Origin of the sequence: Pseudoalteromonas sp. NZS100, from assembly GCF_015864815.1 — a bacterium.
GTDB lineage: Bacteria > Pseudomonadota > Gammaproteobacteria > Enterobacterales > Alteromonadaceae > Pseudoalteromonas > Pseudoalteromonas distincta.
In genome coordinates this window covers 1-57,671 of the sequence record NZ_JADYWM010000021.1, presented here as the reverse complement: position 1 = coordinate 57,671, position 57,671 = coordinate 1, and the positions used below count along the sequence as shown (strand labels likewise).

The window sequence follows — 57,671 nt, the reverse complement described above, 5'->3', positions numbered from 1 at the left end:
GCAAAACAGAGTATAACGACACCAACAAGTATAGTTACAAATTTCTTTTTCGATTCTTCGCGTTGTGATTCACGCCAAGGCAGTAGATTTATATGTGGCATGTTGAAAAACTCCTTAATGCCAACCCTGTTGCAATTGCAAACTGCGTTTTGTGACGCTGCATTATATTACGATCTACCTTTGGGGAAATTTCCATATTTACAAAAGGCTCTGCAACAACGGAGTGGATACCGAGTTCTTCAATAAGCAATCGGTCGATACCTTTTATCATCGATGTACCGCCCGTTAATACAATATAATCTATTTGCTCTTTACCGCTGGTTGTTAAAAACATTTGCACAGCTCTGCGAACTTGTTGAAGTAACGAAGTTTGAAAAGGGGCTAATACTTCAAAGGTATAGTTTGGCGGTAAATCACCAGATGTTTTGCCTATTTCGGCTTCATCAAAGCCTTTATTATAATAAGCAACAATACTATTTGTATATTGATCGCCACCAAAAACTTGGTCACGGGTATAAATAGTTTCCCCAGCTTGCACAACACTCACAAGCATTAAAACTGCGCCAATATCGACCACAGCCACACACTTATTAAATGCATCGCTAGGTAATTGTTGATAGTAAACGTCCATAGCACGGCTCAATGCGTAGCTTTCTACATCTACTATTTTGGCTTCTAAATTTGCGGCTTCTAAAGCGCCCACCCGTGCTTCAACACTCTCAGTACGAGCAGCCGAAAGCAAAACATTCATTTTACTAGGATCGGCCTCATTCGTCGAAAGCTTCTCAAAATCGAGGCTCACTTCATCAAGGGGGTAAGGGATTAAACTATCAGCTTCAATTTCAATTTGCGATTCAAGTTCAGCATCTGTTAACGATACATCCATAAAGATCACTTTTGTAATAACTGTTTGGCCAGAAACAGCCACTGCAGCAGATTTTAACGACTTCGGTAATTTTTTTCTTAATTTTGTAATAACGTTACCAATCGCTTCAATATCTTGGATTGTGCGCTCACTCATCGCACCTTTTGGCATCGGCTCAATTGCAAGTGCTTCTAGTCGAAATCCAGTTTCAATTTCACGTAAAAGCACCGCTTTGATAGAGTGAGATCCAATATCAATTCCTACCATCATCGGGGACGGTTTTTGAAATAGTTGACTTAGCATGTTTCAACTTGGCCTTTGTTTTAATAATAAACAAGTTATAATTTTTATCTGAAAAAATATTATTCATTTTTTAATCAATATATACTAGCAGTCAAAACTCGCAATTGGGAGTCCATTTAGGGAAATATAAGTGATTTTATTAAAACGAACTTTACAATTTTTTATCATTTGTGTGTTAATTGGTCTGATCACTTTGGTCAGTCTTTATTACTACGTTAAACCTGATATCCCCAGTGTGCAAGTTTTAAAAGACGTGCAATTACAAACTCCTATGCAAGTATTCACAAAAGATGGGCTTTTAATCAATCAATTTGGTGAAAAGCGTCGTATTCCAGTGACTATTGATGAAATTCCTCAAACCCTCATTAATGCATTTTTAGCGACAGAAGATAATCGATTTTACGATCATGTAGGCATAGATCCTATAGGTATTGTACGTTCGGCTATTGTTCTTATATCTACCGGCGAGAAAAAACAAGGCGCAAGTACTATTACTATGCAGCTTGCTCGTAATTTCTTTTTAACTCGCGAAAAAGCATATATTCGTAAAGTTAAAGAAATATTTATAGCGCTACATATTGAAGGTGTATTAACAAAAGACGAAATTTTAGAGCTTTACCTTAATAAAATAGAATTGGGTAATCGCGCTTTTGGTATTGGTGCTGCAGCACAAGTTTATTACGGTAAGGAGTTAAAAGATTTAACACTTGCACAAATGGCGATGATTGCAGGTTTACCGAAGGCCCCTTCAGCTTTAAACCCAATTCGTAACCCAACGCGTGCAAAAGCACGCCGAAATGTTGTTTTAGGGCGTTTATTAACTGAAAATTATATTACTCAAGAAGAATATAACGAAGCAACGAGCCAACCTATCACCGCTTATTTTCATGGTGCTGAAATAAATTTATACGCCCCGTATATTTCTGAAATGGTGCGCGCTGAAATGGTCTCGCGTTATGGAATAGATAAAGCTTACAACTCAGGTTTTAAAATTTTCACCTCGGTAGAGTCTAAAGTCCAAAAAGCAGCGCAAAACGCACTTGTAAACAACTTACATAATTACGATATGCGCCATGGTTTTAGAGGCCCAACAGATGTTTTATGGGACCCTGAAACACAACCTGCTTTAACTGAGCAACAAATACTCAATAAATTACAGAGCGTAAATGAGTTGGGTACTTTGAAAGCAGCAGCCGTGCTTAGTGTTAGTGATAAAACAGCGTCGGTATTACTTAAAAGTGGCGAGCGCACAACTCTTACTTGGGATAACTTAAAATGGGCGCGTAAATATATTACTCGTTACCGCCAAAGTTTTGCTCCAAAAGCAGCTACAGATATTTTAACGCCAGGAATGCAAGTTTGGGTGCGTAAAAATGAAGATGACAGCTACTTACTAAGCCAAATACCAGAAGCATCAAGTGCTATTGTGTCACTCGACCCACAAGATGGCAGAATTAAAGCTATTGTAGGTGGTTACAGCTTTGAGCAAAGTCAATATAACCGAGCGGTACAAGCAAAGCGTCAAGTAGGCTCTAATATAAAACCTTTTATATATTCAGCAGCACTTGAAAAAGGTTACACGCTTGCGTCTATATTAAACGATGCTCCTATAAACCAATGGGATAAAAGCCAAGGCGTAGCATGGCGCCCTAAAAACAGCCCTGCTGTATATAATGGTCCGATAAGAATTCGCCGTGCCTTAGCACAGTCTAAAAACGTTATTTCGGTGCGCTTACTACGCGGCGTTGGATTACAACGTACAGCTGATCATTTATTAAAGTTTGGCTTTAAAGATTCAGACATTAATCGCAGTGAATCACTAGCACTGGGTAGTGCTTCCATTACTCCACTTGAACTTGCCCGTGGCATGAGTGCATTTGCCAATGGTGGCCACTTAATTGAACCTTACTTTATTTCAGAAATTCAAGATGCTTACGGTAATGTATTGTTCAAAGCAAACCCTGCCCTAGCCTGTGACGAGGAGTCTTTACCAACACGCAATGAATTCTCACTTCATAATAGTAGTGATGAAGTGGAACCAACAAAAAAATGTGCACCGAGAATTATTTCTAAGCAGAATGCATTTTTAATTGCTGATGCAATGCACAGCGGTATTTGGGGCGGCGGTAGTTGGGCCCATAAAACGGGTTGGAGTGGCACAGGTTGGCGCGCACAAGCTTTAGAACGTCGTGATCTTTCGGGTAAAACAGGCACAACTAATGACTCTGTAGACACCTGGTTTAGTGGTTTTAACAGTAAAGTAATGACTTCTGTGTGGGTGGGCTTTGATAACCCAGGTAACGCTCTTGGCCGTTCTACGTACAATAACAACTTAGATAGCAGCCAAATATCTGGTGCTGAATCGGGAGCTAAAACAGCGCAGCCTGCATGGATTGAATTTATGAAAGCCGCACTTGAGGGAACACCTGAAGCGCCAATTGAGCCACCTGAGGGGCTTGTTTCGATTCGTATTGATTTAGCCACTGGTTTGCTAAGCCACAAAAATGACTACACCAGCCGCTTTGAATACTTCGAAAAAGGCACTGCACCGACAAAGTATGTGCTATCTCAGCCAAACGATATATTTGAAGAAGACACAAAAACCGAAGAAGAGCTATTTTAATAATATCTCTGTAATACAAAAAACGGCAGCTTATTTAAGCTGCCGTTTTTGTTTAAACCAAAGGTTTATTTTAAGTTTTGAACAAGCCAATATAAGTCAGAGTGCACACCCGCAGCGGTCACTTCTCTACCCGCTCCTGGCCCCTGAATCACTAATGCATTATCGCTATACCATTTGCTATTAATTACAAAAATATTATCGCCAGGTGTAAGGTTTGCTAACGCATCTCCATTGGGCACATACGTAATTCCTACTTTAGCGATAACTTCAGTTTTTGTTATATCTAATAGGCCTGTGTATCTCAGTACTGAGTTATTAGCTTTTGCTGTATCAGCATGCTCTTCAATGAATGCATCTAGCTGGGCTTTATTGTTTAGAAAGTCTTCCCAGCTTCCTAGCGCAAGCTCGCCGGGCATTAATGCCGATAAGCTAATATCATCAAGCTCAAGCTCTATACCTAACTCTCGGGCTAAAATAAGTAACTTACGCTGCATATCTCGTCCAGATAAATCCTCGCGAGGGTCAGGCTCTGTGAACCCCATTTTCTGTGCTTCTAATACCAACTCAGAAAAAGCAGTCGTACCATCATACTTACTACATAACCACGAAAGCGTACCCGAGAACACGCCTTCAATACGCGTAATTTTATCACCACTATTTTGCAAATCAGCCAAAGCAAAATTGATAGGTAAGCCTGCGCCTACACTTGTATTATATCGCCAATGTAAATTACGTTCGCCAAGGTTACTACGAAGTGCTTTATACCAAGAAGTCGGTGCTGTACCTGCATATTTGTTAGCACTAATTAAATGACAATCTCTGTCTACAAAATCTGTATATAAAAAGCTAAACTGCTCACTTGCGGTAATATCAATTAACACTTTATGTTCGTAGTCAAGCTCGCTTATCGCATTAAGTAAATCCGCAGCTTCATAGCTATTCGCCTCATGCTGCCATTGAGTTTTCCATTGCGATATATTTATGCCACTTGCATTAAATAACATATGTTTAGAGCGAACCAGCGCTACCAATTTAATACTAAAGTCGTCTGATAAACGCTCAAATTGTGCCGATAACTGCTCAATAAAAGCATCGCCTACATTGCCAAGGCCCGCAACTATAACGGCTATTTCTTGGCCTTTATTGATTAGCTTATCGTGTAAGGCGCTTTGTATATCGCTATCTATAAATTGGTCTGTTAGTAATAAAACATAACCATTATCTTGATGCACAAAACGCGGTTTTATAGTCTGCTCAGCTAATACTTCTAAAGCTTGCAGTTTAAGTACGCTAACGTCTTGCTCAGGGGCAACAATTGCACAGCCATTTAAATTTGACTCACTAATATTAGCTCTACCAGCAAAGTAATTAATAACTTGAGATGTTTGTGCAGCCGGTACTACTAAATACACTTCACCATTATGGTTAAAATGATGAAGGCTATGCTGAATAAGCTGACTAACGCTTGCGACCTCACCTTCACTTAATCCTTCAACCATTAATAGATCAACATTTTGCAGCGTGGTTATAAAGCGCTTTTTCTTTGCTGAACCTTCTTTTACTATATCTGTTGGGCTTGCTTGCACATCAAAACTACTACGAACAGCTAGCTTAATATCGCTGTTTTTAAGTGGCGATAGTGTTTTTGCATGTAATACAGGGTTACCCAAACGAGCTAATAAATTAGCTTGCCCGCGACAAATTTTGCCGTATTTAATCGCTTTTTTTACCTTACGAGGATCAGTGCTAAACACTCCCTGTGTATCGGTCCAAATACATACTTGCTTAGCATTACAGTAATTTGCAAGTAGTGTTGCACTATAATCGCTACCGTTGCGTCCAAGTGTTACGGTCTCACCTTTCGTATCAGCGGCAATAAACCCAGTAACAACATTTATCTTATTAGGCAAAATTGACTGTCGACATTGCTGCGCATTTTGCGCATGCATTAATTCACCATCGTTTAAGGTAAAAAGACTACGGGCATCTTGAGCACACGCCTCAATATTTAACTGCTGTAAATAAGTAGCGAGTAAACGTGCTGACCACAGTTCCCCATGCGCAAGTAACGCAGCCTCTTTTAGCTGCTCAGCTTGAGCAAGTTCTGCAATATTACTAAGCTCGGTATTTAGTGTTTTAAGTGCGCTGCGCTTTAAATCAGCTTGTAATAACTGCTCAATTAAATCGCTTTGATGGTTATTTAACTGCAGTAAAATATCAGCGACAGCTTGCGTGTCTTGCAGCTGATAACTTTGCCACAACGACACAAGTGTATCTGTAGTCTTACCTGCAGCAGATACCACAACACAGTCGCCCGGCTGAGTATGCCCAATAATTATTTTAGCTACGCTTTGATAGCGCTCACTAGAGCTTAAGCTTGAACCACCAAATTTATGTACACAATTGACCATATTTATACCAATTCGCTTAATTAAGTTGTCTATTTTGAGGTAAGAAAACCGTATCGATAACAAGGCAAAAATTTCGTTATTTAGTTGTTCTATATTAGGAATTTTTAACGATGTTATCGTGCGGTTTAATCCCTCAAATTGATTAGGGCGTGTTGATCTTTGTGGATTGAAATTTGTTCAATCTAGGGGCGATTAAATCGCGGCGCGAGGTTTGTAACCTAGTGGGCTAAGTAAAAACCGAGCAACAAAGAGTTAATCGTCCCTAGAAAGAACCCAAAGGGCAGCGCATGTTTGGTATTTATGCTGCGTTATCGCCTATTCATGGGGAATAACCACACTACATAGGCTCCGTCTTGCCTAAAAACCAAACATACTGCTGCAAATTCACCCACCAAAGATCAACACGCCCTAGGTATTATTGCGGATTGGTATTACTTACCAAAGCGCTGGACGGGCTGCACTTAATTTAACGTTTCCACCAGAAGTGCCAGCACCTTTGCCTACACGGCCAACATTTTTATTTTGCCCTGGTTTTACAAGTTCAAATACTCGTTCAAAGTCAGCTATTAAATCGTGTATATCTTCAATCCCAACCGAAATACGAATAAGCGTATCGCCCACACCCGCTTCTAAACGTGCCTTTGCCTCCATGCCTGCGTGCGTCATAGTTGCAGGGTGACAAATTAAACTCTCTACGCCACCTAGTGACTCAGCTAAACTAAACGTTTTAAGACTAGTTAAAAATGCTGCAGCGTCGTTTATATCGCCTTTAATATCAAAACTAACCATGCCACCAAAGCCAAGTTGTTGTGCTTTAGCAAGTTCATGTTGAGGATGCGACTCAAGTCCTGGATAGTAAACTTGGCTTACAAAATTGGAGCTTTCAAGGTACTTAGCTATTGCTAGCGCATTTTCTTGGTGCTGCCTTAAGCGCACATTTAAAGTACGTAGACCACGAAGCGTTAAATAACTATCAAAAGGGGCGCCCGTAATACCAATATTATTTGCCCACCAAGCAAGCTCATCACCAAGCGCTTGTGTTGCAGCAATAACAGCGCCGCCCACTACATCTGAGTGCCCGTTAATGTATTTAGTAGTTGAATGCACCACAATATCTACACCAAACTTAATAGGGTTTTGTAAGGCAGGAGACAAAAACGTGTTATCTGCGGCAACCAATGCACCGCATTGCTTAGCAACATCGGTAACCGCTTTAATATCGGTTAAACGAAGTACTGGGTTACTTGGAGTCTCTATCCAAATAAGCTTAGGTTTAATTGCTAAAATTTGTTGAAGGCTTTCTTCTTTTGTTAAATCTAATACTTCAAGCTTCAATAGTCCGCGTTTTTGTAACGATGTAAATAAACGATAGCTACCACCATAACAATCATGTGGAATTACTAACGTGTCGTCACTGTTAAGTAGCTGAGTAGCTAAATGCACGGCTGCCATACCAGTGGCCGTAATTATGCCGCGAGCGCCGCCTTCAAGCTTAGCAAGCGTCTCTGCTAAAATATCACGATTAGGGTTACCACTGCGCCCATAATCATACTCACGCTTGGTATCAAAGTCGGCAAACGAATAAGTCGTTGATAAATAAATTGGCGGCACCACTGCACCATGATGTTTATCAGCATCAACGCCGTTACGTACAGCAATGGTCGCTTTGTTTTTTTCGCTCATATTCGTCACCTGATTAATTTGGATGTTTAGACGTCTAAAAGAGTAAGTTATCCATTTTAATAAGTCAAAGGATTTTAAAGCTCTAGATGGCTAAAGTTAGGAAAGGCGTTTGCTAGTATCACATTTTAACTCACAAAAGTGAGCTTATTTTTACATCCCAAATAGGCTTATTAAGATAGATCGGTATCTATTATTTGACTATCTTTTTTAAATCGATAGAATTTCACGCATATTTACACGCTTTTTATACCGTGTGAGAAATTAATAATCTGAGGCAACGATACATCTTATGGCTAAATGGAATGGTGAGTATATTCACCCATACGCAGAACACGGGAAAAAATCAGAGCAAGTTAAAAAGATCACCGTTTCGATCCCGCTAAATGTATTAAAAGTTTTAACGGATGAGCGTACGCGTCGTCAAATCAACAACCTTCGCCATGCAACAAATAGTGAATTGCTATGTGAGGCGTTTTTGCATGCCTTTACTGGTCAACCTTTACCAAATGACGATGACCTACGTAAAGACAACGCAGAAAAAGTACCTGAAGAAGTTAAAAAGATAATGCAAGAAATGGGTTTAGAAGTGCCTATTTTAAACGAAGAATAAATCGTTACCTTTTTAATCAAAAAACCTCAGCATTGCTGAGGTTTTTTTGTTTAAGCGTTATATATTACGCCATATAATTTTCAGGCAAGTCAATTTGCGCAACACCCGACTCTACCGCAGCAAGTGCTACAGCTTTAGCTATACGCGGTAGTAAACGCGGATCCATTGGTTTTGGAATAATGTACTGCGCACCAAACTCTAGCTTATCTACGCCTGCGGCTTTTAAAACTTCTGCAGGTACAGGCTCTTTGGCAATACTACGAATAGCCTCAACTGCAGCAATTTTCATTTCATCGTTAATCGCGCTTGCACGTACATCAAGCGCACCACGGAAAATAAACGGAAAACATAAAACATTATTTACTTGGTTAGGGTAATCAGATCGCCCTGTTGCCATAATTAAATCATTGCGTGCACCGTGCGCAAGTGCAGGATCGATCTCTGGATCTGGGTTTGAACAGGCAAACACGACCGGTTTTTCTGCCATTAGTTTTAAATCTTCGGCAGCTAACAAGTTAGGACCCGAAACACCAACAAACACATCAGCATCTGCAATTACATCTTGCAATGTGCGTTTATCGGTATTGTTAGCAAAAAGCTGTTTATATTCATTTAAATCATCGCGACGAGTATGAATAACACCTTTGCGGTCAAGCATATAAATGTGTTCACGCAGTGCACCACACTTAATTAACAGTTCCATACACGCAACTGCAGCAGCGCCTGCACCTAAACATACAATTATTGCATCTTCAATTGATTTACCTTGTACTTCTAGCGCATTTAACATGCCGGCAGCCGTAACAATGGCGGTGCCGTGTTGATCATCATGAAAAACAGGAATGCTACAACGCTCTATTAATGCTTTTTCAATTTCAAAACACTCTGGTGCTTTAATATCTTCAAGGTTAATACCACCGAATGTGTCAGCAATATTGGCAACCGTGTTAATAAAGTCTTCTGTTGTTTTGTGCTTTACTTCAATATCAATAGAATCAAGCCCTGCAAAACGCTTAAACAATAACGCCTTGCCTTCCATTACTGGTTTAGACGCTAAAGGACCTAAATTACCCAAGCCCAAAATTGCAGTACCATTAGTGATAACCGCAACCATGTTACCTTTACCGGTATATTTATATGCATTTGCAGGATCTGCGGCAATTTCACGTACAGGTTCAGCGACACCTGGGCTATAAGCTAGGGCTAAGTCTTGAACTGTTTCAGCTGGTTTTGTTAGCTCAATGCTAATTTTACCAGGTACGGGATGTGAGTGATAATGTAGTGCTTGTTCACGAAAGTCAGACATAACGCGATGGTATCCTGCAATTTAAGTTAAAGTGAGAGGTGGAGTCTTGGGGTACGATACCCTTATTATTTTTAAATTCCAAGCAATATCAGGTCTATCCTGTTATATGCTATATCCTTTAATTTTAAGAGGTTTTTCAGTAACTTTGCAGGATTATATAAACATTTAATAAATAAAAATTCACCAAAAAAGTAAGTTTTGAGGTGCGTTTATGTCTACTACAATATTAAAAAAATGTATGTTTAACGCATCATCATAAACTTAAAATAACAGCCTACGACTCTACTTTAAAAACAGATAAGCCCACGTTAGCTACTTTTATCAACCTAGTTAAAATTTGTACTATTTAAAATATAGAGAATATCTATCAATTTGTCTGTAAAGGTTTATGCATACTCAGAATAAGATTAGGAAATAGTTATGCAAGGTGTGATGTAGCTCGAGCAAGCTAAATAAGATAAGAAGTAATAAATTTTAGACACAAAAAAAGCACCCTAAGGTGCTTTTTTTAACTAAACAGCAATGATTACTTCTTGCTGCTAAGTGCACCGAAGCGCTTGTTGAAGCGATCAACACGGCCGCCAGTGTCTAAAATCTTTTGCTTACCAGTGTAAAACGGGTGACACGCAGAACATACGTCTAAGTGAATGTCTTTACAAAGAGTTGAGCTAGTTTCGAATTTGTTTCCGCATGAACATGTTGCAGAAATTACTTCGTACTTAGGGTGAATACCTTCTTTCATAGGAACCTCTAGTTAAGGCCGCATCGCTCTCCAAACCCGAAGTCTGGCACCATACGTCGTTAAAACAAATTTGTTGGTGGCGGATTTTATCCAACAACCTTCCCCTGCACAAGTATTTATTTATCTTTTCGCTAAAAAAGTGAACAATCTCTTTCTCAAGTACTATTGCTAGTAGGTTTTTAGCGGTATTTTTAGTACATTACAGCATTAATTTTACGGGTTGAGTTGTTATGAGTTTTGTTGAAGTTGCTATTAAAGTCCCGCTTCCACGCACCTTTGATTATAAAATAGAAGAGCAGCTCAGTGGCTTATCAACCCCAATACTACCGGGCATGCGGGTTTTAGTACCTTTTGGTAATCAAAAAAAAGTAGCTGTTGTTCTGGGCATTAAAAACAGTACCGACGTCCCTTTAAATAAAATTAAGAATATTATAGAGGTAATAGACGATACCCCTATTTTAAGTGCCCAACATTTAGAACTCCTTAGCTTTACTGCCCGCTATTATTGCTATCCCTTAGGCGAAACTATTCACATAGCGCTACCGAGTGCACTTCGCCAAGGTGAATCGCCAGATAAAACCAGTATTAACATGGTTGCTCTGACAGAAAAAGGCGCAAAAGTACCGTCATTAAAAGCCAAAACACAACTCAATTTATTAAAGCAGTTATCGCAATCGGGGAAATCATCGTTAACCGAATTAAAAGCTCTTGGCTTTAGTAAAAAAACAATAGATAGCCTAATAGATAAAGAACTCATTACGCAAACTATTGAACACGATAACCAATGGCAAAGCGTTGCACCAACTGTCGGTAGTAAACCTGTACTTAATAAAGAACAAGCGGTTGCCTGTACAGCAATAAATCAAAGTAATGGATTTAGCAGCTTTTTATTAGAAGGCGTAACTGGCAGTGGTAAAACAGAAGTGTATTTACAGTGCCTAGAAGAAGTACTCAAACGTGGCGAGCAAGCATTAGTATTAGTGCCAGAAATAGGCTTAACGCCACAAACTGTAAACCGTTTTCGTCGCCGCTTTCCTGATACACCCATTATGCTTTGGCATTCAGCCCTTACCGACAACGAGCGATTGCAAACATGGCGTTTTTGCGAAAAAGGCAGTTGTGCAATAGTTATAGGCACACGTTCGAGTATTTTTCTGCCATTTTTAAAACTCGGTATGATAGTTGTCGATGAAGAGCACGATTCATCATTTAAGCAACAAGATACCCTTCGTTACCATGCTCGTGATTTGGCCGCATACAGAGCTTTTCAGCATAAAATACCACTTATATTAGGCAGTGCTACACCCGCACTTGAAACACTTCACAAAGCAATTAATAACAAATATCAGCTACTAAGTTTAACCGAGCGCGCGCAAACTGCGACAGATAACCAATTTAAGTTACTCGATATGAAAGGTCAGCCCGACCAAGCAGGTATTGCACATGCAAGCCTTGCCACTATGCGCCAACACTTAAACCGCGGTAAACAGGTTATGGTGTTTTTAAATCGTCGAGGTTTCTCACCCACTCTTATTTGCCATGAATGTGGCTGGCTAAGTGAATGTAAACGCTGCAGTACCAGCGCCACATTTCATAAAGCGATTGGGCAAATGATTTGTCACCACTGTGGCGATCAATACCCTGTTCCTCACCAATGTCCTGATTGTGGAAGTACGCAAATATTTCCAAATGGCAAAGGTACAGAGCAAATTGAAGAGTTTTTATCGACCGAGTTTCCAGATACACCCGTTACTCGCATAGACCGCGATTCAACTCGCCGTAAAGGCAGCCTTGAAAAAGCACTAGATGAAATAAACCTAGGCGGTGCACGCATTTTAGTAGGCACACAAATGCTTGCCAAAGGCCATCACTTTGCAGATGTAAGCCTTGTTATAATTTTAGACGTAGATAGCGGTTTATACTCATGCGACTTTAGGGCGACAGAGCATTTAGCACAGTTAGTTACTCAGGTCGCGGGGCGAGCTGGGCGTTCAGGGGAACCTGGCCAAGTATTATTACAAACACACTTTCCAGAACACCCACTTTTACAAGACTTAGTTAATAATGGTTACCAAGACTTTGCTCGCTTTGCACTGAGTGAACGCGATGATGCAGACTTACCACCCATTACAAATATGGCTATTGTCCGTGCACAAGGACACAGCATTAAGCTAGTCGTCGATTTTTTGACGGATTTGGTTCCTGTGAATGGGGTATCTGGTATACAATTGCTCGGTCCGATCCCTGCTCCACTTGAAAAAGTCGCAGGTATGTATCGTTTTCAATTACATATTCAAGCGCAAGATCGCCGCATATTACATCAGTACCTTGCGCAAATGGTTGATTATTTAAGCTCAAGTAAACTTGCACAAAAAGTACGCTGGAGCTTAGACGTAGACCCTATAGACATGATTTAGGTTAAGGCCAAAATAACACCATGGCACAGCACGATTATATTAACAAAAAGCCTGCAGGCAGAAACAGTAAAAAAAACGCACCCGCTAAAAAACCATTTCCTATTCTTTTAGCTGTCATAGCCATCTTACTCGTCGGTGGTTTTGCTTATACATTATGGTTTATTAAAAGTAATGCAGATCCAAAACTTGTCGAAAAACAAGCAAACCCCACTGCGCCCGCAAAAGTAGAAGTGGTTATTCCACGCACACCAGAGTTTATTAAAGAAATTAGAAACCACGAGATTCAAGTTGAAGTGAAAGAACTTGAGCAAAAAGGTCCTTACGTTATGCAGTGTGGTTCGTTTAAAACCCACGCACAAGCGGAATCGCTAAAAGCTAAAATAGCATTTGCAGGCCTCATTTCTGAAATAAAACAGGCTGAAGGCAGCAATGGTACTTGGTATAAAGTGCGCTTAGGCCCTTATAAAACCAAACGCCAAGCCGAAAGTGATAAAAACAAACTTAAACGTGTAAAAATAGTCGGCTGCGGAATTTGGGGCTGGACTTGAAAATAAACCATTCACCCATATAACCTCTTCATAATCGTTTTTTACGAGTTGCCTCTGCAGCTCGATGATGAGGAATAACATGACTACTATCGTAAGTGTACGCCGTGGCGACAAGGTTGTAATTGGCGGCGATGGCCAAGTGTCTCTTGGTAATACCGTAATGAAGGGCAACGCCCGTAAAGTTCGACGTCTTTATAATGGCAAAGTAATCGCTGGTTTTGCCGGCGGTACTGCTGATGCCTTCACTCTTTTCGAACGCTTCGAAAGCAAATTAGAAATGCACCAAGGAAACCTGACTAAAGCCGCAGTAGAAATGGCTAAAGATTGGCGCAGCGACCGTGCACTTCGAAAACTCGAAGCTCTGCTCGCTGTAGCAGACGAAACAGCCTCTTTAATTATTACCGGTAATGGCGATGTGGTTCAACCTGAAAACGACCTAATTGCAATTGGCAGTGGTGGTAACTTTGCACAATCAGCTGCAACCGCCCTTTTAGAAAATACAGATTTAAGCGCTCGTGAAATAGTAGAGAAAAGCTTAACTATTGCAGGCAACATCTGCGTATTTACTAATAACTTCCAAACAATCGAAGAATTATAATAGGAACTATCATGTCTGATATGACCCCAAGAGAAATTGTTCACGAGCTAGATCAGCACATTATAGGTCAGGCTAAAGCAAAAAAAGCAGTGGCTATCGCACTTCGTAACCGCTGGCGCCGCATGCAACTCAAGGAAGATTTACGCAGCGAAGTAACACCAAAAAACATTTTAATGATTGGTCCAACCGGTGTAGGTAAAACAGAAATTGCCCGCCGATTAGCAAAACTTGCTAACGCCCCCTTTATTAAAGTAGAAGCGACTAAGTTCACTGAAGTTGGCTATGTTGGTAAAGAAGTTGAGACTATCATCCGCGATTTAGTCGATGTATCAATTAAAATGACTCGCGAACAGCAGACTAAGAAATTTAAACATCGCGCCGAAGAAGCTGCAGAAGAGCGCATTTTAGATGCCCTTTTACCACCAGCGAAAGATCAATACGGCGAAACGCAGCGTGATGATAACTCATCAACTCGCCAAGCGTTCCGTAAAAAGCTACGTGAAGGTCAGTTAGATGATAAAGAAATTGAAATCGATTTAGCACAAGCACAACCAAACGTAGAAATTATGGCGCCTCCTGGTATGGAAGATATGACCAACCAGCTACAAAGCATGTTTCAAAACATGGGCGGCGATAAGCGCACTAAGCGTAAACTAAAAATCAAAGAAGCCTTCAAACTATTAACGGAAGAAGAAGCCGCTAAATTAGTAAATCCTGAAGAGCTAAAAGAGCAAGCTATTTTTGCAGTAGAGCAAAACGGTATTGTGTTTATTGATGAAATAGACAAAATTTGTAAGCGCGGCGATTCGTCAGGCCCAGATGTGAGCCGAGAAGGTGTTCAGCGCGACTTACTACCGCTAATTGAAGGTTCAACTGTAAATACTAAGCACGGAATGGTTAAAACTGACCATATGCTGTTTATTGCCTCTGGTGCGTTTCAGATGGCGAAGCCATCAGATATGATCCCAGAGCTACAGGGCCGCTTACCGATTCGAGTAGAACTTGAAGCACTTACTGCAGATGACTTTAAACGCATCCTTACAGAGCCTCATGCATCGCTTACCGAGCAACAACGAGAGCTCCTTAAAACTGAGCAGGTATCGATTGAGTTTAGCGACGATGCAATTGAGCGTATTGCCAAAGCAGCTTGGCAAGTTAACGAGAAAACCGAAAACATCGGTGCTCGTCGCTTGCATACTGTAATGGAAAGATTGATGGAAGAAATTTCATACGATGCTTCTGAAAAAGCAGGCTCGTCATTAGTAATCGACGCCGCTTATGTTGAAAAACACTTAGGTGCACTTGTTGAAGATGAAGACTTAAGCCGCTTTATTCTATAAAACGAATATAAACGTTATACTAAAAGCCTCCAGATTGGGGGCTTTTTAATGGGATATATTAAATGAAACACGTAACAAAAGTGCATTACCACAGTGTAAGTAAAAATCTAGATGTTTACTTTGATGATGACAGTAAAGCTGTATTTAGCTGTGAGTTTTTACGTGTACACTCCCCTTCAGCTGAAGTGCAGGGCCATGGCTCTGGCCCAATGAAGCTAGTACTTAATAAGCAAGCTGTAGGAATAAAAAGTATTGTACCTGTTGGGCATTACGCACTTCGTTTAGATTTTGACGATGGCCATAACAGCGGACTATTTAGCTGGCGCTACTTTGAAAAACTACAACAGCAACAAGATACATTGTGGAGTGAATATTTAGCGCGGGTAACTGAACACGAAAAAAGTAAAGATAGCGTGCCTATAAAATTTGTTCCTTAAACTTTATAGGCCCGTTCTATTAAGCGTTATTAAACCTTAAATTTATCAATTGCAGTGAACAGAACGCGAGCCTGCTCAGAGACTTCTTCACTTGTTTGCGCATTGTTAGCAGCATGTTCAGTTGCGTCTTGTGCAATATCGCGAATCCTTACTACATTTTTATTAACCTCTGATGCCACTTGGCTTTGCTCATCAATAGCAACTGCTATTTGAGAGCTCATTTCCATTATTGTTTGTACATCCTCAGTAATTGCGCCTAATAGCTCACCTGCTTTAATTGCTTGTGAGGCACTTTCATCACCTTGAGAGCGACATTTGTGCATAATACTCACCACTTCTTGAGTACGCTGCTGTAAGGTACTTATAATACCTTCAATCTCACTTGTAGACTCTTGAGTACGCTTTGCTAATGAACGAACCTCATCTGCAACAACAGCAAAACCACGACCATACTCACCAGCACGGGCCGCTTCTATTGCCGCATTAAGTGCAAGTAAATTTGTTTGATCTGCAATCCCTCGAATTACATCAAGCACTGAACCAATTGTTTCACCATCTTTTTCAAGTTGCGACACTACATTTGATGCATTCCCCAGCGAATCAGATAGGGCCCTAATGTGCTTAACGGTAGAATCTACTTCACAACGCCCTTGTTGGGCACTTAAATTTGTTGATTCTGCTTTTTTCGCAGCCGCTTCAGTATTATGTGAAATATCCTGAATCGTCGCCTGCATTTCGGTGGCTGCCGTTGCAACCATGTCGGCTTCGTGTAGTTGCTCTTGCATACCAGAGCTTGTTGCCGCGGTACTTTCTGATAAATGCTCTGTTGCTACATTAAGCGTGTTTAAAGCACCATTAACTTCGTTAATTAAGTTCTTAAAATCGCCTATCAAGCTATTAAAGTCGACCGTCATGGTGGTAATTTCGTCTTTACCAGTTTGCTCTATCATCATGCTCAAATCATTATTACGACGAATATCGTTAATGGTGTGATAAACCCGCTCAATAGGTACGATAATGGAGTGGCTTGTAAAATAAACGAGTGCTAATACAATCACACCTGCAATCACAAATACCAAAATAGCTAAAAATTGAGCCTGCTCTACACTTTGCTCTACTTGTAACTTAGTGTCTTTAACGATTTTAGAAACAATGGCGTCGCTTTTATCTACACTGTCACGCATTACTCCAAGTGCGCCTGACTCAAGATCTAGCCCTAGCTTAGTTTGCGCCTGCACAAGTGTTTGAAATTCGCTTTGGTATATATCAATCAAAGGATTAATTTGTGCTTTATAGTCGCTTGGCAGCTGTGCTGCAGCTATCTGCTGCTTAAATGTATTAATTCCCTCATTAAAACGCCCTAGGTACTTAATATCAAATCTCAGCATAAAATCTTTTTCTGAGCGTCTTAGTTGCAGCATTGACGACAGCAGTTGGTAATTTTGCTGCTCTTTTAATAGTTGCTCAACTTCATGAACCGAGTTTCTAAGCTTGCCATATAACCCGTCGGTCGGGGTTAAACCAATCTCTTTTTGAAGCTTAACAACAGTATCAAAATCATTATTATAGCTATTTATTAGTTGCTCAAAGCGCTGGACCTGCTCCTGTGCAATACCTTGGTTAGCCATTAACTGTTGTAACTTTTTTACTTTATCACTTAACTGCTCAAAATCCATTTCAAATGCAGTTAACGCGTCTTCTTGTTTATAAAACAAAAAGTTTTTTTCATGTTTACGCAATGCTAATGCATGTACGTTGAGCTCTTCTGCTAATTGAATAGTCTTGTTTAAGCTCAAGGTTGTACGTGATTCAAAAATAATCACGCATAAAAGGACCACCATTGCTAAACCAACAACGACTGCGTTTAATTGTAAACGTCGTTTGATTGTTAAGTTTTGTAAAAAATTCATCGCTAACGCCTTTTTTAAATATGCATTTTTATTATAGCTAATAGATCAAAAGCGACTAATTAATTTAACTTTTTATTATTGGTAATTCTAAACAGTTTAAATGTGATGGCTATAAGGCGACTCTATCCCACAAACCTTTATGTAACGATTGTGTGTTATTCCATTGTTGTTTAACCAACCAATCAATTAAAGGCGCGGGATCGCTGGGGTAATTTATTTGCTTGTTTTGCGGCGCGCTATTCCAATCATCAAGGGCTTGTGGGTTTAAATAGTTCATAACATGCGCCATGCCCATGGCAAATAAAGTTTGTGCATTTGCTGCTTGCTCAAACTGACCATCTAAAGGCTTTAATAGTAACTTTTTCCCTAACTTAAGCGCTTCACTGGCAAGCTCAAATCCCGCATTACCAATAACGCCACTTGTGTTTGCTAAGTCGTTTAAAAAGCCAGAACGTGAAGGGGCTCGTAAATGTATATGTCCAAAAGATTGATTGCTGGCATTTGGGTGATAGCAATAAAATTCTTTTTCGGGAAAGTCTTTTAAATAATCAACAACGCTATCTAAGTTTTCGAAAGGTAAATATACCAATACCTTGTTCATTACTGCTACAGGGTTGTCGTGATTATGATGAGCAATAAAAGGCGGTATTATATTATTTGCAAATGGTTGCCAGTGCACGCCTAAGTAGGTAGTCGCTGGTGCATAATGCTTGATAAGCGATTTTCTAAGTACGCCACGACCAAACATAGGTACGTTATCTGACAAAAATGCTGCTTGGTGACTAATGCCAATAACGGGTATACCTGCCCGTTTTGCAGCCCATGCTGTAACAGGCTCAAAGTCGTTAAGTACAAAATCGTACTGTTTTATCTCAAGCGATTTTATATCACTCACCAACTTACAAATTCGCATGTTTTTAAGTGTTTTTAAATTTTTAACTTGCCCATTTTCAGTGCTAAACGATAAACCACGATACGCTTTATAATCTGAGAATTCGTGCATATCAAAGTAATCTTTATTTGCGCGCCCTGAAAACACATAATCAACATCAATACCGAGCTTATTAAAGCAGCTTGCCATAACCCGAGCGCGGGTTATATGACCATTACCGGTACCTTGTACTCCATATAATATTTTCATGCAGGCACCACGAGTGCTAACGCAAATAAACCACAAAAACTACCAATCGTTGCGCCTATTATAATATCAGCAGGAAAGTGCACACCCAATACCACACGAGACATAGCAACGCCGGTAGCCCAACTAAATAGTAGTAATGCATATTCTGGAAAAAAATGGCTTAATATAATTGCCACTAAAAAGGCAGCTGCACTGTGACCCGATGGTAAACTAAATTTATCGCTTGGTACTATATAGGCATTTGTTACTAAGCAGTCGCATGGACGGATCCGAGCAAATCTATTTTTAGCTAGTAGGTAAATAGGTCTTTCTATAGCAAAACCAATTAATATAGTGACAGGCAATAATTGGTGCTGTTCATTATTACTAAGCCACCACACTGCTAAGCATATTAATATATAAAGCCCACCATCACCGCTTTTAGACAAACCAAAGGCCATTGTTTTAAACCACCTCGGTGAATTGCAATTAAACAAAGTTAAAAATAATTGCTCATCTATCTGAGTTACCTTTTTAAGCATATTATTATTCATCACCATCCCTCATTGCATAACATATGAACACCGATTTAGCTTATGTGTTGTAAATAACAATTGAGTGACGCTTTTAATACACTATTATTGCGATTAATGATTTAGCGCTTGTTTTGCCTAAATTTACTGCGATTAAGTCGTTGTTATTGCTTATAAGGAGGGTATACTGAGATATAAATTAATGTACCTTTTGAGGATAAAATAATGGATTACAGCACTTCTGATTTATGCGACCACTTTGCTGACGTGGTTGACGTGCTAGAGCCTATGTTCATCAACTTTGGTGGTCGACACAGCTTTGGTGGCCGCATTAAAACGGTTAAATGTTTTGAAAATAATGAACTCATCCGCGAATTACTTTCTCAAGATGGTACAGACCTAGTACTTCTTATTGATGGTGGCGGCTCAACTCGTCGCGCACTAATCGACATTGAACTGGCTGAGCTAGCACTTGAAAACAACTGGAATGGTATTGTTGTTTACGGCGCAGTACGCCACGTTGATGAGCTTGAAGAGCTTGATTTAGGCATTCAAGCAATTGCTTCAATCCCTGTTGCAGCCGACAGCGAAGGTGCTGGTGAAGATGCTATAGGCGTTAACTTTGCTGGGGTATCATTTTTTGATGACGACTTTATTTATGCTGATAGCACAGGCATTGTTTTATCTGCAGAAGAATTAGAGTTGGAAGTTGTAGAAGTATAACGTGACCTCCCATTTAAAAGTATATGATGAAAGCGCGGTTAGAACACTTTGCTCTACCCGCGCAAATGAGAAAAAGGCATGGCAATCAATGGCCTTGCTCGACACCCAAGTAAACCTGCAACAAGCACTTGTTGACGCTGCTCAATTTGGTATCCGCTATGTACTTCTGGGTATTTGCGAAGATATCGGCCCAAAAGCAAACTTAGGAAATGGCGGTGCAAACGAAGCATGGCCGGCTTTTTTAAAACGCTTTTTAAACCAACCTCACAATCAATTTATTGCCACTCAAAAAGTGCTTTTATTGGGTGAAGTTAATACTGATGATTTAATGGCGCAAAGCAACCAGCTTAATAATCAGCAAGGCCAGCAGTTAACTCAATTACGAGATTTATGCCAACAGCTTGATGAACGCGTAGAGTCGGTATTGAGCCTTATTTTTAAAGCGGGGCTTGAGCCAATCGTTATTGGCGGAGGTCATAACAATTGCTTGGGAATTATCCGTGCCCTGAGTAAGTCAAAAAATACACCTATTAATGCTATCAACTTTGACCCTCATGCCGACTTTAGAGAATGTGAAGGTCGCCATAGCGGCAATGGCTTTCGCTACGCTTATAACGAGCAACATCTAAGTAATTACCACGTTATTGGCTTACATGAGATAAAAAACAATCAAGCAATTATAGATGCAATGAGTGAAGCTAACTTTACGTTTGATAGCTATCAATCAATACAAGTTAAGCGAAAAATTACACTCACGCAGGCAATTGAAAACGCATTAAGTAATTTTAACGATTTACCACTGGGTATTGAAGTTGATTTAGATAGTATTACTTACATGCCGGTTAGTGCGTACACATGTTGCGGATTTAGTGTGAATGACACTGAGCACTTTGTGCATTTAGCAGCAAACCATCGCGACTCTAAGTACTTACATTTATGTGAAGCAGCGCCTAGCCAGCACCCTAACGGAGTTGAGGCCGGTGCTGCCCATGTAGGACAAGTGATCAGTGCACTTGTGAATAGCTATCTACAAGCCAAAGAAAACACTTAGCGCTGTTGAACTAATCGCCACTCTTTTAGCCAGCTCATTAAACCAATACTACTTAGCGGGTGACCAAAGTAATAACCTTGGGCAGCATAACCTTTTAAGCTTTTTACAAACTTAAGTTGCTCAAGTGTTTCTACCCCTTCAAAAATCACTTTTGTTTTTTGTTGGTTATGCATTTCAACCATTCCGCTAACTAAACTGCGTATATTGTTTTGATTACTAAAGTCAGCAGTGAGTGAAGGTGAAACCTTAATATACTCTACCGCTAAGCTTGGTAACTTAGAAAGCAGTACCGGGTTATCACCAAGTCCATCAACACATACTTTTAAGCCTATGTTATTAAGCCTTGCGATCATGCCTCTGCCTTTATCATCTAGTCCCGCAAAAATATGCAAAGGGCATTCAACAATTAAATCGCCAGCTTCCAAGTGATGCTCACTTAAAACAACATCAACAAATTCAATAAACTCTTCGTTAAGCATTTCAGGACCAAATACGTTAATGCTAAGCGGTATAGAAATACCTTCTATTCTAAGCGCCATTGCAAGCTCAGCAGCTCTCTCTATTACAAATTTAGCGAGTGGATAACCAAGCCCTGCAATTCTAATGTCGTCGATAAACCTGTTAGCGGATAAAATCCCTTGCTTAGGGTGCTGCCAACGCAGTAGTAATTCTAAAAACTCAATTTGACCGTTTTCGTTACAAATAATAGGCTGAAAATAAAGCTCTAACTCGCTCGAAAAATCAATATTTGCTAATTCCTTTAGTCGCGCTTGTTGCTCTCGCAATTCAATCATCATTTGTTGATGATAAGGCACAACCTTGCGATCTGGGTGGCTATCGAGTGCCAGATATGCGTACGATATTAAATTATCAAAGTTGTTATCTTGCTCATTACAATCAACATAACTCGCTCTCGCTTTTACTTCTACAGTGCAGTTAGCAACATTAAATGGCTTAAGCGTTGCACCCAGTATTTGGTCAATAACTAATTCATGTAAGTGTTTTTGATTCGCGAAACTACAAATAAATGCAAAGTTAAGACCCCCTAAGTGGGCTAGCTTTTCTTGTCCAGTTAAAGTCACTATTTCGTCACTTGAAAGTAGCTCTTTTATTCGATTAGCCGATTGCGCTAACAGTATATCGCCAAAGTCGCGTCCAATATGCTGGTTAACTTGCTCAAAGCCTTCAAGGCGAATAACGATTAACGCTGCGCTTATTTGTTTGTTGTCGCACCATGCATAGTAACCTTGGCGTAACTGTTTTCTATCTGCAAAAACTGAAAGCGGAGACTCTTCAACAAATGTATCACCTTCAGGTTCTGGCTCTATAACGACTTCTATTTCAGCGCTTTCATCATTTAAAAAACCTACAATAGCTAATAATAATATTGCTAACACAACCCAAAATAGCGGAACTTCCAATAATAAATGAGCTGAAAATAGAACAACAAATAAAAGACCAGCCATTGAGCTGGTAATTATCATGCTCCAATTATTTCGCTCAAATGCTTGCCATAAGTGAAAACAAAATCCAAAGGCTAGTAAAATAGCAAGCCAAGCCGCACCGCTGCTTAAGATAGCTAAACCAACAGCAGCTGTGCATAAATAACTAAATTTAATACTGGTATTTTTAACAGCAAATAAAGTGGCGATCATCGCCATTAATAGTGCACCACTAAAAAATATTGGGAAATTACTGTCGGTTAGTATGTTCAAATTAACGGCATCCGTATTCGCTAAGAAAGTTTAAACCAAGTTATATGTGAGCAAAAATAATACAAACTAATTAATTCTACCCAAAATCCATAAATTTAACAGTTTATTTACGCCAAATTGGTAACTTAATTGTGATGGATGACTTATTTGCCAATGCGCAATATCAGCTCTTGCGCCAACCTTTAAAATACCACGGTCGTCTAACCCTAGTGCTTTAGCTGCATTTCGAGTAACACCAGCTAATGCTTGCTCAGGTGTTAATCTAAACAATGTGCATGCCATGTTCATCATCAAGTGCACTGAGCACAGCGGTGAAGTACCAGGATTAAAGTCACTCGCAATAGCTATCGGTACTTTATATTGATTAAGTAATTCAATAGGTGGGAATTTAGTTTCTCTTAAAAAATAAAATGCACCTGGCAATAACACCGCTACCGTCCCAGCGTCTGCCATGGCTTTTACACCCTCTTCATCTAGATGCTCTATATGATCCGCCGAAAGGCCATTAAACTGCGCCACCAGCTGAGAACCCTGTTGATTAGATAGCTGCTCAGCATGGCATTTTACTGGGAGGTTGTGCTTTTTAGCCGCCTGGAAAACACGTTTGGTTTGCGAATAACTAAACCCTACATTTTCACAAAATACATCGACTGCATCAGCAAGATTATTAGCCACTACCTGATCAAGCATGTCAGTACACACTAAATCAATATATTCATCAGCACGGCCTTTGTATTCAGGCGGTAGAGCATGCGCCCCTAAAAAAGTAGTTTTAATATCAATAGGGTGATGTTGACCTAATAAACGAGCGACTTCTAATATTTTTATCTCGTTTTCAGTATCTAGCCCATAACCAGACTTTATTTCAACGGTGGTTACACCTTCTTTTAACAACGTATTTAAGCGATCTTTTGCATCTACAAACAATTGTTCACGGTCGGCTGCTCTTGTGGCTTTAACCGTACTTGCTATGCCACCGCCTTGTGCTGCGATTTGCTCATAACTTACACCCTGCAAGCGCTGTTCAAACTCTTGCGATCTTGAACCTGCAAATACTAAGTGAGTATGGCAATCTATTAGGCCCGGCGTTAACCATTGCCCTTTTACACTCAATGTCGGCGTTGCAAACACATCAAAACTAGGCAATGTTGATTGCTCTCCAATCCACGCAATTTTACCATTTTTAATGGCTATAGCAGCATTTTCAATTGCGCCATAAGGGGCATTTATATTGCTATCCATAGTGGCAATATTGGCATCAGTTAAAAGTAAGTCGATTTCTTCTAACTCATAATTTTGTGTTGTGCTTTGCATTTTACAGCCCTTTTTACGCCCAGAGTGATGAAAATATAGTCTAACAACCCGTCTTGTATATACAAGGTAATTGTGTCATCTTATTTATATAGTTTATTTTTAATGTAACCATAAATTTAATGACGACACCTAAATTTGCGCAAATAAAACAATTCATTGTTGATAAAATTCGCAGCGGTACGTGGCAAGAAAACCAACGTGTTCCCTCTGAAAACGAACTAAGTAGTCAATTTAGTGTAAGCAGGATGACGGCCCGCAGAGCACTAAGTGAATTAACCGAGGCAGGCATTTTAACCCGCAGCCAAGGGTTAGGTACATTTGTAGCTACATTTAAATCGCAGTCATCATTACTTGAAATAAAAAATATTGCTGATGAAGTAAAAGAGCGTAACGGCAACTACACCTGTAGCGTACTCATACTCGAATCAATAAATGCAGTCGCACCTATTGCCATTGCACTTGGTGTTGAGGTTGACAGTGTTGTATATCGAAGTGTACTTGTGCATAACGAAAACGACAGCCCTTTGCAGCTAGAAGAGCGTTTTGTAAACCCTGCCCTTGCGACTGGCTACTTACAACAAGACTTTAGCATGCTTACACCACATGAATATCTATCTAGTGTTGCCCCACTTACCCAAGCAAGGCATACAGTAGAGGCCATTATGCCAAACAGCGAAATGTGCCAATGGTTAAACTTATATAATGAAGAGCCATGCTTACAAGTGATCCGACGCACCTGGTCTGTTAAAGGCATTGTGAGCTTTGCGCGCCTTGTATCACCAGGCAGTAAATATCGTTTAGGTGGCCACTTAACATTTAAAAAATAACAAACAATAGCGCTTACTGCGCTTTTTTTATAACAAATCACCTTGTATATACAACAGGAGCAAAACATGAACAACCGACTCGACACAAGTCGCGTAATACGTGCACCTCTCGGCGATAAAATAAGTGCTAAAAGCTGGCAAACAGAAGCTGCTAAGCGCATGCTAATGAATAACTTAGACCCTGACGTTGCAGAGCATCCTCATGCACTTGTTGTATATGGTGGTATTGGCCGAGCAGCTCGTGATTGGCCAAGTTATGACAAAATTATAGAAACCCTCGATAGGCTCGAAAGCGACGAAACCCTGCTTGTACAATCAGGAAAACCCGTTGGTGTATTTAAAACCCACAGTAATGCTCCTCGCGTGCTTATTGCTAACTCAAATCTTGTTCCACACTGGGCAAATTGGGAGCACTTTAACGAGCTCGATAAAAAAGGCTTGATGATGTACGGGCAAATGACGGCGGGTTCTTGGATTTATATTGGCTCGCAAGGCATAGTACAAGGAACTTACGAGACCTTTGTAGCTATGGCAAAGCAACATTTTGCAGGTAGCGCTAGTGGTAAATGGGTATTAACAGGTGGTCTTGGTGGTATGGGCGGTGCGCAACCACTTGCAGCTACAATGGCTGGGTTTAGTGCACTGGTTGTTGAATGTGATGAAAGCCGTATCGATTTTCGTATAAAAACAGGCTACGTTGATGTAAAAGCAACAAGTCTTGAACACGCACTGCAATTAGTAACCAATGCATGTGTAAAAGGTAAAGCCCTCTCAGTGGGTTTGCTTGGTAACGCTGCCGATGTATTTAGTACACTGGTTAAAACAGGCATTACCCCTGATGTAGTCACAGATCAAACATCTGCTCACGATCCATTAAATGGTTACTTACCACAAGGCTGGACAATGGAGTACGCAGCAAAAATGCGTGAGCAAGATCCAAAAGCCGTAGTAAAAGCCGCTAAACAATCAATGGCAGTCCAAGTTAGAGCTATGCTGGCACTACAAAAAGCCGGTGCCGCCACTACTGATTACGGTAATAATATTCGTCAAATGGCGCTTGATGAGGGTGTTACCAACGCGTTTGATTTTCCTGGATTTGTGCCTGCCTATATTCGCCCTTTATTTTGTGAAGGTATTGGACCATTTAGATGGGTAGCATTATCAGGCGACCCTGAAGATATATATAAAACCGACGCTAAAGTAAAAGAGCTTATTCCTGATGATGCACATTTGCATAACTGGCTTGATATGGCGCGGGAACGCATACAATTTCAAGGGCTACCTGCACGTATTTGCTGGGTTGGCCTAAAAGATAGAGCGCGCCTTGCACTGGCCTTTAATGAAATGGTTAAAAATGGCGAACTTAAAGCCCCTATAGTTATTGGTCGCGATCACCTCGATTCTGGTTCAGTTGCCAGCCCTAACCGCGAAACAGAGAGCATGAAAGATGGCTCAGATGCAGTATCAGATTGGCCATTACTTAACGCACTGCTTAATACCGCAAGTGGCGCTACTTGGGTGTCGCTTCATCATGGTGGCGGTGTAGGAATGGGATTTAGTCAGCACTCTGGTGTAGTTATTGTTGCCGATGGTACTGATGAAGCTAAAGAGCGTATTGCTCGCGTACTGTGGAACGACCCTGCAACAGGTGTAATGCGCCATGCTGATGCCGGATACGACATAGCAAAAAACTGCGCTAAAGAACAAAATTTAGACCTACCTATGTTAAACGAGGAATGATCATGTTCGAACTTACTCTCACACCCGGATCACTTGATTTAAACACACTAAGAAAAATTAATAATTCACCGGTAAAGTTAAGCCTTGCAAAGCATGCCGAGTCGCAAATAGCAGCCAGCGCGCAAACCGTTCAAAACGTTATTAATGAACACCGCACTGTATACGGAATTAACACCGGCTTTGGATTATTAGCCAATACCAAAATTGCCGACGACGAACTTGAATTATTACAGCGCTCCATTGTACTTTCACACGCTGCGGGTATTGGCGAATACATGGATGACAGCACAGTAAGGTTAATGATCACCTTAAAAGTAAATTCGCTTTCACGTGGCTATTCGGGTATTCGCCTGCAAGTGATCCAATTTTTTATGCAGCTGCTTAGTAGCGAAGTATATCCATGCGTGCCTAAAAAAGGCTCCGTTGGGGCATCGGGAGATTTAGCTCCTCTTGCGCATATGTGTCTACCTTTATTAGCTGAAGGTCAAATGCGACATAAAGGAGAAATAATTAGCGCAGCACAAGGGTTAAAAATAGCGGGACTTGAACCCCTTACCCTTGCAGCCAAAGAAGGCTTAGCATTATTAAATGGCACACAAGCGTCGACTGCGTTTGCACTACAAGGCCTATTTAGAAGCGAGAACTTATATGCACAAAGCTGCGTTATCGGATCAATAAGCATAGAAGCTGCAATGGGCAGTCGCGCGCCATTTGATGCACGTATTCATGAAATTCGCGGCCAACGTGGTCAAATAGACACCGCTCAAGTATTTAGAGAGCTACTCGATACGCACTCTCAGATTAGTAGCTCCCACGTCAATTGTGAAAAAGTACAAGATCCATACTGCCTTCGCTGCCAACCTCAAGTGCTAGGTGCTTGTCTAACTCAGATACGCCAAGCCGCAGAAGTGTTGCTATGCGAGTCAAACGGTGTAACCGACAATCCGCTAGTTTTTGCCGATGTAGGCGACATAATATCGGGCGGAAACTTTCATGCAGAACCCGTTGCAATGGCCGCCGATAACTTAGCTATCGCAATTGCCGAAATTGGTGCATTAGCAGAAAGGCGAATTGCATTACTTATCGATTCAAACCTATCCAAATTACCGCCATTTTTAGTTGAAAACGGGGGGGTAAATTCAGGATTTATGATTGCCCAAGTTACCGCAGCAGCGCTTGCATCAGAAAACAAATCATTAGCGCATCCGGCTTCGGTCGATAGCTTGCCTACATCTGCAAATCAAGAAGATCATGTTTCTATGGCAACCTTTGCAGCAAGGCGCTTAGATGAAATGGCCAATAATACCCAAGGTGTTTTGGCAATAGAATGGTTAGCATCGGTTCAAGGGCTAGAATTTAGAAAGCCGCTTGAACCATCAAATAAAGTGCAAAGCGCTAAAGCGTTGTTACGCGAGCATGTGAGTTATTATGATAAAGACCGCTACTTTGCTCCCGATATCGAAGCTGCTAACACATTACTAAGTGAAGGTAAGCTATGCGACTTTATAGAGAGCAGTCCCCTGCCTTCAGCATATTAAATACCGTGCTGATAGCTAAACCCTAAGGCTTCAATGGCTGAGCCTAATATTTTGCGCTCAGCCGAATCAGTTCCTGTAAACGTTGGCATTTCACCATCATGTTGCTGACACTTCATCGCGTAGTATTCAGCTTTTGTGGGGTGCGCAGGATTAACAACATTATAAATATTTTGCCCTACTTGCCAGTGCTCTATCACCGCAAAAATAGCATTAATTACATCTTGTTGATGCACCATATTTACCACTTGCTCACTTGATGTATTGAGCTCTTTACCTGCCACAAAACGCCCCGGTTCTCTATTAGGCCCTAGTAAGCCAGCTAAACGAAGTATTTTGCCATCTTGTTCAAGCACTTGCTCTTCAGCTTCGTAAAGCTTTATTTGGCGCTCGTTTGTGCATGAAATATCGCTACTTTCGCTATATACACCAGGCTCTTGATCGTACACCCCGGTTGATGAGCACAATAAAAAGCCCTTTGCGTTTAGCTCCTTTGAAAGCTTAAGCGCTGCGGTGAGTGTTTCAGGATAATTACTTTCACTGTGTCTGCTACGTGGTGGAATAGCACATACCCAATAAGCATCTTGTAAATCAACTTGATGCCTTAATTGTCCATCTTCAAGTGTAAACTGACGCTCAAAGTCAAACTCGTGTATATCTGTTCTATGCGTTCCTTGTACTTGCCAGTCAGCTTTTTGCGCACTTACGCATAAAGCATGTCCTAACCAGCCTGCACCTAATACTACTAATTTATTACTTTTATTTGTCATTTTTGTATAAGCCTTTATTTTAAACGCATAATTAGTTCTTTCTATCTAACTTTATAGAGATTTTAAGTAAGATATGATTAGATATAATTTCATAAATAATAAAAATATGTGTACTCATGCTAAATAATTTATCATTACGGAAGAAAATATTATTATTGATTGGTGGAACAATTACCGTTTTACTAATTATCGCCTCAACATTTTTTGTTAAACACATTGCCAATCTCTCTAGAGAAAACATAGAAAACGAAGCACAAAGTTATCTACAGACCGAGCAACTTTCAATGCAAAGTTACTTCGCGATGTACGGTAAAATGGTATCAACCTTTGTTAATAACCCACATTTAATCAACTTTTTTGAAAATTGGGATACGCGCGATCAAGCACTCGAAAGCGCGCCAGGTTACAACGAAGTAAACCAAGACTTTGTGCGTTTAAGCTCAAATGACGAAAACATTTTATCGGCCTTTTTTGCCTCAGCAACCACCGGTGAATACTTTAAAGAAAACGAGCGTACAAGTCACTACAACGGCCAGCCTTATTACGCCTACAAGCGTGGGTGGTGGCAAGAAGCCATGCAAGTTAACAAGCTTTACGTAGGTCCAATCTCTGTTGATTTAACCACAGGCGTAGCATCCGCAGTAGTACAACAACCTGTTTATAACGCTCAGCGAAAACTCATCGGTATGGGCGGTGTTGATTTACAATTAAACAAAATTAACGACATGGTCGAAAATATTCGCTTTAACGGCCAAGGTTATGGATTTTTACTCGATGGCAATCAAAAAGTAGTTCATTTTTCAAAGGCCACTGGGCATAAACTTTCAATTACAGATGAAGGTGCAAACGGTAAAGAAGGGCTCGATGCGCTTGAGCAACAATTTACAAATACAGCAGGCTTTAAAGAGTTAAATACACAAATGCGAAATAACCTTGAAGGCAGCCAAATGGTTACTTTTAAAGGTGAGCAGTTTTATGTGGTTTACCATCGTTTGCAGCTAGAGCAGCCTTATATAGATTGGTATGTAGGTCTACTTATCCCAACTACTATGATTGAAGAGCCCGTAAATGCCGCAGTAACCGCTACAACAACGGCGGTAATTATTATCTTAATCATTATATTAGCCATGATTTTATGGGCTACCCACATGATTTCAAAACCCATTACAACGCTTACACACATTATGCGTGATATAGCATCGGGCGAAGGCGATCTTACTCAAAAAATTGATATTAATAGTCAAGATGAAGTGGGACAGCTGGCCAACCACATGAACACTTTTATTGATAAGTTGCACGCCATGATGCTTGATACCGCAGCGCAAGCAGAACAACTAAGTAATGCAGCGGCCCAGTTAAGAAGTGTTTCTGAGAAAACAAATTCTGAAATTCAGCAAGAGAAGCAGCAAGTTGATAGCGTGAGCGCAGCGGTAACTGAAATGGCGACTACTGTGCTTGAAATATCACGTAACGCACAACACACAAATAACGCAGCTGAAGAAGTACAAGCAATTACAGCTGAAGGAGCTAGCCGTTCTACACAGGCGCAAACAGTAATGACTGAACTGGCATTACATATTGGCGAAGCATCTAAAGTGGTTGCAGGTCTTGAGCAAGAAAGTAATAACATTGGTGCGTTAGTCGATGTAATTAATTCCATTGCAGATCAAACCAACTTACTTGCACTTAATGCGGCTATAGAGGCTGCTCGTGCCGGTGAACACGGTAGAGGCTTTGCCGTTGTTGCTGATGAAGTACGCTCACTAGCAAGTCGCACACAAGAATCAACAGACGATATTCGAAATATGATTTCGCGCTTGCAGCAAATAGCTCAACAAGCCTCAGTAATGATGCAACAAGGCCAAGATCAAACCGAGGGCTCAGTGCTTCAAACTAAAGAAGTGCTTAGCTCACTTCACAATATTGCGCAGTCGGTTACTAAAGTACAAGACCAAAGTCATCAAATAGCCACATCTACCGAGGAGCAAACTGTTGTTGCTGAAGATATTAATACGAGCCTTTCGGCAATTAATAACTTAGTGAACAGTACCGCTGACCATGCGCACACCCTCGCTGACGAAGCTCGTGACTTAAGTGATTTAGCTGCGGCGCTTAACAAAACGGTTAATCAATTTAAATTATAAAACATTCATTTTATAGTTGTGTTTAAGCGTAAAACTTAAGCGCAACTATAACCCTTGTTTTTAATTTATTTAGCACCATATCTTTACAGTTCGCTGCTATTTTTACTGTAATTGAGTAATACAAAGTGATTTTTACGAACCAGATCAAATTTTTCGATTTTATACACCGATCTTTTTATTGAGATAGTTTGTTGTTTGGCAGAGTCTGGTATAGTAGCGCACGTAATAAACAGTGCTTTTTGAACGGTTTAATACAAAATTGCTAATTAATATGTTCTAAGTGTTACTTAAAAGCACATATTAATTACCAATTGTTAAAAATGGGTTAGCCGATACTCGGCTGACAAAGAATACATTGTAACGGTTTTATCATGATATCTAATTTATTTACCAAGCTTTTTGGTAGTCGCAATGACCGCACTATTAAAAACTTAAGAAAGACGGTCGCGCTAATCAATGCGCTAGAAACGCAACTTGAAGCGCTTTCTGATGAAGATTTAAGAGCTAAAACAGCTGAGTTTAGAGAACGTTACGATAACGGACAAAGCCTTGACGACATTCTACCAGAGGCTTTTGCTGTGGTACGTGAAGCGTCAAAGCGTGTAAATGGCATGCGTCATTTCGACGTGCAGTTATTAGGTGGTATGGTTTTACATCAAGGTCGCATTGCAGAAATGCGTACCGGTGAAGGTAAAACACTTACAGCTACTCTACCAGCTTATCTAAACGGCTTAACAGGCAAAGGTGTTCACGTAATTACCGTGAATGACTACCTTGCTAAACGTGATGCTGAAACCAACCGTGCGTTATTTGAATTTTTAGGCCTTACCGTAGGCTGTAACGTACCAGGTATGATGCCGCAGCAAAAGAAGCTAGCTTATACTGCCGACATTACATACGGTACTAATAACGAATTTGGTTTTGACTACCTTCGTGACAACATGGCTTTTAGCATTGATGAACGAGTTCAACGTCCATTATTTTATGCTGTAGTCGATGAAGTGGATTCAATCTTAATTGATGAAGCACGTACCCCGCTTATTATTTCTGGCCCAGCTGAGGATAGCTCAGAGCTATATACAGAAATAAACACCATCGTTCCTTTACTTGAACTTCAAGAAAAAGAAGACGAAGAAGGTATTGAAGGTGATGGCGATTACACTATAGATGAAAAATCTAAACAAGTTCATTTAACAGAACGCGGTCAAATTAAAGTAGAAGAATTACTAACTGAGCGCGGCTTAATTGAAGAAGGCGATTCGCTTTACTCTGCAGCGAGTATTACGCTACTAAGCCATGTTTATGCGGCCCTTCGTGCTCACAAGCTATATCAAAAAGATGTTGATTACGTAGTAAAAGAAAACGAAGTAATCATTATTGATGAGCATACTGGTCGTTCAATGGAAGGTCGTCGTTGGTCAGAAGGTTTACACCAAGCTGTTGAAGCAAAAGAAGGTGTAAAAATTCAAAACGAGAACCAAACACTTGCCTCTATTACGTTCCAAAACTACTTCCGTTTATACGAAACGTTAGCAGGTATGACAGGTACAGCCGACACTGAAGCGTTTGAGTTTCAATCTATTTACGGCCTAGATACTGTTGTTATGCCGACTAATAAGCCGATGATTCGTGATGATCGCGCCGATTTAGTTTACCTAACGCAAGAAGAAAAATACGAAGCTATTTTAATTGATATTAAAGACTGCCAAGACCGCGGACAACCGGTGCTTGTTGGTACTATTTCAATTGAAAGCTCTGAGTATTTATCGCAGTTTTTACGCAAAGAAAAAATTAAGCACAATGTACTTAATGCTAAATTTCACGCGCAAGAAGCTGATATCGTTTCAGATGCTGGCCTACCAGGGACAGTAACAATTGCAACAAACATGGCAGGTCGTGGTACCGATATCGTGTTAGGTGGTAACTGGAACAGTGAAGTTGAAAAACTTGAAAACCCAACTGATGAGCAAATTGCTGAAATTAAAGCAGCTTGGAAAATTCGCCATGATGCAGTAATTGATGCCGGCGGTTTACATATCATTGGTACTGAACGTCACGAATCTCGTCGTATAGATAATCAGTTACGTGGTCGCTCTGGTCGTCAAGGTGATGCTGGTTCAAGCCGTTTTTACTTATCGATGGACGATGCGCTAATGCGTATATTTGCCGGTGAGCGCATGACTAACATGATGCGTAAACTCGGCATGCAACGCGGTGAAGCAATTGAACATCCATGGGTAAACCGTGCGATTGAAAATGCACAGCGTAAAGTAGAAGCACGTAACTTCGACGTTCGTAAGCAACTACTTGAGTACGATGATGTAGCAAACGATCAACGTCGTGTTGTTTACTCTCAGCGTAACGAACTACTTGAAGAAGGTGATATTTCAGAAACTATTACTGCAATTCGTGGTGACGTACTTAGCAATACAATTGATCAGTACATTGCACCGCAAAGCCTTGCTGAAATGTGGGACATTCCTGGCCTTGAAGAGCGTTTAAAACAAGACTTCTTAATTGAGTTACCTATTACTCAGTGGTTAGCAGATGACAATAAACTATACGAAGAAAAGCTTCGTGAGCGTATTGAGCAGGCGGTTGAGCAGTCATACAAGCAAAAAGAAGAGCAGGTTGGCGATTCTGTTTTACGTCAATTCGAAAAAGCGATTATGCTACAGAGCCTTGATCAGCATTGGAAAGATCACCTTGCTGCAATGGATCATTTACGCCAAGGTATTCATTTACGTGGTTACGCGCAAAAGAATCCTAAGCAAGAGTACAAGCGTGAATCGTTTGAGCTATTCTCCGAAATGCTTGAAAACTTGAAAGTAGATGTTGTAAGCATTCTAAGTAAAGTACAAGTACGCGCAGAAGAAGATGTTGAAAAAGTAGAAGAGCAACACCGTAAAAGTGAAAATGCTCCTCGCGAATACCAACATGAAGAAGCTGAGCACGTAGGTGGCGAAGCGCCAGAAACAGCGACAGTAATGGCTCGTACAGAACCAAAAGTAGGTCGTAATGACCCTTGTCCTTGTAAATCAGGTCAAAAATTCAAACAGTGTTGCGGTAAATTAAAATAACCCAATATTGTCAGTAGCTTATTAAAAAGCGGCGCTAGCGTCGCTTTTTTTTATGGAGTTTTAAAGTAATGACTATAGAAATTGTACATGTAGCTGTTGGTGTTATTAAGAAAAATAACGCTATATTCATTTGTAAACGTGCAGATGAACAACATCAAGGCGGTTTATGGGAATTTCCTGGTGGTAAAGTTGAAGCTGGAGAAAGTGTGTTTGTTGCACTTAAACGCGAGCTTATTGAAGAAGTAGGACTAACCATTCACAGCTCCAGCCAATTGATGGTGATTGAACATGACTACGGCGATAAATGCGTTAAATTAGATGTACACGTAGTAAGTAACTTTAGCGGTGAGGCACATGGCGCTGAAGGGCAACCTAGCGAATGGGTAGCAATTACTGAATTAGAAAATTATGACTTTCCTGAAGCGAATGCTGAAATTATCGAAAAAATAGTTGCCCGATACGCATAAAAAAAGAGCATAAGTGAGCACAATGAATATCTCAATACAAAATAAGCTAAGCGAACTGTTAGCACTGCCCCCTGAGCTAACTCAAGTTAGTGCGATTGGTAGCGGCCATATAAATAGTACATGGCTACTTACAAGTATTGATAAACAGTTTATTGTGCAAAAACTAAATACTGAGGTATTTAAAAACCCTGCTCAGTTAGTGAGTAATGCAAAACTAATTGAGCAGCATTTAAATGCTAAACAACTGCAAAATAATTACCCGCTTGAAATAATCAAACATATAGCTACACAAAACGACGAACACTTAATAAAAATTGATAATGCGTATTATCGCGTCCTTAACTATTTTAGTGATAGCTACAGCGAAGACGTTGTTAAAAATACCCAGCAGAGCGAGCAAGCGGCTTACGCCTTTGCCGTATTTGCTTATGCATTACAAGATTTTGATGCGCAACAGCTACACACTGTAATTCCTGATTTTCATAACTTAGCGATGCGCTTTGAGCAATTAAATACCGCAATCACTAACAACGTAGTTAATAGAGTAAAGCACTGCGCTGACGAAATAGAATATTGCTTAACGCAGCAGCATTTAATTACTGAGCTTAGTCAGGTAGCTAAACACATACCCCTTAGGGTGTGTCATAACGATACAAAAATAAATAATATGCTGTTTTGTAATACAACTCACAAAGCAAAAGCAGTTATTGATTTAGACACCTGCATGGCAGGATTTTGGCTTTATGACTTTGGCGACATGGTACGTACATTTTGCTCCCCCGAAGCCGAGGATTCAACAAACTTACACAACGTTGTTATTCGAAAAGATATATTTTCAGCCATTGTTAAAGGCTATGTAACGCCATTAAAAAGTAGCATGAGTATACTAGAGCAAGAAAGCTTATTATTAGGCGCTAAAATTATGCCACTCATGTTAAGTGTGCGCTTTTTAACTGATTACTTAAATAACGATGTGTACTTTAAAGTAGCTCATGCAGAGCATAATTTAGAGCGAGCACAAAACCAACTCGCGCTTTATAAAAACATACTGAGTAACGAAGAATGGATGCACGCGTGCTTAGTCGATAAACAAATTCAAGATACAAAAAAACCAGTAAGCTAAAAACTGACTGGTTTTTTGTTATTTATAGTAATGCAATTACCAGATTTTTACGCGATCTTCTGGTTTGATATACATTTTATCACCTTCTTTTACGTCAAACGCTTCGTAAAACTCAGGCATGTTCGACAAGATACCGATTACACGGTAGTGGCTTGGTGAATGAGGGTCTGTTAATAAACGATTACGTAACTCTTCATCGCGGTAGTTACGACGCCAGATTTGTGACCAACCCATAAAGAAACGTTGATCGCCTGTGTAACCATCTATCACGGGTGCTTTTTTATCACCTAAAGATAGCATATACGCTTTATGCGCAACGGTTAAACCACCTAAGTCACCAATGTTTTCGCCAAGCGTTAGCTCACCATTAACACTTGCATCTTCAAACGGTTTATATTCGTTATACTGTGCAACTAAAGCCGCTGTACGCTCTTCAAATTGCTTAAGGTCAGTCTCACTCCACCAGTTACGTAAGTTACCGTCACCGTCGTATTTAGCACCTTGGTCGTCAAAACCATGACCAAGCTCATGCCCAATTACCGCGCCAATTGCGCCGTAGTTTACAGCATCATCCGCTTCTAAATTAAAGAATGGTGGTTGTAATATAGCGGCTGGAAATACAATTTCATTGTTTACTGGGTTGTAATACGCATTTACCGTTTGCGGAGTCATGTGCCACTCAGAGCGATCAACTGGTTTACCCAATTTAGCAATCATATCTGCGTATGCCCATTCGCTATAACGAATGTAATTACCTACTAGCTCGTCTGAGTTAATCTCTAGCTCTGAGTAATCTTTCCACGTGTCTGGGTAACCAATCTTAGGCGTAAATTTGTCTAATTTTTCTTTCGCTGCAAGCTTTGTTTCAGGGCTCATCCACTCAAGATTTTCAATAGCAACGCCATAACCTTTAATTACGTTATCAACTAACTCTTCCATGCGTGCTTTAGCTTCTGGCGGGAAGTTATCTTTGACGTATACCTTACCTAAAATTTCACCAAGTACACTGTTAGATGCATCAACCGCTTGCTTCCAAAGAGGTGCTTGTTCTTCTACACCACGAAGTGTTGTGCTGTAAAAGTCAAAGTTAAGGTTAACTAAATCTTCGCTAAGTAGCTCTGCATAACCACTTACAAAATGAAATTTTAAGTAGTTTTTCCACGTCGCTAAATCAGTGTCTTTGTAAATAGTAGCAAGTGCTTCTAAGTAGCTTGGTTGACGTACAATAATGTCACTTGCACTCACACCTGCATCTTTAAAAAATGCAGCTAAATCAAGGTCGCCCATCAACTTGCTTGCGTCTGCTACTGTCATCTTGTTATAAGATTTAGTTGCATCACGGCTTTGCACACGGCTCCACTGAGCATCAGCTAGTGTTTTTTCAAATGCAAGTACGCTCTTGGCAGCTTCTGCTGCATTTTTAACGCCTGATTTTGCTAAAACATCTGTGATGTATTGCTCGTAAGAAGCACGAATTTTAGTGAATTTTTCGTCATCATTTAAGTAATAATCACGATCGGGTAAACCAAGACCCGACTGAGATAAATACAATGCATACTCGCTCGAGTTTTTAGCATCGTTATTTACAAACCAACCAAACGGTAAAGTACCGCCTTGTTTTTGAATCTTAGCCATTAAACCCACTAAGTCAGCTTTAGATTTAACGCTATCAATCGTATCTAATGACGGTTGTAATGGCGTAATACCTAGCTCATTACGCGCAGATTGATTCATGTAGCTTTTATAAAATGCGCCAATTTTATACTCATCACTGCCTTTTTTAGCGGCCTTATTCGCGGCTGCGTTTTCAAGGGCAATTTTCATCGCTTTTTGTGACTCATCATATAGCTGCGAAAAAGAACCGTAGTTAGACTTATCACCTGGTATTTCAGTTTTTGCTAACCACTGTCCATTTACATGGTAATAAAAATCGTCTTGTGCGCGTACTGAACTATCCATATTCGCTAGTTCAATACCAAGCTCTAGTGGCTTTTCAGCGGGTGCTGTTACTACAGGAGTATCGGTTACTTTAGCTTCTTGTTGTTTTTCACCACAACCTACTAGACCAAGTGCAAGCGCTATGCTCGCAGCGGCCATTGTTACTTTATTCATAATGATTCCGTTTGTTAGTTAGAATTAAATCATACCAATCTGCTTATGTATGGGGTCTATTTAACGTTAAGAAAATTACGCTAGAACTAGGCAAAAGTTTTTGTATCTAGTTGTTCTAAATAAAAAATTTTTAACGACGTTATAGTGCAATTTAATTCGTTAAATTGATCAAAGATTTATGCAGGTTGGTATCACATACCAACTCCATTAAATTCTTGAATATAGCAGGAGTAAAAATAGCACTGCCTGTACGCTTTTACTTAATGGAATGGGTATCAAGGGAGCTTTAAATAATAAAGCACACCACGTAGTATCATAAACCTCATTAGACCAACAATAAAATGGAATATGTAACAAAGTATTTTGAATGCGGTGAGCTGCAAAAATAGACCTACCAATAACAATATAGTGGGTGGCTAAGGCTAACTTTTATTCTTCCCGTGGAGCGCTAAACGCTCTAGTTTTTCTTTTAATGAAGGGGGGGCAGAAGCCGCTATCGCATTTAAGTAATTAGCGGTTTGCTCACTCATTTTCCGAGAGTTGGTAACTGTAGGGCTGCCCGATTTATTCGCGGTACTTAATCGCTGAGTTGCTTGAGGATTTGCAGTTATTTTTATTTGCCCGAGCTCTGCCATTCCAGCTGCTCTAAAGTGTGAAAGCATATCCATTTTTAAATAATTAAGCCTAAGCGCGATAGGCGCAGATACCGCCTCTATCATTAGCGTGCCGTCTCGGTAATTACTAACTCGGCATTTATCACCCAATTTAGGGCCTAAAAAATCTTTTAATAAGGTTTGCTGTGTATCAAGTGCTTGGCTTTTGCCTGCATAAGCCGATAAACGATTATTTAACCCCGCCATAATATCGGTTAGCGGTTTTGGTGCATATCTATCTTTAGCCATTTTACACCTCGTAAAAACTCACTTAGACCCAGAGATAATACTCTGGGTCTAAGTATACACTGCGTATTAATACTACGCGCCGGCTATTTGCATTTGCTCTATTAGTACTGAGCCAGTTTGAATACCACCACGGCGTTCTATATCACCACCAATGGCGGAAATACCTTTAAACATGTCTTTTAAATTACCAGCAATAGTAATTTCACTTACCGGATATTGAATTTCACCATTTTCAACCCAAAAACCTGCAGCACCACGAGAGTAGTCACCCGTTACGGTATTTACGCCCTGCCCCATTAGCTCTGTAACTAATAAGCCGGTGCCCATCGTTTTTAATAGTGCAGTTAAATCGTTATGAGTTTGCTCAACAAGCCAGTTATGTATACCGCCTGCATGCCCTGTTGGCGTCATATTCATTTTGCGTGCGGCATAACTTGCTAATAAATAGGTTTGTAACTCGCCGCCTTGAATTATTTCTCTATCGAATGTTTTAACACCTTCGCTATCAAACGGTGACGATGCCAACCCTTTTAAAATATGTGGGCGCTCAGCAATATTCACACAATTACTAAATACCTGAGTACCTAAGCTATCAAGTAAAAAGCTTGATTTACGATAAAGCGCGCCACCACCAATTGCCGACACCAAGTGACCAAACAATGAATTTGCAATATCTGCTCTAAAAATAACAGGCACTTTCATTGTGCCTAACTTTTGGCTGTTTAATTTAGCTAAGGTTTCAGCTGCCGCTTCAAGACCCACTGCCGCCGCATCATTTAAACCAGCCTGATCGCGAGCAACTGTATAAGCAGAGTCGCGCTGCATGTGTTCGCCATCTTTACCTATTACCATAGTACTAATACTATGACGAGTGCGCGGAAAGCCTGCAATTAAACCGTGGCTGTTACCATAAACACGTAATCCCTGATGCGATGAAAAACTCGCACCATCAGAGTTAACAATACGCTCGTCCGCATTTAATGCAGCTTGCTCAGCAGCATGACAAAGCTCAATGCCTTCCTCAGGACTTACATCCCAAGGATGATATAAATCTAAATCTTTAGGATTAAATTCAAGTAACTCTTTATCAGCAACGCCGTTAAATGGGTCATCAGATGTAAATTTGGCTATATCAATCGCTTTTTCGACTACCGTGCGCAATGTTTTTGGATTTAAATCAGCCGTTGACGCCGAGCCTTTATTATTACCAACATATACACTAATGCCTAAGCCGCCGTCTTGGTTGAACTCAATGGTTTCTACTTCACCCATTCGTGTACTAACCGATAAACCAGACGTGCTAGACATCGCAGCTTCTGCAGCTGTAGCGCCTAATTTTTTAGCATGTTCGAGTACTTCTGCTACCGCATCTTTAACTTGCGATATTTGAGAATAAATTGGATCGTTTTGTTGGCTTTTCATAAATTAAGTCCTGAGCCTTAGAGGCATAATGCACGCATTTCTTATATTTAAATGCTAACACACTCAATGCATCACATCAGCTAATATTCCTAAGTATCATATTCATGTATAATGGCAAAAGTTATTTTTATTTAAGAGCACCCCATGGCAAAGAAAAAAGGCAAGCCTGCTGAAATTGAAGAAGAAATTGAATATGTATCAAGAACGGAGCTTAAACGCGAAGCGCAAGAGTTTCATCAGTTAGGTACTGAAATTGCCAAAATGGGTAAAAAACAGCGCGAACGCCTGCCATTAAATGACGATTTAAAAGAAGCGATGGTTGTTGCTGATAAAATAAGTAACAAAAGCGACGCGTACCGCCGCCACTTAAACTACATCGCTAAAACACTGCGTACTGTAGAAAACATTGATGATATTAAAGCGATTATCGATGTGATGCTTAATAAAAATAACCAAGCTGAAGTATTGGTCAAAAAAATTGAGCAATTACGTTCAGATTTAATTGAGCAAGGTGATGACCTTATCAATGAGACTATTGAGCAGTTTCCATCTCTTGATCGTCAACAAATGCGCCAATTAGTTCGTAATGCAGCAAAAGAAGCGAAAGCTGAAAAGCCAGGTAAAGGTTATAAAGAACTATTTCAATACCTTAAAGATGCTCATACTATTACGTATTAATTAGGTCATATTAAGTTATATTTTATTAAAAAAGGTGCTTCGGCACCTTTTTTGTTATAGATCAAACCGCCTTCCTGAGTACTTTTTTATAATCCCTCCTAAATAAATACTTAGGTGCGCGTGATGATTAAACTTCCACAATGGGATGAAACCCTAATAAACAAATATAATGTGTCTGGTCCGCGTTATACCTCTTATCCCACGGCTTTATCACTGCGTGACGGGTACCAGCAACAAGACCTACTAAGCGCTATAGAATCGTCAACAAGTCGCTCTCTTTCTTTATATATTCACATCCCGTTTTGTAGTCAGCTTTGCTACTACTGTGGCTGTAATAAAATAATTACCCGTCATCAATCTAAGGCAGATACGTATCTCGACTTTTTAGCAAAAGAAATTACTGCCCAAGCGCCTTTATTTAAAAGCTACACGGTTGAGCAATTGCATTTAGGTGGCGGTACTCCCACCTTTTTAACCGCAAAACAAATGACCCGTTTAATTAAACTTTTAGAACAACACTTTAATTTTACACGCACGACAGAGCGCGGTATTGAAATAGACCCTCGCTCACTTGCCGATAATATGCTTGTTGATTTAAGGATGCTTGGCTTTAACCGCGTCTCGTTTGGGATTCAAGACTTTAACGATGACGTGCAACTTGCTGTTAATCGCCCGCAAAATGCAGATACCGTTAAGCAATTAATTACACAAGCTCGCGAGCTGGGATTTCAATCTATTAATGCAGATATGATTTACGGGCTTCCTCTGCAAACGCCAGAGAGCTTTAAGAAAACTATAGAGCAACTTATTGAGTTAAGCCCTGACAGAGTATCAGTGTTTAACTACGCGCATTTACCAGAGCGCTTTGCTGCACAGCGTAAGATTAAAGATGCAGATTTACCCAGTGCTCATAATAAGCTCACCATGTTTAAAAATACGCTGGAGCAGATGACACAAGCAGGCTATCAATTTATTGGTATGGACCATTTTGCAAAAACTGATAATGAACTAGCTGTTGCGCAAAATGAAGGCAAGTTACATCGTAACTTTCAAGGTTATACAACCCATGGAAATTGTGATTTATTAGGTTTAGGCGTGTCATCAATTTCACAAATTGGCACCGCCATTTTACAAAATCAAAAAGAATTAAAACATTATTACCACAGCGTAGAAACACAAAGCGGCAGTGCTCTTAATAAAGGAATGCACTTAACACATGATGATGTAATTCGTGCTGATGCAATTAAACAGCTCATTTGCCAATTTGAATTAGATATACAAGACTTTAGTGGAAAACACGCGCTTATATTTAATGACTACTTTGAGGATGCATTAGTAGCGCTGGCGCCACTTATAAAAGATGAACTAGTAACTATAATTGATAATAAAATTAGCGTAACACCACGCGGTAACTTATTCATTCGTATTATTTGTATGTGCTTCGATGCTCACTTACAAAAACAAATTAACGCAACGCGCTTTTCAAGAGTGATTTAGCCTGAACTCTGGATAATAAATACATCGACACAAAAAAAGCAGACCTAGGTCTGCTTTTTGTATTTAAGTTGTAGCTTTAATTAAAAACGACTTTATCGCTACCTGGAGCGGCTTTAAACTCGATGATAATTTTAGCGCAATCCGCTTTAACTTCATCTTTAAGTGTTTTTTCAGCTTGCCAGCGAGCCTTATCTAGCTTAAAAATCTCTTTTTTAGAGTATTTTTTACGTGCATCGTGCGTCGGCATTTCTTTAACTACCTGATACATCTTATAAATACCAGGATACTGCGTTGTTAAATCACGCTCGCTTTCAAAGGCATACTGAGACATAAGTACCCAAATGCGTAAACAGCCTTCAGAAAATTCACACTGCTCTTCATTCATTGCACGTGCGATTAAATGAATACTATCGGCTAGTTTTGCGTTTCGCTTTAAACGCGACTTTTCAAGCTTTTGCTTTTGTTCAGCCTGCGTTTTAGCAATTAACTTTTTTTGCGCATTTAACTTATACAGCAACTGACCCGCATAAAATGCCAAACCAGCTATGATAGCAGCGCCTAAAAGTAAGGCTAAAATTACCGAGGTACTCATTATTTATCCTTACTATTTGTCGTCTTCATCTAACCATTCGTTGGCTAAATCATCAGATAAGTATTGATCGAAATCAGAATTGCCTTGGCTTTCAAGGTCATCTTCAAACTCGTCTTCGTCCTCATCTTCAATACCAAGAATTTCACATAACGCCTGATGACGGGCAATGCGACTATTAAAGTACTTAGCATCTTTACCTGTTAGCATTTCACCTTTTTCATGACGCTCTACTAATTTAAGTAAACGTTCATCATTCTCAAGTGCTTCTAGCTCTTGTTCAGGTGTAAATTCAGGCTCGATTACTTTTTTCAGCTCAATAGTTGGCTTTAAGTTGCGTTTCATTTCAACTTTAGGCTCTGGCGCGGTTGCGATTAACGGCACAGGCTTTTTACTGCCTACACGCTTATCTTTAGGCGCGTGATTACTATTTTGGCTTTCGCTATCTAGTAAATCTGGCGCATTACGAGAACCGGGCTTTGCGCCTTTGGTTTTTTTAACTCGCTGCTCTTTTAATGCGCGCATTTCTTTAAGCTTATCTTGGCTTAAACGAACAGGTCCGTTTGCTGGGCTTTTGCGTGACTTTTTAGTTCTACTCATATCTTGATCATCTCACTTAAGAGGTTTTGAGCGAAGCGCAAATTAATGGGCATCGCAGTGCTGGCCTAGCCAGAAGAATTCAGTTTGCGCTATAGAGGTTGGGTTTCTCATTTAAAAGCGCCTTAGCTAATTAATCGCTAATTTTAAACGGTGGGTATTGTAACAGGACAAATAAAAAGGCGGTAGAGAAAACATCTCTACCGCCTGCTAATCTGAGCGCCATTATCTGGACACTTCTCCCTTCGACTTTTTTTAGTCTTTATTATTTTTATTATTATCAGTCCGTATTGTTATTATTTTTACGTTCCTTGTTACATTCCATTTTGTTTTTGTTATTAAACTTCCATGAGTATTTATTATTTTCGGTCATCCTGACACTTTTTTATTATTTCCTTTAGTAGCACCAATCTTGTGCTATGTAGTCATGCCGCGCCACTTTCCTTATAGCTTGTTTCCGTTTTGTTATTGTTCTTTTGCGACAGTGGTTAATTTACTCGTTAATGATTTTGTTACAACTGGTTTATATAACTTTTATTATACTTATTACATTTTAAAACAAAATAAACAATAAAATACAATAGGTTAATGATGAATAAAAAATAAAAAGAAGACTTTTCTCACACTAACGCATGGTCAATGTCTTACATTTAAACGGGTGATATCGTTAATTTTGCACACAAAAAAAGCAGCCTGGGCTGCTTTTTGTAAAACATTGTAGTGTATTTATTATTAATTGCTAAATAAATACGACTTTAGTGTAAACCACCTAAGTACTGAGAAAGTACTTCAATATCTTTATCTGTTAATTTCTTCGCTATATCGCCCATCATGCCATTTAAGTCATTGTGACGAGTTCCATCACGGAATTTTTCAAGTTGAGACTTGATATATCCAGGATGCTGAAAAGAAATTTTTGGAAACTTAGCAAGTGATGAACCGTTACCACGTGGACCATGACATGCTGCACATGATGGAATCCCACGCTCCGCATCGCCTGCTTTAAAGAGCATTTCGCCAACTTCAACAACATCTTTAGGTGTAGCACCTTCAGTCATGTTGATTGAAGAAAAATAAGCAGCTAGATCTTTCATGTCTTGCTCGCTAAGTGGCATAGCCATAGCGCTCATTACTGGATCCATACGCCCTTCTTTGCCGCCTGACGTCATACCTAATTTTAAATCCTGAAGTTGCTTAAGGATATAATCTGGATGTTGACCTGCAATTTTAGGGTAAATATTAACCGGCGCATTACCGTCTGGGCCGTGACAAGCCGCACACGTTGCTGATTTTTCTTTACCTGCGTTTACATCGCCATCAAATGCTGTTGCGTTGCTTGCTGACAACGCACCAAGCAATATTGTTAAAGATAGTGCTATTTTTTTCATGGTGAATTCTCTGTTTCCGACCCTGTATCATCTACAATCGTGATGTTGTAATACATATATTCTACACGATAATAAATTCTCTGGCACGTTTTCTACACATATTAAGCTTATAATTTACAGGGTTTTGACTTAGATTAAGCTTTAACATGTTTTAAATGTACCATAGGTGCTGTTTTTAGGTGGTTAAATACGCTTTTTAATACATCCTTTATAGTATAAAATACGCGCCCTGAGTGAATTTGGTTTACTCAATGTTATTTTTTTAAGTTTTAGGAGAGCCTGTGCTCAAATCTCGTATCAAATATAATACTGCGTCTTTCGTAACAAGCGCTCCCGACATTACTAAATTACCTGCTGATACGGGAATTGAAGTTGCGTTTGCCGGTCGCTCCAATGCAGGTAAGTCGAGTGCATTAAATGCATTAACCGATCAGAAGCTAGCACGTACAAGTAAAACACCTGGACGTACTCAGCTAATCAATACATTCGATTTAGCGGATGTTGACGATATGCGCCTTATCGATTTACCAGGCTATGGCTTTGCTAAAGTACCAATCGAAATGAAAAAGAAATGGCAAAAGTCGTTAGGTGAATATCTGCAAAAGCGTCAAAGCTTAAAAGGTATTGTTATTTTAATGGATATTCGTCATCCATTAAAAGATTTAGACCGTGATTTAATTAACTGGGCAATTGGTAGTGAGATTCCAGTATTGGCACTATTAACTAAAGCCGACAAACTAAAGCAAGGCCCTCGTAAATCACAAGTACTGCAAGTTCGCCGTGAATTAAGCACGCTTGATGGGGATATTACAGTTCATGCGTTTTCATCATTAAAAGGCACCGGTTTACCAGAAGTAGCTAAAAAGCTAGATGAATGGTTTTTAGGCCCTGTTATTGCTGTACCACCTAGCGATGAAACAATCACTGACGAAACAAACCCAGAGGCTTAAACGCTGGCGTTACGATAAATAAAACTGCTTTCCTTCAGATTTAATAAAATAGCCGAGCTTATCAGACTCGGCTTTTTCAGCCCACTGATAAAATACACTGCGTGAAACTCGCGCACTACAACCATACGGTAGCTTTAAATAAGGCACCTTTGAACCTTTGTAGTCTTTTATATACAAAGGCTGCTGAGCGCTCACTAGCCACTGCCTAGCTAAATTATCAATACAACACAACACTTGCCCTTGCGCTGTATTTTCAAAACGCCAATCAACAATAATAAACGGCGCATCTTCAACCGTTATTGTTATTTTTTCGACAGGGGTTTTTAAATAAAATTGCTCATCTTCTTTACACAATACAGAAGCAAACAGCTTCACCATGGCTGGGCGTGTTATTTCGCTGCCATCGTAAAACCATTTCCCTTCATTATTAATAACAATTGGCAGCTCCCCACAATGGTTAGGCTGCCAACTATCAAAAGGTTTGCTTGGCTCGCTTAATCGCTTGCTAAGCTCACTTAAAGAAATCACTGTTTTTTAAGTGTTATTGCAAATGTAACAGGCACAGCTGTGGCAATTGAAGGCAAGCCCGCTAACTCTTGCAGCTTTTTAACGCCTTCGGTTACACCAAAATCATCACTATTAATAATAATAGGTGTTAATGATGATACCGTTAAATCACCACTTTGCGTGCTGTTAACGAGTACATCAATTGCCAATGGTTTTTTATTACCATGAAAATCAAGCTCAGCTTTAATACCCTTCAATACATATTGACCAGGCTTTTTGATATTACTTAGCTCTTTAGTTAAATTTGCAGTTAAAACAGCATTGGGGAATTTAGCCGCTTCGAATAAAAATGTAGCTAAACGCTCATTACGAATAGGGATTAGAGTTTCGGCTGATGTTAAATCAACATTAACGCTAAACTCACCTTTATCAGAAAGCATACCTTCAAGGTTAGTAAAATGGTGAGCTTCAGCAATCGAATTTTTTTTAATTGAAACAAAGCTTAGTTGGCTTTTATCATTCACTAGCTGCCAATTGGCCTGAGCAACATTAGAAATAACTAAACTTGATAAAGAAAAACCTGCAATAGCTAATGCTTTAAACATAACGCACTCCTTAGTAATAAAATGAAAAGAATAAAAATGATAGCACTTCGATGGTATCACCTGCGATGTACCCAAACCACCTCGAAGTGACGAATGAACAATACAATTGGTATAGCGCAAAAAAAGAATTAATTAGATAGGATTTTTAGGCATAAAACAAAAAACGGCCCACCAAACAAGTTGGTAGGCCGGTATAGCAAACTGGGGAGAAGCTATCAATTTGTTGCACCCTTTCAGATGCATCATCAACAGGATGTCCTACAGGATAGGACAGGCGGGACTTTAGCAAAAGCACGCATTAAAATACAATCATATTCCTGTAAAATAGCTCGAATTGACGAACATATAACTATTTAATACAAATAGTTGCTTAAATTAACCTTATTTTAACTAAAGCTTGCATATAGCTAATTAAATAGCTGTTATTCGCCATTTTTATTAAACATAAAAAAAGCGCCAAAAGGCGCTTTAATTAAAATGCTCAAATTGCATTAATGGGCTTGTTCCCAGTTGTCACCTTCGTCGGCTTCAACAATAAGCGGCACATCAAGCGCTGCAGCTTGCGACATCAGCTCACAAATATGTTTTGTGTATTCTGGTGCGCAGTCTGTTTTAATTTCAAATACCAATTCATCGTGTACTTGCATAAGTAACTTAATCGTATTTGGCGCTTGTTCGTGTACCCAGCGGTTAACGCTCAGCATTGCCTTTTTAATAATATCAGCAGCAGTACCTTGCATTGGTGCGTTTATAGCAGCACGTTCGGCTCCTTTTCTGCGCGCCCCATTACGTGCGTTTATTTCTGGCAAATGTAGGCGGCGACCAAATATTGTTTCAACATAGCCATTTTCAGCCGCTTTTTCACGTGTTGTTTCCATGTACTCTAATACACCTGGAAAACGCTCAAAGTACTTATCTATGTAATGCTGCGCTTCATGGCGTGGCACATCTAGTTGACGTGCTAAACCAAATGCAGACATACCGTAAATTAAGCCAAAGTTTACTGCTTTCGCCTTGCGGCGCATATCGGTAGTTACATCATCAAGCTCTACACCAAATACTTCAGCGGCAGTTGCACTGTGTACATCTAAGCCGTTAGCAAATGCATTTAATAGACCTTTGTCTTGTGAAAGGTGCGCCATAATACGCAGCTCAATTTGGCTGTAATCGGCAGCGACAATTTTATAACCATCTGCAGCTATAAACGCTTCACGAATTCGACGCCCTTCTTCTGAACGAATAGGAATATTTTGTAAATTAGGATCGGTTGAACTCAAGCGCCCCGTTGCTGTAATTGCCTGATGATAAGACGTATGTACACGCTGGGTTTTCTCATTCACCATTAATGGTAATTTATCGGTATAAGTTGATTTAAGCTTTGATAAACCACGATGCTCTATAATTACTTTAGGTAGTGGATAATCATGAGCAAGCTCTTGCAATACTTCTTCTGCGGTAGAAGGTGCACCTTTAGGTGTTTTTTTGATAATAGGCAGGCCAAGCTTTTCAAACAACAGTACTTGTAGTTGCTTAGGAGAGCTTAAATTAAATGGTTCGCCTGCTATTTCAAATGCTTCTTTTTCAAGCTCAATTAAACGCTCGCCTAAACGCATGCTATGCGCTGCAAGCATATTGCTATCTATTGCAACGCCGGTTCGTTCAATATCAGAAATCACACTAACAAGTGGCATTTCTATATCTTCGAATACAGATTTTAGCTTTTCATCAGCCGCTATTTTTGGCCAAAGCACTTCATGTAGGCGCAAAGTAATATCGGCATCTTCTGCAGCGTAAGGCGCAGCTTTTTCAAGTTCAATTTGGTTGAAGGTAAGTTGCTTTTTACCTTTGCCAGCAATATCTTCAAAGCTAATATTTTTATGACCTAGATATTTAAGTGCTAGCGAGTCCATATCGTGGCGTGTACCCACACTATTAAATACGTATGACTCAAGCATGGTGTCAAACTTAATACCGTTTAGCGCAAAACCTGCATTCGCTAATACACTTTTGTCGTATTTAAGGTTTTGCCCTACTTTAGCTTTGTTTTCATCGGCCAAAATTGGACCTAGCTTTTGCATTACAAATTCCAGACTTAATTGCTCAGGCGCACCCGGGTAGTCATGCGCTAGAGGTAAATACACAGCTTCACCCGCTTTTACGGCAAAACTCATACCCACTAATTGCGCTTTCATGTAATCAAGGCTGGTAGTTTCTGTATCAAATGCAAATAACTCGGCACTATTTAATTGCTCTATTAACGTATCAAATTGCGCTTGCGTTAAAATAGTTTCGTAATGAGCATCTTCTACTTTTGGTAATTCAGTGGCTTCGGTAGGTACAGCTAAATGTGTTTCTGCATCTTTGGGGTTATCTAGTAACTCAGCTAACCAACGACGAAATTCGCACTCACCATATAGTGCGATTAATTCATCTTTATTTGGCTCTTGTAGTTTGAACGTATCAAGATCAGATTCAACTTCAACATCGCACTTAATTGTTGCAAGCTCATAGCTTAAAGGCAGATGATCGAGAGCTGCAGCTAACTTTTCACCTATTTTGCCCTTAATCTCACTTGCGTGATCCATTACACCTTGCAACGAGCCATATTTCTCTAACCACTTAACGGCCGTTTTTGGACCACAGCCTTCAACACCTGGGATATTATCGACCTTATCGCCCATTAGTGCCAAGTAATCGATAATAAGTTCGGGGCCTACACCAAACTTTTCAACTACGGTAACAGGATCTGAAATACTGTCGGTCATCGTGTTTATTAATGTAACGTGTTCATTTACAAGTTGCGCCATATCTTTATCGCCAGTGGAGACAAGGACATGCCGTTTTTGCTCAGTTGCAATGCGTGCAAATGTGCCAATAACATCATCAGCTTCAACGCCTTCGATACTAATTAGCGGAAAACCCATCGCTTTGATAATGCTATGTATTGGTGCTATTTGCGTACGTAAGTCATCCGGCATCGGCGGGCGATTTGCCTTATATTCGCTATACATATCGTTACGGAACGTTTTGCCTTTAGCATCAAATATAACCACCATGTGTGAGGGATCATACTGTCTGATCAAGCTTTTAAGCATGTTGATCACGCCATAAATAGCGCCCGTAGCCTCACCTTTAGAATTAGTTAAATGCGGCGGAGAATGATAAGCACGAAATAAATATGACGAGCCATCAACTAAAATAAGTGGGTTTTCGGGGATCTGAGCCATGGTGAATTTGGATCCTAAATGCAAAAAATTAAGGTAATTATAAGCATGCCATAAGGTAGTAAATAAAACGACTGTGAATTACTGTTTATCGTGTTATTAAAACTAGAGCAAGCTGTGGATAAGTGTGTAGATAACAGCCACGAGCTATTCTTCCAAAGCATTATAAAATGCCTAGAAAATACTTTAACTGTATGTTTTAATTTAAAAAAGATAATACGAGGTTCTTTTTTTATTATTTTAAACCAATGTGGAAAAAGGTTTTCTAACGACTGCTTCTGTTGTTATTCACTTTGATTATTCGCGTCCATTTAAATAACCGGAGGAGTATTCTAGCACAATGGATCGAAGATCATAGCGATCCTTTATAATTTTTTTAAAGGCAAAGTGATCGCAAATGGCATAAACCGCAAAACGACTTGCACTGCGAATGATTTTTGTACTAAAAATTTATTTTCGCGAGAAATTTTGAGCATGTTAAACTTCATCCGATCGACTTATAAAAAAGACTTTAGGGGCACAAAAGCATGAAAAACGTAGCAGTAATATTAGCAGGGTCTGGTGTGTACGATGGTAGTGAAATTAATGAAGCAATTTTAACTTTATTACATATAGCCAAAAATGGCGCAACGTATCAGTGTTTTGCACCAGATATTGAACAACTTCATACCATTAACCATTTAACAGGTGAAGTAATGCCTGATAAACGCAATGTATTAACAGAAGCTGCTCGCATTGCACGAGGTGACATTAAATCACTGATTGAACTAGACGTGACTCAGTTTGACGCATTAATTGTACCTGGCGGTTTCGGTGCTGCAAAAAACTTATGCGATTTTGCAATTAAAGGCGCAAAAGCAAATATCAATCAGGACGTCCTTAATGCTTGTAAATCATTTGCAAAAGCGAATAAGCCTGCAGGTTATATGTGTATCGCACCCACATTGATCCCATTTATTTACGATAACGCCGCACTTACTATTGGTAATGATGTAGAGACAGCACAAGCGCTAAGCACATTAGGCGCTAAACATATAGATTGTGCGGTTGACGGTGTAGTTATCGATGAACCAAATAAGTTAGTTACCACCCCTGCTTACATGTTGGCAGAATCGATTCTTGAAGCCGACGCAGGGATCGCAAAACTAGTTAGTAGCGTATTATCAATAAATTGATTTTGATCTTAGGATCTAAAAAGTTAATTGAATGACTGTTTGCGCTTATTAAATTGCTTAACAAAAAACAGTAAATAATTAAATTTTATTGCGTTAACGCAAAAAGTAGTCAGTTTTATTAATAAAAACGGCTCTTAGCATTTTATAAATTGGCTCAGAGAGTTATAATCGGTTTAATTTCCGTCATCTTTAATCGTGATTGATCACGTTCAAATCGAAGTGAGCAAGGCAAAATGAAAAAATTAACAGCTGCAGCATTATTATTGCTAGCAACCACTGCATACGCACAGCCATATGATAACTCTATGACTGAAGATGCAATTAAAGCACGTCTCGCGCCGGTTGGTGCTGTATACCTTGAAGGCGATAAAGCTGCAGTTGCAGCGGCGCCTACAGGTCCTCGTTCTGGTGAGCAAGTATATCAAGGTGCATGTTTTGCATGTCACGGCACTGGTGCACTAGGCGCGCCTAAATCGGCTGACGATTGGGCTCCACGTATTGCTAAAGGTAAAGATACTTTACTTGAGCATGCGCTAAATGGCTTTAATGCTATGCCTCCAAAAGGCACGTGTATGGATTGTTCTGATGATGAGATTAGTGCTGCTATCGACTTTATGACATCTAAATAAGCTCGATTGAAATATACAAAAAAGGTTTACTTCTGTAAGCCTTTTTTAATGCCTAAAATAGTGTATCTAGCTACTGCTTTAGTAGGAATATCAACTTGACGATAAGCACTAAAAGTGAAAGTATAAGGCTAATAACTATACAATAAAAATAGCCGGTTAGATCATTGGAAGATAAACTATCAGTATCGAGTAAATTGGCGTATCAAAATAAACGCCTTAGAGCGCTTCTCGAAAAATACAAACAATCACATCACTTACAAAATGCCCTGATCCAATTATCAGAGCAGGCAAGTACTGTGGCCGAGCTAACCCTGCTATACCCCGCCATCCATGACATTTTACAAAAGTACGTACCTAGTAAAAGTTTTTATGTGGTGCTGCTAAATCAATATAGTCAATCACTAGAACTTTCTTACTTTTCAGATGAAAAAGATGGTATTGCCGTCGCCCTTAACCAATCAAATAGCTTTGATGAAGGCGCCACGGGTTATGTATTTAAACAGGGTAAAACTACATGTTTTACCAAGCAGCAAATGCAAGATGCTGCAGCAGAAGGTTTATTTAAAGCATTAGGCACTCCTGCCGAACACTGGGTAGGCGTACCGGTTTACCAAGAACACAATATTATCGGTGTATTAGCAGCTCAAAGTTACGATACAAAACAAGGCTATAGCTCACAGCAAATACAATTACTCGAGTTTATGTCGCTTTATTTGGCAACAGCAATAGAGCGTGTAAAAAAACGAGAGCTCCTTGAGTCAGAGGTTAAAATTCGCACCCGCGCACTCACTCAAAGTAACGATGCACTAAACCTTGAAATAGAGCAGCGTAAACGCGCACTTCAACGCCAACAAATTCTATTTAAAATATCTGAGATAGCAACACAAGCTAAAAACCTTGATGACGCTTATTTTAAAATACACGAAATAATAAAAACAATTACCTACGCAGAAAACTTATATATTGCACTTTATGATAAAGAAACAGGGTGGATTAGTTTTCCTTATTGCGTAGATGAATTTAAAGAAAATACACAGCCAAGACGCTTTGCTAAAGGTTATAGCGAACTGGTAATAAGCACCGAAGAAACACAACTAATACACCCATGTAGAGCAAAAGAATTAATAGAAAGCGGTGTGGTACAACGTTCAGCACCTGTGCCAAAAGAGCAAATGGCCACTAGCTGGTTAGGCGCTCCACTTAAAACAGCTCAAGGTGTTATCGGCCTTATTGTTTGCCAAGCCTACGATAACAAACATATTTTCAGCCGAGATGATTGCGAGTTAATTACCTTTGTATCGCATCAAATTGCAGCTGTTTTACAAACAAAGCTCGTCAATCAAGCAATTGCAAAAAGCCATCAAGAACTCGAATTTAGAGTAAACGAAAAAACCAAAGAATTGCGTCAAACTAATCTGCACTTACAAATGCAAATAGATGAGCGAAAAAAAATAGAGCAGCAGCTTTATCATGATGCACATCACGATTCACTTACGAGCTTGCCTAATCGTAGTCTATTTTTAACTCAGCTCGAAAAAACGCTACAACATTATCAACGTTTTCCTGAGCACCACTTTGCTGTTTTGTTTATCGATTTAGATAAATTTAAAGATATTAACGATCAGCTTGGCCACCATGCAGGCGATCAATTTTTAATTAACGTAAGTGAGTTATTTGCCCAATGTATACGCGAGCATGATTTACTAGCACGCTTAGGCGGGGATGAATTTGTTATTTTATTAACCCATTTAACTGAGCCTCAACAAGCAGAAGATGTTGCAAATCGTATTATAGATTTAATGAAAAAACCTTTTTATCTTAAAGGTGAGTCTTTACAAAGTGGCGCAAGTATAGGGATAACCTACTCAAAGAAAAGCTATACGCATACAGATGAAATTATTCGTGATGCCGATGCCGCCATGTATCACGCCAAAAACTCAGGAAAAAATCGTTACGAGTTATTTCATCCGCTATTAACGCAATCAATACCTGCGCAGACTCTAAAAGCACAACATCACCTTGATATATTACCTATGAGTTTTAGAAGCTCAGAAATAATTACGCTTGATGAGCAACAACAGTCTGAATCTTTATTTGAAGCATTTGGTGAACACCCAATACTTGGCTTTACTAGCTTTGATATTTTGAAAAAGTTTGCATCAGATAAAGAGCAGCATCTGCAAGTAGAGTTACAACTATTACAACGCGCCTATGCACAAGCAATTACTGCAAATGTAGCTATGGCATTGGTTCCTTGCTCTGGTTTGCTACTTGAGGAACACGAATTTGTTTTATTTACAGATACGCTAAATAAACAACAAGGACAAAGCCAACTCTGTTTATTATTTGATGAACAAGAAATTCGCCACGCATGTGCAACGCAAATAAAAAACCTCAAAACGCTATCACAACTTGGTTATTCAATTGGTTTAAACAATTTTGCTAAAGACAGGTGCGAACTTAATTTACTAACCGATATTAATTTTGATTATTTACTACTTAGCTCGACCTTTAGTAAACGTGTTTTACAACAAGAAAGTTACGATTTTCAGCTGCAGGGCGTGCTTGCAATTACAAAGCTCAAAGCAATGAAGGTCATTGCTAAAGGCCCATCAATACTTAATTTTAGAGCTTTATTAGACAAGCACGGTTTGGCATTTTTTGTAGGTAAACAACACGCTTTAGTATGCTCTGAGTTACCTGAAGTGCAAGCAACTCAGTCTCTATAAAGTTAGCCTGAGGTATTACTCAGGCTTTTTAAACATGGCGCGAAGGTTAGCGACTCTTGCTTGGCCTTTTTCCATGCGCTCTGCTTGGGTATTTGGCGCCTTTTTGTTTTCGAACGCGAGATCGTCCTGCGGTAACTCTTGTACAAATCGGCTTAACTCAGTTTGTGAGGTTTCACCAAATTGACGACGTATTTTTGCATAAGTAAGTGTTAACTCCTGCTGTGCACGAGTAATACCAACATAAGCTAAGCGGCGTTCTTCATCTACGTTATCTTCATCAATACTTACCTGATGCGGAAGTAAACCCTCTTCCATACCCACCATAAATACGTACGGGTACTCTAAGCCCTTTGATGCATGTAGTGTTGATAAGTGCACTGCATCGGTTTCATCTTCTTCTTCGTTACGCTCAAGCATATCGCGAAGGGTTAGCTTGCTAACAACCTCGGCTAATGTCATTGGTTCGTTGTCGGCATCACCGGTCAACATATCTGTTATCCAACGATACAACTCAGATACGTTTTTCATACGCATTTCAGCCGCTTTTGCACTCGGTGACGACTCGTACAAATATGCCTCATAATTAATATTACGCACTAAGTCTTTAACAGCTTCGAGCGTATCACCGCGTACTGCGTTATCAGATAGCTCAACAACCCAGCGTGCAAACCCAGCAAGCGCATTAAAGCCACGCCCTTTTAGTCTGTAGCCTAAATCGTTATCAAAACAGGTAGCAAACAAGCTCGCGTGCTTTTCATTAGCAAGCGTACCAAGCTTTTCAAGGGTAACCGTGCCTATTTCGCGTCGCGGTGTATTTACGATACGTAAAAAAGCATTGTCATCATCTTGATTAACTAATAGGCGTAAGTACGCCATAATATCTTTAATTTCTGAGCGAGCGAAAAACGACATACCGCCACTAATTTTATAAGGGATACGGTTACTCATTAGTGATTTTTCAAAGCCACGTGCTTGATGATTACCACGATATAAAATCGCGTAATCTTTATAGCTGGTTCGCTTCATAAACTTATGTGAAATTATTTCAGCAACCACACGCTCAGATTCATGCTCTTCATCGCGGCACCCTATTACTTTAATCGGCTCACCATAACCTAGTTCACTAAATAACTTTTTCTCTATGTCATGTGGGTTATTGGCAATTAAAATGTTAGCCGCTTTTAGTATTCGCCCTGCACTTCGATAGTTTTGTTCAAGCTTTATAAGTCTAAGCCCTGGGTAGTCTTTACCTAATAACACTAAGTTTTGCGGGCGAGCACCACGCCATGAGTAAATTGATTGATCGTCATCACCTACCACAGTAAAACGGGCACGCTCGCCTACTAGCAATTTAACAAGTTGATATTGGCTTGTGTTGGTATCTTGATACTCATCCACCAGCAAGTATTTAAAGCGTTGCTGCCAGCGCTCACGAGAAGTGGCGTTATTGGTAAGTAACAAAGTAGGGATCATAATTAAATCATCAAAATCCAGTGCATTATAAGCACGCAGCTGGTTTTGATAGCGCCCATATAACTGCGCGAACAATGCTTTTTGCGGATCACGCGCTTCGCGTATTGCTTGCTCTGGCAGTACTAATTCGTTTTTCCAACTACCAATTTCCATTTTAAGTAGTTTGAGTAAGTCCTTGTCTTTTTTTAGCTCATCTTCGGTTAAATCGCCTAAAAGCTGATTGGTATCTTGATCATCAAATAGCGAAAAGCCGGGTTTAAACCCTAATGTGCTTAACTCTTTTTTTATTATTTCTAAACCGAGTGTATGAAACGTTGATACCCATAAACCTTTAGCGTCTTGCTTTCCGAGCGTTTGCAGTACTCGTTCACGCATTTCTTTGGCTGCTTTATTGGTAAAAGTAACAGCGGCTATATTTCGCGCTTTGTACTCACATTTTTTCACTAAATAAGCGATTTTATTCGTAATAACACGGGTTTTACCAGAGCCTGCGCCCGCGAGTACTAAGCAGGGACCACTAATATATTTTACGGCTTCATCTTGTTTAGGATTGAGTTTCATAACGACCAAAGAAATTTAAAAGACGCGCAATTTTAACGTAACCATTACAGCGAGCATAGCAATTGCCTTAATTAATTAAGGTAAAGATGATCATGTGTTAAATACCGCGGGTATAAGGTAATATTAGTTATTATCATTTAGGCAATGCCGAAGGGACAAATATGATCAACCCAGCAAAACTTGAAGAAATTGCTAAGCAAATTACTAGCAATATGCCACAAGGCGTAAAAAACCTAGCAGACACACTCGAAGGTAAAACAAAGCAAGTTCTACAAAACAAGCTTGCTGAGATGGACTTTGTGAGCCGTGAAGAATTTGATGTGCAAAGCCAAGTACTTATTCGTACTCGCGAAAAGTTAACCGAACTTGAAGCTAAAGTTTCATTGCTTGAGCAACAACTTAGCGCTAAAACTGACGCTGAATAATTATACCAATTGCATTAAATTAGTGTTCTATTATAGCGATAAGAAAATAGCTCAATAACAAGGCTAAAATTATGGTGCATAGTTGTTCTATATAAATAATTTTTAACGTAGTTAGTGAGTTATTTAATACGCTAGAATGATCATTTTTTTAATAAAATTGGTATTAATTTAATGTACAAAAAAGGCAGCTTAGGCTTAATGCCAGTCAGTTAAGCTGACTGGCATCTTTCTTTTTATGGGGATACTTAGATGGTTTTGGCTTAACCCATCGGG

45 protein-coding genes (1 of these 45 running past the window's edge) are annotated in these 57,671 nt (G+C 39.8%); 23 read left to right on the top strand and 22 right to left on the bottom strand.

What is annotated here, in order from left to right; genetic code table 11:
• Together I6E69_RS17545 and I6E69_RS17540 are read right to left on the bottom strand one after the other, a co-directional pair.
• Positions 1-101, bottom strand: the beginning of a protein-coding gene (locus I6E69_RS17545; RefSeq protein WP_002958376.1) for a PilN domain-containing protein. The gene continues 472 nt to the left of window position 1, outside the view; 101 of the gene's 573 nt are visible here — the first part of the coding sequence; the start codon lies at positions 99-101; its stop codon lies off the left edge, out of view.
• The gene (locus tag I6E69_RS17540; RefSeq protein WP_024596029.1) at positions 89-1,168 is read right to left on the bottom strand and encodes a pilus assembly protein PilM; all 1,080 of its coding nucleotides are present in this window, start codon (positions 1,166-1,168) and stop codon (positions 89-91) included. Before I6E69_RS17540 ends, I6E69_RS17545 begins: the two co-directional genes overlap by 13 nt.
• 130 nt (positions 1,169-1,298) lie before the next feature.
• Here I6E69_RS17540 and I6E69_RS17535 point away from each other — a divergent pair, with 130 nt between their 5' ends.
• Complete coding sequence (locus I6E69_RS17535) at positions 1,299-3,791, top strand: penicillin-binding protein 1A (RefSeq protein ID WP_197121764.1); 2,493 nt, start codon at positions 1,299-1,301, stop codon at positions 3,789-3,791.
• Between the two features lie 65 nt (positions 3,792-3,856).
• On the opposite strand, the gene metL is transcribed toward I6E69_RS17535, so the two are convergent.
• Positions 3,857-6,202 carry a bifunctional aspartate kinase/homoserine dehydrogenase II gene (gene metL, locus I6E69_RS17530; protein ID WP_197121763.1) on the bottom strand — a complete coding sequence of 782 codons (2,346 nt, stop codon included), beginning with the start codon at positions 6,200-6,202 and terminating at the stop codon, positions 3,857-3,859.
• Positions 6,203-6,637: 435 nt separating this feature from the next.
• Complete coding sequence (gene metB, locus I6E69_RS17525) at positions 6,638-7,885, bottom strand: cystathionine gamma-synthase (RefSeq protein ID WP_197121762.1); 1,248 nt, start codon at positions 7,883-7,885, stop codon at positions 6,638-6,640.
• 289 nt (positions 7,886-8,174) lie between these two features.
• On the opposite strand from metB, the gene metJ reads away from it, so the two are divergent.
• Entirely contained in the window at positions 8,175-8,495 is a 321-nt protein-coding gene (gene metJ / locus I6E69_RS17520; RefSeq protein WP_002958371.1) for a met regulon transcriptional regulator MetJ, read from the top strand.
• Between the two features lie 64 nt (positions 8,496-8,559).
• Here the strand turns inward: metJ and I6E69_RS17515 are convergent, their stop codons facing one another.
• Both I6E69_RS17515 and rpmE read right to left on the bottom strand, forming a co-directional pair.
• On the bottom strand, positions 8,560-9,801 hold the full coding sequence (locus tag I6E69_RS17515; RefSeq protein ID WP_002958370.1) for a malic enzyme-like NAD(P)-binding protein: 1,242 nt from the start codon (positions 9,799-9,801) through the stop codon (positions 8,560-8,562).
• Positions 9,802-10,327: 526 nt separating this feature from the next.
• The gene (rpmE, locus tag I6E69_RS17510) at positions 10,328-10,543 is read right to left on the bottom strand and encodes a 50S ribosomal protein L31 (protein WP_002958369.1); all 216 of its coding nucleotides are present in this window, start codon (positions 10,541-10,543) and stop codon (positions 10,328-10,330) included.
• Between the two features lie 230 nt (positions 10,544-10,773).
• On the opposite strand from rpmE, the gene priA reads away from it, so the two are divergent.
• The 5 genes from priA to I6E69_RS17485 all read left to right on the top strand — a co-directional run bounded on the left by priA (position 10,774) and on the right by I6E69_RS17485 (position 15,883).
• Positions 10,774-12,960, top strand: a complete 2,187-nt coding sequence (priA, locus tag I6E69_RS17505) for a primosomal protein N' (RefSeq protein WP_197121761.1) — start codon at positions 10,774-10,776, stop codon at positions 12,958-12,960.
• Positions 12,961-12,980: 20 nt separating this feature from the next.
• The gene (locus I6E69_RS17500; protein WP_024596311.1) at positions 12,981-13,508 is read left to right on the top strand and encodes an SPOR domain-containing protein; all 528 of its coding nucleotides are present in this window, start codon (positions 12,981-12,983) and stop codon (positions 13,506-13,508) included.
• A gap of 79 nt (positions 13,509-13,587) precedes the next feature.
• Positions 13,588-14,106 (top strand): ATP-dependent protease subunit HslV, encoded by a 519-nt coding sequence (gene hslV / locus I6E69_RS17495; protein WP_002958366.1) that lies wholly within the window; start codon positions 13,588-13,590, stop codon positions 14,104-14,106.
• Between the two features lie 11 nt (positions 14,107-14,117).
• On the top strand, positions 14,118-15,446 hold the full coding sequence (gene hslU / locus I6E69_RS17490) for an HslU--HslV peptidase ATPase subunit (RefSeq protein ID WP_002958365.1): 1,329 nt from the start codon (positions 14,118-14,120) through the stop codon (positions 15,444-15,446).
• 62 nt (positions 15,447-15,508) lie between these two features.
• Entirely contained in the window at positions 15,509-15,883 is a 375-nt protein-coding gene (locus I6E69_RS17485; RefSeq protein WP_002958364.1) for a gamma-butyrobetaine hydroxylase-like domain-containing protein, read from the top strand.
• A 29-nt stretch (positions 15,884-15,912) separates the two neighbouring features.
• Here I6E69_RS17485 and I6E69_RS17480 read toward each other — a convergent pair whose 3' ends face one another.
• The 3 genes from I6E69_RS17480 to I6E69_RS17470 form a co-directional block, all read right to left on the bottom strand.
• Positions 15,913-17,793 (bottom strand): methyl-accepting chemotaxis protein, encoded by a 1,881-nt coding sequence (locus I6E69_RS17480; protein ID WP_197121760.1) that lies wholly within the window; start codon positions 17,791-17,793, stop codon positions 15,913-15,915.
• A gap of 109 nt (positions 17,794-17,902) precedes the next feature.
• On the bottom strand, positions 17,903-18,934 hold the full coding sequence (locus tag I6E69_RS17475; protein ID WP_197121759.1) for an MJ1255/VC2487 family glycosyltransferase: 1,032 nt from the start codon (positions 18,932-18,934) through the stop codon (positions 17,903-17,905).
• The gene (locus tag I6E69_RS17470; protein ID WP_024596307.1) at positions 18,931-19,470 is read right to left on the bottom strand and encodes a phosphatase PAP2 family protein; all 540 of its coding nucleotides are present in this window, start codon (positions 19,468-19,470) and stop codon (positions 18,931-18,933) included. Before I6E69_RS17470 ends, I6E69_RS17475 begins: the two co-directional genes overlap by 4 nt.
• A 201-nt stretch (positions 19,471-19,671) precedes the next feature.
• Between I6E69_RS17470 and rraA the strand changes: the two genes are divergently transcribed.
• Both rraA and I6E69_RS17460 read left to right on the top strand, forming a co-directional pair.
• Positions 19,672-20,169, top strand: coding sequence for a ribonuclease E activity regulator RraA (gene rraA, locus I6E69_RS17465; RefSeq protein WP_002959955.1), 498 nt, complete (start codon positions 19,672-19,674; stop codon positions 20,167-20,169).
• A gap of 1 nt (position 20,170) precedes the next feature.
• Positions 20,171-21,220 carry a formimidoylglutamase gene (locus I6E69_RS17460; RefSeq protein ID WP_182716529.1) on the top strand — a complete coding sequence of 350 codons (1,050 nt, stop codon included), beginning with the start codon at positions 20,171-20,173 and terminating at the stop codon, positions 21,218-21,220.
• Here the strand turns inward: I6E69_RS17460 and I6E69_RS17455 are convergent.
• Together I6E69_RS17455 and hutI are read right to left on the bottom strand one after the other, a co-directional pair.
• A complete protein-coding gene (locus I6E69_RS17455) occupies positions 21,217-22,881 on the bottom strand; it encodes an EAL domain-containing protein (RefSeq protein WP_182696203.1) in 1,665 nt (554 codons plus the stop codon). The genes I6E69_RS17460 and I6E69_RS17455 overlap by 4 nt on opposite strands.
• A 120-nt stretch (positions 22,882-23,001) precedes the next feature.
• On the bottom strand, positions 23,002-24,249 hold the full coding sequence (gene hutI, locus I6E69_RS17450) for an imidazolonepropionase (RefSeq protein ID WP_197121758.1): 1,248 nt from the start codon (positions 24,247-24,249) through the stop codon (positions 23,002-23,004).
• A 119-nt stretch (positions 24,250-24,368) separates the two neighbouring features.
• Here hutI and hutC point away from each other — a divergent pair, with 119 nt between their 5' ends.
• The 3 genes from hutC to hutH all read left to right on the top strand — a co-directional run bounded on the left by hutC (position 24,369) and on the right by hutH (position 28,354).
• Positions 24,369-25,076 (top strand): histidine utilization repressor, encoded by a 708-nt coding sequence (gene hutC, locus I6E69_RS17445; RefSeq protein WP_002959947.1) that lies wholly within the window; start codon positions 24,369-24,371, stop codon positions 25,074-25,076.
• 66 nt (positions 25,077-25,142) lie between these two features.
• Positions 25,143-26,816, top strand: coding sequence for a urocanate hydratase (hutU, locus tag I6E69_RS17440; RefSeq protein WP_193225728.1), 1,674 nt, complete (start codon positions 25,143-25,145; stop codon positions 26,814-26,816).
• 2 nt (positions 26,817-26,818) lie between these two features.
• The gene (gene hutH, locus I6E69_RS17435) at positions 26,819-28,354 is read left to right on the top strand and encodes a histidine ammonia-lyase (protein WP_197121757.1); all 1,536 of its coding nucleotides are present in this window, start codon (positions 26,819-26,821) and stop codon (positions 28,352-28,354) included.
• Here hutH and I6E69_RS17430 read toward each other — a convergent pair.
• Complete coding sequence (locus tag I6E69_RS17430) at positions 28,351-29,121, bottom strand: NADP-binding protein (protein ID WP_197121756.1); 771 nt, start codon at positions 29,119-29,121, stop codon at positions 28,351-28,353. The genes hutH and I6E69_RS17430 overlap by 4 nt on opposite strands.
• A 116-nt stretch (positions 29,122-29,237) precedes the next feature.
• Between I6E69_RS17430 and I6E69_RS17425 the strand changes: the two genes are divergently transcribed.
• From I6E69_RS17425 to I6E69_RS17410, 4 genes are all read left to right on the top strand, one after another.
• Positions 29,238-31,265: a methyl-accepting chemotaxis protein gene (locus I6E69_RS17425; protein WP_024596300.1), complete on the top strand. Its 2,028-nt coding sequence runs from the start codon at positions 29,238-29,240 to the stop codon at positions 31,263-31,265.
• Between the two features lie 371 nt (positions 31,266-31,636).
• Positions 31,637-34,345 carry a preprotein translocase subunit SecA gene (gene secA / locus I6E69_RS17420; RefSeq protein ID WP_039485905.1) on the top strand — a complete coding sequence of 903 codons (2,709 nt, stop codon included), beginning with the start codon at positions 31,637-31,639 and terminating at the stop codon, positions 34,343-34,345.
• Between the two features lie 68 nt (positions 34,346-34,413).
• Entirely contained in the window at positions 34,414-34,812 is a 399-nt protein-coding gene (mutT, locus tag I6E69_RS17415; protein WP_007377262.1) for an 8-oxo-dGTP diphosphatase MutT, read from the top strand.
• Between the two features lie 22 nt (positions 34,813-34,834).
• Entirely contained in the window at positions 34,835-35,935 is a 1,101-nt protein-coding gene (locus I6E69_RS17410; protein WP_197121755.1) for a phosphotransferase enzyme family protein, read from the top strand.
• A gap of 36 nt (positions 35,936-35,971) precedes the next feature.
• On the opposite strand, the gene I6E69_RS17405 is transcribed toward I6E69_RS17410, so the two are convergent.
• The 3 genes from I6E69_RS17405 to pmbA all read right to left on the bottom strand — a co-directional run bounded on the left by I6E69_RS17405 (position 35,972) and on the right by pmbA (position 40,371).
• Complete coding sequence (locus I6E69_RS17405; protein WP_182682811.1) at positions 35,972-38,047, bottom strand: M13 family metallopeptidase; 2,076 nt, start codon at positions 38,045-38,047, stop codon at positions 35,972-35,974.
• Between the two features lie 422 nt (positions 38,048-38,469).
• On the bottom strand, positions 38,470-38,949 hold the full coding sequence (locus I6E69_RS17400; RefSeq protein ID WP_002959934.1) for a DUF721 domain-containing protein: 480 nt from the start codon (positions 38,947-38,949) through the stop codon (positions 38,470-38,472).
• A gap of 72 nt (positions 38,950-39,021) precedes the next feature.
• Positions 39,022-40,371 (bottom strand): metalloprotease PmbA, encoded by a 1,350-nt coding sequence (pmbA, locus tag I6E69_RS17395; RefSeq protein ID WP_002959932.1) that lies wholly within the window; start codon positions 40,369-40,371, stop codon positions 39,022-39,024.
• A gap of 144 nt (positions 40,372-40,515) precedes the next feature.
• On the opposite strand from pmbA, the gene yjgA reads away from it, so the two are divergent.
• Positions 40,516-41,049, top strand: a complete 534-nt coding sequence (yjgA, locus tag I6E69_RS17390; protein WP_002959930.1) for a ribosome biogenesis factor YjgA — start codon at positions 40,516-40,518, stop codon at positions 41,047-41,049.
• A gap of 123 nt (positions 41,050-41,172) precedes the next feature.
• Positions 41,173-42,546, top strand: a complete 1,374-nt coding sequence (gene hemN, locus I6E69_RS17385) for an oxygen-independent coproporphyrinogen III oxidase (protein ID WP_197121754.1) — start codon at positions 41,173-41,175, stop codon at positions 42,544-42,546.
• Positions 42,547-42,622: 76 nt separating this feature from the next.
• Here hemN and I6E69_RS17380 read toward each other — a convergent pair whose 3' ends face one another.
• The 3 genes from I6E69_RS17380 to I6E69_RS17370 all read right to left on the bottom strand — a co-directional run bounded on the left by I6E69_RS17380 (position 42,623) and on the right by I6E69_RS17370 (position 45,120).
• The gene (locus tag I6E69_RS17380; RefSeq protein ID WP_002959926.1) at positions 42,623-43,138 is read right to left on the bottom strand and encodes a DUF2489 domain-containing protein; all 516 of its coding nucleotides are present in this window, start codon (positions 43,136-43,138) and stop codon (positions 42,623-42,625) included.
• A gap of 12 nt (positions 43,139-43,150) precedes the next feature.
• Entirely contained in the window at positions 43,151-43,735 is a 585-nt protein-coding gene (gene yihI / locus I6E69_RS17375) for a Der GTPase-activating protein YihI (protein ID WP_002959924.1), read from the bottom strand.
• Between the two features lie 752 nt (positions 43,736-44,487).
• Positions 44,488-45,120, bottom strand: a complete 633-nt coding sequence (locus I6E69_RS17370) for a cytochrome c (protein ID WP_182682808.1) — start codon at positions 45,118-45,120, stop codon at positions 44,488-44,490.
• Positions 45,121-45,401: 281 nt separating this feature from the next.
• On the opposite strand from I6E69_RS17370, the gene yihA reads away from it, so the two are divergent.
• Positions 45,402-46,070: a ribosome biogenesis GTP-binding protein YihA/YsxC gene (gene yihA, locus I6E69_RS17365; RefSeq protein ID WP_002959920.1), complete on the top strand. Its 669-nt coding sequence runs from the start codon at positions 45,402-45,404 to the stop codon at positions 46,068-46,070.
• 9 nt (positions 46,071-46,079) lie between these two features.
• Here yihA and I6E69_RS17360 read toward each other — a convergent pair whose 3' ends face one another.
• From I6E69_RS17360 to polA, 3 genes are all read right to left on the bottom strand, one after another.
• On the bottom strand, positions 46,080-46,598 hold the full coding sequence (locus tag I6E69_RS17360; protein WP_002959918.1) for a DUF1285 domain-containing protein: 519 nt from the start codon (positions 46,596-46,598) through the stop codon (positions 46,080-46,082).
• Positions 46,595-47,182 (bottom strand): YceI family protein, encoded by a 588-nt coding sequence (locus I6E69_RS17355; RefSeq protein ID WP_002959916.1) that lies wholly within the window; start codon positions 47,180-47,182, stop codon positions 46,595-46,597. The genes I6E69_RS17360 and I6E69_RS17355 overlap by 4 nt, the downstream gene beginning before the upstream one ends.
• A 491-nt stretch (positions 47,183-47,673) precedes the next feature.
• Positions 47,674-50,409: a DNA polymerase I gene (polA, locus tag I6E69_RS17350; RefSeq protein WP_002959914.1), complete on the bottom strand. Its 2,736-nt coding sequence runs from the start codon at positions 50,407-50,409 to the stop codon at positions 47,674-47,676.
• Between the two features lie 524 nt (positions 50,410-50,933).
• Here polA and elbB point away from each other — a divergent pair.
• The 3 genes from elbB to I6E69_RS17335 all read left to right on the top strand — a co-directional run bounded on the left by elbB (position 50,934) and on the right by I6E69_RS17335 (position 54,939).
• Positions 50,934-51,581, top strand: coding sequence for an isoprenoid biosynthesis glyoxalase ElbB (gene elbB / locus I6E69_RS17345; protein ID WP_197121753.1), 648 nt, complete (start codon positions 50,934-50,936; stop codon positions 51,579-51,581).
• 233 nt (positions 51,582-51,814) lie between these two features.
• A complete protein-coding gene (locus I6E69_RS17340) occupies positions 51,815-52,210 on the top strand; it encodes a cytochrome c5 family protein (RefSeq protein ID WP_002959908.1) in 396 nt (131 codons plus the stop codon).
• Between the two features lie 164 nt (positions 52,211-52,374).
• The gene (locus I6E69_RS17335) at positions 52,375-54,939 is read left to right on the top strand and encodes a diguanylate cyclase (protein ID WP_193225722.1); all 2,565 of its coding nucleotides are present in this window, start codon (positions 52,375-52,377) and stop codon (positions 54,937-54,939) included.
• A 15-nt stretch (positions 54,940-54,954) separates the two neighbouring features.
• On the opposite strand, the gene rep is transcribed toward I6E69_RS17335, so the two are convergent.
• Entirely contained in the window at positions 54,955-56,973 is a 2,019-nt protein-coding gene (gene rep / locus I6E69_RS17330) for a DNA helicase Rep (protein ID WP_197121752.1), read from the bottom strand.
• A gap of 161 nt (positions 56,974-57,134) precedes the next feature.
• On the opposite strand from rep, the gene I6E69_RS17325 reads away from it, so the two are divergent.
• The gene (locus I6E69_RS17325) at positions 57,135-57,398 is read left to right on the top strand and encodes an accessory factor UbiK family protein (protein ID WP_002959905.1); all 264 of its coding nucleotides are present in this window, start codon (positions 57,135-57,137) and stop codon (positions 57,396-57,398) included.
• The last annotated feature ends 273 nt before the right edge of the window (positions 57,399-57,671 follow it).

Excerpts from the sequence above, each read along its gene's own strand:
- rraA (WP_002959955.1), top strand. The coding sequence starts at position 19,672 with ATGGATTACAGCACTTCTGATTTATGCGACCACTTTGCTGACGTGGTT.
- I6E69_RS17480 (WP_197121760.1), bottom strand. The coding sequence starts at position 17,793 with ATGAATTTTTTACAAAACTTAACAATCAAACGACGTTTACAATTAAAC.
- I6E69_RS17370 (WP_182682808.1), bottom strand. The coding sequence starts at position 45,120 with ATGAAAAAAATAGCACTATCTTTAACAATATTGCTTGGTGCGTTGTCA.
- secA (WP_039485905.1), top strand. The coding sequence starts at position 31,637 with ATGATATCTAATTTATTTACCAAGCTTTTTGGTAGTCGCAATGACCGC.
- yihI (WP_002959924.1), bottom strand. The coding sequence starts at position 43,735 with ATGAGTAGAACTAAAAAGTCACGCAAAAGCCCAGCAAACGGACCTGTT.
- hutH (WP_197121757.1), top strand. The coding sequence starts at position 26,819 with ATGTTCGAACTTACTCTCACACCCGGATCACTTGATTTAAACACACTA.
- metL (WP_197121763.1), bottom strand. The coding sequence starts at position 6,202 with ATGGTCAATTGTGTACATAAATTTGGTGGTTCAAGCTTAAGCTCTAGT.
- rep (WP_197121752.1), bottom strand. The coding sequence starts at position 56,973 with ATGAAACTCAATCCTAAACAAGATGAAGCCGTAAAATATATTAGTGGT.
- hutU (WP_193225728.1), top strand. The coding sequence starts at position 25,143 with ATGAACAACCGACTCGACACAAGTCGCGTAATACGTGCACCTCTCGGC.
- I6E69_RS17425 (WP_024596300.1), top strand. The coding sequence starts at position 29,238 with ATGCTAAATAATTTATCATTACGGAAGAAAATATTATTATTGATTGGT.
- hutC (WP_002959947.1), top strand. The coding sequence starts at position 24,369 with ATGACGACACCTAAATTTGCGCAAATAAAACAATTCATTGTTGATAAA.
- I6E69_RS17340 (WP_002959908.1), top strand. The coding sequence starts at position 51,815 with ATGAAAAAATTAACAGCTGCAGCATTATTATTGCTAGCAACCACTGCA.
- yjgA (WP_002959930.1), top strand. The coding sequence starts at position 40,516 with ATGGCAAAGAAAAAAGGCAAGCCTGCTGAAATTGAAGAAGAAATTGAA.
- I6E69_RS17380 (WP_002959926.1), bottom strand. The coding sequence starts at position 43,138 with ATGAGTACCTCGGTAATTTTAGCCTTACTTTTAGGCGCTGCTATCATA.
- I6E69_RS17355 (WP_002959916.1), bottom strand. The coding sequence starts at position 47,182 with ATGTTTAAAGCATTAGCTATTGCAGGTTTTTCTTTATCAAGTTTAGTT.
- I6E69_RS17515 (WP_002958370.1), bottom strand. The coding sequence starts at position 9,801 with ATGTCTGACTTTCGTGAACAAGCACTACATTATCACTCACATCCCGTA.
- hutI (WP_197121758.1), bottom strand. The coding sequence starts at position 24,249 with ATGCAAAGCACAACACAAAATTATGAGTTAGAAGAAATCGACTTACTT.
- I6E69_RS17455 (WP_182696203.1), bottom strand. The coding sequence starts at position 22,881 with ATGGCGATGATCGCCACTTTATTTGCTGTTAAAAATACCAGTATTAAA.
- I6E69_RS17500 (WP_024596311.1), top strand. The coding sequence starts at position 12,981 with ATGGCACAGCACGATTATATTAACAAAAAGCCTGCAGGCAGAAACAGT.
- I6E69_RS17475 (WP_197121759.1), bottom strand. The coding sequence starts at position 18,934 with ATGAAAATATTATATGGAGTACAAGGTACCGGTAATGGTCATATAACC.
- I6E69_RS17540 (WP_024596029.1), bottom strand. The coding sequence starts at position 1,168 with ATGCTAAGTCAACTATTTCAAAAACCGTCCCCGATGATGGTAGGAATT.
- I6E69_RS17410 (WP_197121755.1), top strand. The coding sequence starts at position 34,835 with ATGAATATCTCAATACAAAATAAGCTAAGCGAACTGTTAGCACTGCCC.
- I6E69_RS17485 (WP_002958364.1), top strand. The coding sequence starts at position 15,509 with ATGAAACACGTAACAAAAGTGCATTACCACAGTGTAAGTAAAAATCTA.
- priA (WP_197121761.1), top strand. The coding sequence starts at position 10,774 with ATGAGTTTTGTTGAAGTTGCTATTAAAGTCCCGCTTCCACGCACCTTT.
- pmbA (WP_002959932.1), bottom strand. The coding sequence starts at position 40,371 with ATGAAAAGCCAACAAAACGATCCAATTTATTCTCAAATATCGCAAGTT.
- hslV (WP_002958366.1), top strand. The coding sequence starts at position 13,588 with ATGACTACTATCGTAAGTGTACGCCGTGGCGACAAGGTTGTAATTGGC.
- rpmE (WP_002958369.1), bottom strand. The coding sequence starts at position 10,543 with ATGAAAGAAGGTATTCACCCTAAGTACGAAGTAATTTCTGCAACATGT.
- metB (WP_197121762.1), bottom strand. The coding sequence starts at position 7,885 with ATGAGCGAAAAAAACAAAGCGACCATTGCTGTACGTAACGGCGTTGAT.
- mutT (WP_007377262.1), top strand. The coding sequence starts at position 34,414 with ATGACTATAGAAATTGTACATGTAGCTGTTGGTGTTATTAAGAAAAAT.
- metJ (WP_002958371.1), top strand. The coding sequence starts at position 8,175 with ATGGCTAAATGGAATGGTGAGTATATTCACCCATACGCAGAACACGGG.
- hslU (WP_002958365.1), top strand. The coding sequence starts at position 14,118 with ATGTCTGATATGACCCCAAGAGAAATTGTTCACGAGCTAGATCAGCAC.
- I6E69_RS17400 (WP_002959934.1), bottom strand. The coding sequence starts at position 38,949 with ATGGCTAAAGATAGATATGCACCAAAACCGCTAACCGATATTATGGCG.
- elbB (WP_197121753.1), top strand. The coding sequence starts at position 50,934 with ATGAAAAACGTAGCAGTAATATTAGCAGGGTCTGGTGTGTACGATGGT.
- hemN (WP_197121754.1), top strand. The coding sequence starts at position 41,173 with ATGATTAAACTTCCACAATGGGATGAAACCCTAATAAACAAATATAAT.
- I6E69_RS17325 (WP_002959905.1), top strand. The coding sequence starts at position 57,135 with ATGATCAACCCAGCAAAACTTGAAGAAATTGCTAAGCAAATTACTAGC.
- I6E69_RS17405 (WP_182682811.1), bottom strand. The coding sequence starts at position 38,047 with ATGAATAAAGTAACAATGGCCGCTGCGAGCATAGCGCTTGCACTTGGT.
- I6E69_RS17430 (WP_197121756.1), bottom strand. The coding sequence starts at position 29,121 with ATGACAAATAAAAGTAATAAATTAGTAGTATTAGGTGCAGGCTGGTTA.
- polA (WP_002959914.1), bottom strand. The coding sequence starts at position 50,409 with ATGGCTCAGATCCCCGAAAACCCACTTATTTTAGTTGATGGCTCGTCA.